This is a genomic window from Armatimonadota bacterium (assembly GCA_039679645.1).
In the GTDB taxonomy this organism is placed as follows: domain Bacteria; phylum Armatimonadota; class UBA5829; order UBA5829; family UBA5829; genus UBA5829.
Genome location: JBDKUO010000069.1, coordinates 1 through 57671 on the forward strand (window position 1 = coordinate 1; position 57671 = coordinate 57671).

44 protein-coding genes (1 of these 44 running past the window's edge) are annotated in these 57671 nt (G+C 51.0%); 5 read left to right on the plus strand and 39 right to left on the minus strand.

Going from position 1 to position 57671, the window contains the following annotated elements; all coding sequences use genetic code 11:
- Positions 1-532 precede the first annotated feature (532 nt).
- The 3 genes from ABFD83_14880 to ABFD83_14890 form a co-directional block, all read right to left on the minus strand.
- Positions 533-2560 carry a hypothetical protein gene (locus ABFD83_14880; protein ID MEN6358355.1) on the minus strand — a complete coding sequence of 676 codons (2028 nt, stop codon included), beginning with the start codon at positions 2558-2560 and terminating at the stop codon, positions 533-535.
- An 83-nt stretch (positions 2561-2643) separates the two neighbouring features.
- Entirely contained in the window at positions 2644-3996 is a 1353-nt protein-coding gene (locus ABFD83_14885) for a hypothetical protein (GenBank protein ID MEN6358356.1), read from the minus strand.
- Positions 3993-4820: a hypothetical protein gene (locus ABFD83_14890; GenBank protein MEN6358357.1), complete on the minus strand. Its 828-nt coding sequence runs from the start codon at positions 4818-4820 to the stop codon at positions 3993-3995. Before ABFD83_14890 ends, ABFD83_14885 begins: the two co-directional genes overlap by 4 nt.
- Before the next feature lie 197 nt (positions 4821-5017).
- Between ABFD83_14890 and ABFD83_14895 the strand changes: the two genes are divergently transcribed.
- Both ABFD83_14895 and ABFD83_14900 read left to right on the plus strand, forming a co-directional pair.
- A complete protein-coding gene (locus tag ABFD83_14895; GenBank protein MEN6358358.1) occupies positions 5018-5287 on the plus strand; it encodes an FmdB family zinc ribbon protein in 270 nt (89 codons plus the stop codon).
- Positions 5288-5548: 261 nt separating this feature from the next.
- The gene (locus tag ABFD83_14900; GenBank protein ID MEN6358359.1) at positions 5549-6022 is read left to right on the plus strand and encodes a CarD family transcriptional regulator; all 474 of its coding nucleotides are present in this window, start codon (positions 5549-5551) and stop codon (positions 6020-6022) included.
- Between the two features lie 183 nt (positions 6023-6205).
- On the opposite strand, the gene ABFD83_14905 is transcribed toward ABFD83_14900, so the two are convergent.
- Genes ABFD83_14905 through queD form a run of 3 tightly spaced genes read right to left on the minus strand, consistent with a single transcriptional unit; the run spans position 6206 to position 8393 of the window.
- Positions 6206-7183, minus strand: coding sequence for a 2-hydroxyacyl-CoA dehydratase (locus tag ABFD83_14905; GenBank protein MEN6358360.1), 978 nt, complete (start codon positions 7181-7183; stop codon positions 6206-6208).
- Positions 7180-8022 (minus strand): 7-carboxy-7-deazaguanine synthase QueE, encoded by an 843-nt coding sequence (locus ABFD83_14910; GenBank protein ID MEN6358361.1) that lies wholly within the window; start codon positions 8020-8022, stop codon positions 7180-7182. Before ABFD83_14910 ends, ABFD83_14905 begins: the two co-directional genes overlap by 4 nt.
- A 5-nt stretch (positions 8023-8027) precedes the next feature.
- The gene (queD, locus tag ABFD83_14915) at positions 8028-8393 is read right to left on the minus strand and encodes a 6-carboxytetrahydropterin synthase QueD (protein MEN6358362.1); all 366 of its coding nucleotides are present in this window, start codon (positions 8391-8393) and stop codon (positions 8028-8030) included.
- A 195-nt stretch (positions 8394-8588) separates the two neighbouring features.
- Between queD and ABFD83_14920 the strand changes: the two genes are divergently transcribed.
- The 3 genes from ABFD83_14920 to ABFD83_14930 all read left to right on the plus strand — a co-directional run bounded on the left by ABFD83_14920 (position 8589) and on the right by ABFD83_14930 (position 15074).
- Positions 8589-10910: a penicillin-binding protein 1A gene (locus ABFD83_14920; protein MEN6358363.1), complete on the plus strand. Its 2322-nt coding sequence runs from the start codon at positions 8589-8591 to the stop codon at positions 10908-10910.
- A 16-nt stretch (positions 10911-10926) separates the two neighbouring features.
- Positions 10927-12765 (plus strand): penicillin-binding protein 2, encoded by a 1839-nt coding sequence (gene mrdA / locus ABFD83_14925; protein ID MEN6358364.1) that lies wholly within the window; start codon positions 10927-10929, stop codon positions 12763-12765.
- Positions 12766-12833: 68 nt separating this feature from the next.
- On the plus strand, positions 12834-15074 hold the full coding sequence (locus tag ABFD83_14930) for a hypothetical protein (GenBank protein ID MEN6358365.1): 2241 nt from the start codon (positions 12834-12836) through the stop codon (positions 15072-15074).
- On the opposite strand, the gene ABFD83_14935 is transcribed toward ABFD83_14930, so the two are convergent.
- The 33 genes from ABFD83_14935 to ABFD83_15095 form a co-directional block, all read right to left on the minus strand.
- Entirely contained in the window at positions 15071-15901 is an 831-nt protein-coding gene (locus ABFD83_14935; protein ID MEN6358366.1) for a hypothetical protein, read from the minus strand. The two genes, ABFD83_14930 and ABFD83_14935, sit on opposite strands and share 4 nt — an antisense overlap.
- 304 nt (positions 15902-16205) lie before the next feature.
- The gene (locus ABFD83_14940; protein MEN6358367.1) at positions 16206-17324 is read right to left on the minus strand and encodes an LptF/LptG family permease; all 1119 of its coding nucleotides are present in this window, start codon (positions 17322-17324) and stop codon (positions 16206-16208) included.
- Positions 17325-17331: 7 nt separating this feature from the next.
- Positions 17332-18051 carry an LPS export ABC transporter ATP-binding protein gene (gene lptB / locus ABFD83_14945; protein MEN6358368.1) on the minus strand — a complete coding sequence of 240 codons (720 nt, stop codon included), beginning with the start codon at positions 18049-18051 and terminating at the stop codon, positions 17332-17334.
- A complete protein-coding gene (locus tag ABFD83_14950; protein ID MEN6358369.1) occupies positions 18048-18659 on the minus strand; it encodes a hypothetical protein in 612 nt (203 codons plus the stop codon). The genes lptB and ABFD83_14950 overlap by 4 nt, the downstream gene beginning before the upstream one ends.
- Positions 18660-18666: 7 nt before the next feature.
- Positions 18667-19299 (minus strand): LPS export ABC transporter periplasmic protein LptC, encoded by a 633-nt coding sequence (lptC, locus tag ABFD83_14955; protein ID MEN6358370.1) that lies wholly within the window; start codon positions 19297-19299, stop codon positions 18667-18669.
- A gap of 365 nt (positions 19300-19664) precedes the next feature.
- Complete coding sequence (uvrB, locus tag ABFD83_14960) at positions 19665-21662, minus strand: excinuclease ABC subunit UvrB (GenBank protein ID MEN6358371.1); 1998 nt, start codon at positions 21660-21662, stop codon at positions 19665-19667.
- A 330-nt stretch (positions 21663-21992) separates the two neighbouring features.
- Positions 21993-23936: an Ig-like domain-containing protein gene (locus tag ABFD83_14965; protein MEN6358372.1), complete on the minus strand. Its 1944-nt coding sequence runs from the start codon at positions 23934-23936 to the stop codon at positions 21993-21995.
- Between the two features lie 168 nt (positions 23937-24104).
- On the minus strand, positions 24105-24827 hold the full coding sequence (locus ABFD83_14970) for a hypothetical protein (protein ID MEN6358373.1): 723 nt from the start codon (positions 24825-24827) through the stop codon (positions 24105-24107).
- Between the two features lie 121 nt (positions 24828-24948).
- The gene (locus ABFD83_14975; GenBank protein ID MEN6358374.1) at positions 24949-33585 is read right to left on the minus strand and encodes a hypothetical protein; all 8637 of its coding nucleotides are present in this window, start codon (positions 33583-33585) and stop codon (positions 24949-24951) included.
- Positions 33586-33749: 164 nt separating this feature from the next.
- On the minus strand, positions 33750-35777 hold the full coding sequence (locus ABFD83_14980) for a hypothetical protein (GenBank protein MEN6358375.1): 2028 nt from the start codon (positions 35775-35777) through the stop codon (positions 33750-33752).
- A 49-nt stretch (positions 35778-35826) separates the two neighbouring features.
- On the minus strand, positions 35827-38139 hold the full coding sequence (locus ABFD83_14985) for a S8 family serine peptidase (GenBank protein MEN6358376.1): 2313 nt from the start codon (positions 38137-38139) through the stop codon (positions 35827-35829).
- Positions 38140-38209: 70 nt separating this feature from the next.
- Complete coding sequence (locus ABFD83_14990; GenBank protein MEN6358377.1) at positions 38210-40015, minus strand: hypothetical protein; 1806 nt, start codon at positions 40013-40015, stop codon at positions 38210-38212.
- 290 nt (positions 40016-40305) lie between these two features.
- Positions 40306-40920 carry a dephospho-CoA kinase gene (gene coaE, locus ABFD83_14995; protein MEN6358378.1) on the minus strand — a complete coding sequence of 205 codons (615 nt, stop codon included), beginning with the start codon at positions 40918-40920 and terminating at the stop codon, positions 40306-40308.
- 104 nt (positions 40921-41024) lie between these two features.
- Positions 41025-42629 carry a 30S ribosomal protein S1 gene (gene rpsA, locus ABFD83_15000; GenBank protein MEN6358379.1) on the minus strand — a complete coding sequence of 535 codons (1605 nt, stop codon included), beginning with the start codon at positions 42627-42629 and terminating at the stop codon, positions 41025-41027.
- A gap of 273 nt (positions 42630-42902) precedes the next feature.
- Positions 42903-43673, minus strand: coding sequence for a sulfite exporter TauE/SafE family protein (locus ABFD83_15005; protein ID MEN6358380.1), 771 nt, complete (start codon positions 43671-43673; stop codon positions 42903-42905).
- 588 nt (positions 43674-44261) lie between these two features.
- Positions 44262-44441, minus strand: coding sequence for a YHS domain-containing protein (locus ABFD83_15010; protein MEN6358381.1), 180 nt, complete (start codon positions 44439-44441; stop codon positions 44262-44264).
- Positions 44442-44513: 72 nt separating this feature from the next.
- Positions 44514-45557 (minus strand): tetratricopeptide repeat protein, encoded by a 1044-nt coding sequence (locus ABFD83_15015; GenBank protein MEN6358382.1) that lies wholly within the window; start codon positions 45555-45557, stop codon positions 44514-44516.
- A 7-nt stretch (positions 45558-45564) separates the two neighbouring features.
- A complete protein-coding gene (locus ABFD83_15020; protein ID MEN6358383.1) occupies positions 45565-45957 on the minus strand; it encodes a HEPN domain-containing protein in 393 nt (130 codons plus the stop codon).
- On the minus strand, positions 45947-46276 hold the full coding sequence (locus tag ABFD83_15025) for a nucleotidyltransferase domain-containing protein (protein ID MEN6358384.1): 330 nt from the start codon (positions 46274-46276) through the stop codon (positions 45947-45949). Before ABFD83_15025 ends, ABFD83_15020 begins: the two co-directional genes overlap by 11 nt.
- A gap of 5 nt (positions 46277-46281) precedes the next feature.
- Positions 46282-47139 (minus strand): bifunctional 5,10-methylenetetrahydrofolate dehydrogenase/5,10-methenyltetrahydrofolate cyclohydrolase, encoded by an 858-nt coding sequence (locus ABFD83_15030; GenBank protein ID MEN6358385.1) that lies wholly within the window; start codon positions 47137-47139, stop codon positions 46282-46284.
- On the minus strand, positions 47120-47620 hold the full coding sequence (gene nusB / locus ABFD83_15035; protein ID MEN6358386.1) for a transcription antitermination factor NusB: 501 nt from the start codon (positions 47618-47620) through the stop codon (positions 47120-47122). Before nusB ends, ABFD83_15030 begins: the two co-directional genes overlap by 20 nt.
- A complete protein-coding gene (locus tag ABFD83_15040) occupies positions 47610-47864 on the minus strand; it encodes a hypothetical protein (GenBank protein ID MEN6358387.1) in 255 nt (84 codons plus the stop codon). The genes nusB and ABFD83_15040 overlap by 11 nt, the downstream gene beginning before the upstream one ends.
- Complete coding sequence (locus tag ABFD83_15045; GenBank protein ID MEN6358388.1) at positions 47843-48292, minus strand: hypothetical protein; 450 nt, start codon at positions 48290-48292, stop codon at positions 47843-47845. Before ABFD83_15045 ends, ABFD83_15040 begins: the two co-directional genes overlap by 22 nt.
- 23 nt (positions 48293-48315) lie before the next feature.
- On the minus strand, positions 48316-49662 hold the full coding sequence (gene accC / locus ABFD83_15050) for an acetyl-CoA carboxylase biotin carboxylase subunit (GenBank protein ID MEN6358389.1): 1347 nt from the start codon (positions 49660-49662) through the stop codon (positions 48316-48318).
- 91 nt (positions 49663-49753) lie between these two features.
- Positions 49754-50149 carry a hypothetical protein gene (locus ABFD83_15055; GenBank protein ID MEN6358390.1) on the minus strand — a complete coding sequence of 132 codons (396 nt, stop codon included), beginning with the start codon at positions 50147-50149 and terminating at the stop codon, positions 49754-49756.
- 54 nt (positions 50150-50203) lie between these two features.
- On the minus strand, positions 50204-50614 hold the full coding sequence (locus tag ABFD83_15060) for a biotin/lipoyl-containing protein (GenBank protein MEN6358391.1): 411 nt from the start codon (positions 50612-50614) through the stop codon (positions 50204-50206).
- A 40-nt stretch (positions 50615-50654) separates the two neighbouring features.
- Positions 50655-51755 carry a hypothetical protein gene (locus ABFD83_15065; protein ID MEN6358392.1) on the minus strand — a complete coding sequence of 367 codons (1101 nt, stop codon included), beginning with the start codon at positions 51753-51755 and terminating at the stop codon, positions 50655-50657.
- A gap of 145 nt (positions 51756-51900) precedes the next feature.
- Positions 51901-52461 carry an elongation factor P gene (gene efp, locus ABFD83_15070; GenBank protein ID MEN6358393.1) on the minus strand — a complete coding sequence of 187 codons (561 nt, stop codon included), beginning with the start codon at positions 52459-52461 and terminating at the stop codon, positions 51901-51903.
- Positions 52462-52644: 183 nt separating this feature from the next.
- A complete protein-coding gene (locus tag ABFD83_15075; GenBank protein ID MEN6358394.1) occupies positions 52645-53625 on the minus strand; it encodes an ROK family protein in 981 nt (326 codons plus the stop codon).
- 38 nt (positions 53626-53663) lie between these two features.
- Positions 53664-54278, minus strand: a complete 615-nt coding sequence (locus ABFD83_15080) for a hypothetical protein (GenBank protein MEN6358395.1) — start codon at positions 54276-54278, stop codon at positions 53664-53666.
- 115 nt (positions 54279-54393) lie between these two features.
- Positions 54394-55542, minus strand: coding sequence for a hypothetical protein (locus ABFD83_15085; protein MEN6358396.1), 1149 nt, complete (start codon positions 55540-55542; stop codon positions 54394-54396).
- 23 nt (positions 55543-55565) lie between these two features.
- The gene (locus tag ABFD83_15090; protein MEN6358397.1) at positions 55566-57188 is read right to left on the minus strand and encodes a D-aminoacylase; all 1623 of its coding nucleotides are present in this window, start codon (positions 57186-57188) and stop codon (positions 55566-55568) included.
- Positions 57189-57288: 100 nt separating this feature from the next.
- Positions 57289-57671, minus strand: the 3' portion of a protein-coding gene (locus ABFD83_15095; protein ID MEN6358398.1) for a hypothetical protein. Its footprint extends 46 nt past the window's final position; the window shows 383 of its 429 coding nt (coding positions 47-429); its start codon lies off the right edge, out of view — the gene reads right to left on this strand; its stop codon occupies positions 57289-57291.

Here is a 57671-nt window from a genome sequence, read left to right on the forward strand (position 1 = left end):
ATCAGGTGGCATCGGCATTTCTTTGAACTGTGGCATGGCAACCTCCTCATATATAGGAGTTCGACATCCAACACATCAATCCATGCCTGATTCTCAATGTTTTAGAAAATAATTTTGAGACAGCCTCGTCAATCCAGAAACGAACTGGAAAAATATTAGAGAACCAAAGGCGTAATATCCATAACCACTCTCTCACCGCGCTCATAAAGCCTCCAACTGGAAAAACTCCCAATCTCCCGGCTCCTGAGCCAGCCCTCGCCGGACAGGATTGGAATGAATATAATTCACCATTGCATAGAGCTTGTTTCTACTGTAAATGGGAAGTGACCGAACCTGTTCTTTCCACGCAGCATAGCGGCTGTGGCCATTGTGTTAGCGGCCGCTCACCTCCTACCGCTCTGTTGGGGAGCGTTTCGGATCGCTGGACCGTGCGCAAATACGCCATAAATGTGTCTTCTTTTTATACGCTGTGCATACCTGACAGCCGATTCCATAGAGAAACAACAAAACTACTATTGAAACGCAATTATTCTCAAGGGTATTCGATGATCCTTACTTCATCCAGATTGAAATTCAATGTCAGCCGGTATTTGCCATCGGATTCTGACGAAAAAGATTCATCCGAGCGAAGATAAATGCCCTGAGGCGCTTTTTCAGAAGTGAGCGTCAGCATGCCGTCGCAGGTATCATTGCTCTTGATTGCAATGAATGTCTTGCTGCCATTGCGGTATCTTACGACTTCCCGTTGAATGCTGCCTTGTATTGAGACTTCGTTACGCTCAAGTTGACGCAGTATATATGAGATGAGGATACGCACATCTTCATTATAAAGCTGGAATGCTGGCACCAAGCTATAGATCACTATCCCGGTCTTTGCATTGCCCTTGGAATATATGACCGGATTGTCATTCCATTTGTAGATTACATTCCAGTCGTCGAATTTCAGGCATGAGACAGTGTTGGAGTAGTCAGCACTGCGGAATCCGCTGATTGCCTGGGCCTGCTGTGTTTGGTCAATGGTGAGCCCGGATGCAAGGCTTTCCATTAAGTCTGCTGCATTTTGATCAAGGTTTCCACTGAAAAACACTGCCTTGCCAGGCGTAAACCACTCCCCTACTCCCTTGGTAAACCGGTCCGATATCTGCTGCTGGCAGCCGTCGATTATTAAAACTGGGACGTCTTTGCCATCCCTGCTCAATACATCGGGATACTCGTCAAAAGCCATCATAAAAGGCACATCCGAAGATTGCAGCTTGAGGCATGTGGCGTAAAGCGATAATCCGCCTGAAAGCCTGGATATATCCGGGTCAACGTATTCGCAGGTATAATCGCTCACCTTACTGTAAAACACCAGCGCATCAGGTGAGACAACCGCGTTGCGGTAGTCCTCCGGTAAGCTCATATATGTATCGATAGTGTTATGCAGCAGTGACTTAATCTTCTGCCACTTCTTTTCCGGGTCTTCCAGCATTGGCTCTCCCCGATACATGCTGTCATAACGGAAGTTTGTGTAATCCCAGCAGAAAAAGTCCATCTGGTGCAGGATTACGAGCGAAGCCAGGTGCTGGCGCATCCTATTAAAAGGTAATGACTGCCCGCATCCAAAGTAAACGGCATGTCTTTCGCTCCAATCGCGCATGCTTTTGGATTCAATAAAGCCGAGCCCGTCGCAGCGAGATGCAGGGACCGGCATACCAAACACTGAACTCATTAGATCGGAGATAAAGGACCCATAGCTCGAATGGAATGTATTTGAAAGCTCCGTAATGCGAGTATGCGAATATTTACCGTAGTTCTGGCAAATTGTTGCGGAGCAATGCATAAGCGGGCTCGCGGTGAGATGATCCGCCAGACCTTTTGCATGAGCGTAGCTGCCGATCTCATTAAGGCCCCTGATGTTACGGTCCTCCATAAACCGGCGATACTCGATTGTTTGGGGGTCGAAGTCTCCGCTCCCTGTGAACTCTTTCCATGCTTCTACAAGAGATTGCCCATAGCCATTTTCGCGGCCCGGGAAATGATCCGGCTCCGCATAGTCGATTATGGTCACTCCCAGATCGGCCAGAGCGTCAATGGACTTGCGGCAAAACTCAATAAACTCATTAGAGCCGTAGTCGATGTTTGGGTGCCCGTTAACCTGGTCCCAACCGACAGATGGGTTGCTGCCGTCTTTATATTTCTGAACAATGTGGGGATATGTTTTGCTGAGTTGATTGCCGTATGTATCTGCGAATGGAAAGCCATGGATAAACAGCAGGCCTGCATTGTGGCATGCTTTGATGAGTTCGGCATATCGCTCGCTTCGGATTTCATCCGGCGAAATACAGGTGCCGTCAATCCCCACGCAAGCGAGTCCGTTGAGCCCTGCTTCTTTCACATCAGAGATAATTTCACTTGGCGCAGCGGCGTAGTGAAGCCGGAGCTGTCTTTTGGCAGTATCTTGATTGCTCGACAGGCACAGGTTCGACTTGTCCACGCTATCGAACGGTTCGCTTGGATCACGTAGAACAGAGTCCACTGGAAACAAGTAATACATGATAAACTTAGGTTTTGTTTGCAAGGTGGAACACCTCCCCTAATACATGGACTGGTTTGTCCATGCTGATCACTTTATCCTTTGTCTGTTTTTCCCTCTATGCTGCATTACTTTAAATAAACGCTAAATGCCCTCGCATCGAAACCGGGGCAGGATATATCAAAAGAGTCTCCATTGACCGCGATTTGCTTGTTATCCGCGAATAGCTCATTGACGGTCAGTTTGCGTAAGTCAGGAAACCGCACACGTGCATTCCAGGGCTTTGCCTGGACATTTGAGAGCAGCAGGGTGTAGCCGCCCGCCGGATTGGTCTTTAGCAGCGTGCGGATAGGGGATGACGACACTGAAGGCGGCAGGTCCTGTATATAGACCTCGTAAGGAACACTTGCTGTCGGAGAGAGAATAGATGGCCGCAGACCGGCAATCTCCCTGTTGAGCCCGACAACTGTCTCCCACAGCTCGCGGGATGCGGCAAGCTGCCTGGCATTTGCTTTTACACGATCCGGTGAAGTGCTGCGATTGTAGTCCGGCTGAGGATCGGGCGCTATGCCGATACACTTGCCGCCTCTGAGAATGTATGAGTCTATCCCAAAGTAGATTATTCCGGTGGCGCCATGGATCAGCGCAGTGTAAATCATACAGCGCTCCTGCATGGGCGTAGGGAATACGCATCTGAATTTGGGATCATCATAGCTGTGAGCCTGGGCGCAAAACCACATCGGCTTTTTCTGTTTTACAGATGACACTGCGAGGCTGATAGATTCAGGAATACCCATGTCATAACTCAAAGATGTGTGTTTGCCGTTGAGCGGGTAGTTGTCGTGGGATGTGACATCGCCGGAGCTGTTCCATTTGACCCACCAATCGGTTGCCGGAGGCGTTATCCAGCAGGCGTCCAGAGCAAATACCGGATGGTTCGGATCGATAGCTTTGATTGCATCACGACGAGCGAGGAATTTTTTGAACGCGGCCTCCATGTTCGGTCCCCAGTAAAATCCGGTCGCTTCTTCATCCAGATACCATCCGAGAATGGCAGGGCTATCTTTGTAGGCCTTGACGTCTTCATCCGTCGGATGATGCGGAAATAGCTGGATGCCTGATTTTTCGGCGTCGCCGATCAAATCGCTCAGTTTCTGGAGCTCACAGTAGTGGCAGCAGTTGAAGCCCGAAGCTGCCAGATAATCGAACCCGAGTATGCCGCTGGACTGGTCGTCCAGAACGAAATGATAGATGCCGATCGGCAGGAATGACCTCTGCGGGTCATATTTTGAGAGCATGTGCCCATTACGATCTGTATGGGGTACGCCCTTTTGATAACAGGTTTGAACCGCATTGTCGACTTTGATCCAGTCGGCCATGCTTTGAGATGTGATAAACATTGACATTGCAACCACCAGCGATAATGCAATCGATACTTTCAGCACGCTATTGAGTCCTTCCAATAAGCAGGTCTGCATCATTTACCCCTGCTGAAGACAAGCGCAACACGGACCGACTTATCCCAGTCGGACCTGTAGAGGGCTGTGCCCACAATATTGTTCGTGGCATAGGTAAGCCTCATGCTCAATGCCTGGGTGAGTTTGTAAGTAAGATTTATGCGTGAATCAACGAGACTCTTTTTTGTCCACGGGTCAATGAAGTGCATGTCGCTATCAAGAATAGTCGACCGGTTTATCGGAGTCTTTAACCTGAGAGCATAAACCATACCGATGTGGCGCTCTACTGTCTCTTTATGCACTGTAACATGTGCAAGCGCAGCTTCGCATTCTATTCCCGGCGATATCGTTTTGCCATGGCCGACCGAGACCATATAATAGCCTGACACATCATTAGGATGGTTTTTGTATGCGCTTGGATATTTAGTATTCATTAAGCCTGAAACGAACTGGTAGCCTTTCTTTCTATCGCGCCGATATTCAGTGTCGAGATTGTATGTGAAGACATCGGTCTTATAGATTTTCGTTTTACTGTATGTTCGCGATTGAGTAAACCCATAGCCTGCTTTCAACCACCATTTTCTGCGTTCTGCCATACTGGTTATGTTCATGCGGCCATAAAACTGATCAGAGATATCGGAAGAAAAACCACTAAACTCGGCTTCGGTCCGTAGAGATGATTTGGCGGGTTTGGCAGCGGGCTTGGTTTGGTTTGCACTCTTTGGAGGACTTGATTTGACTGTTTTGCTGCCTGTTTGAGAAGAACTAGCGCTTGGTTGTGTTGGTTGAGACGCAAAGCATGGGGCCAACGTACATATGATAACAAGAACCACAGCAATTACTTTCACAGAGCTACTCCAGCAAAAAACACCTAAATGACATAGACAATAACCTGTTATTTGCAAGCGCGGCGTTATCCTTCGAGGAATGCGTCGAATTAATGTGACCAGGGTCTGCATGGATCATGCATGGATCAAACAAGGATTGTCGAACAGGTATAAACAGAGTATAATTGAACTTGATACAATTTAGAGGTGAAGTACAAATGCCTACGTACGTCTATCGGTGCAAAAAGTGCGGGCACCAGTTTGAAATAGTTCAAAAAATGAAGGACAAGCCGCTTACGGAATGCCCCAAGTGTAAAGGAGAGATCGCAAGGCTCCTTTTCCCGGTTGGAATAGTTTTCAAAGGTCCCGGATTTCACGTAAATGATTATCCCAGTCCGGGCGCACGGGCGACCACTACTGCCGGCATGAGCAAGAGCAAACCCTCCCCCAAAACCGATAAGGAAACTACGACTGCGGCCAAGGGTTAACGATGCATGTCAAATCCACGAAATAATCGGTGGAAAATCCGGCTGCGCCGAACAATGGAATACTTGAATAGCAACAAATTTAACACGTCTGCCAATCAATGTGAACCTTGACTTAGTGTGCAAAACGTAGTAATATGTATTTGTCTTATTTATAACTCCACCATTAGTTTGCGCCGAAAAACTTCTCGGACGGGTTTTATGCTACGGGTTCCCAGCCCCAAAAATCCCGGCGTGACTTAACGAAAGGGGACTGTTTTCCTAATGGATATCGGTGATACAGTCTTACACCCTAGATATGGCGTAGGAACCATAGACGCCATCGAACGTCGCGAGCAGGACGGTGAATGCCGCGAGTACTACGTGATCCCCAAGCCATCTATATGCTCCACTATTTTCGTCCCTGTCGATTCTGCGGATGAACTCGGACTTCGTCCGGTTTCAACTCCGGACAAGCTCGAAGAGGCTCTTCACATTCTCTCGGGTGATGAAGATGTGCCCAAAAGTGACGGCCTGCGGAATCTTACCTGGGGTGATCCTCTTGCTCTTGCGGGCGCAATCCGCCGGGGGGTCACAGAGCCGAAATCTCGTTACCCAAAAGTCAGCGAACAGCACCAGCTCAAGAGAGCAAAGAAGCTGCTTGCCGAAGAGGTGTCGGTGGTCCTTGGTATGACGGAAGAGAGCGTGATTGCAATAATAGACGATCCTTCCGTGCACCCGGTGGGTGCTGCCCACTAAGCAATTTACGCTTAGTAAATTGCACGGTTGCTTGTGGTTTTAGTGATGAAAAAACTATAGCGTTGTGCAAGCGACATACCGTGAATTACTTAGTTTGGTTCAGTAGCAGGCAATAGTGTATCGTCAACACTTATCAGGTCCCTTAGGAGGGCTCTGGTAAGTGGGTGCACGTCGAGGTCTAGGTCAGCTCAGCATCTCGACGAAGCTTTCAATTCTAACCTTTGTCCGCGCATCCAGTTTTGTAGGGGAATCGCCTTCGATCGTCAGGATCGGAACGTCTATTCGGCTGCGAATGATCAAGTCCTGAATCTGCCTGAAACAAAAACTCTGGGTGTAATGGATCAGCCCTGTTAGATTGCGCCTCTTTATTTCACGATTTATATCTTCTATCCTGCCGAATACATCATATGGGTAGGTATACAGGGTATACTGCTCCACTAGGTCCGTCGTCTCAAACGGCATCGAAAACTGCCGTACAACCTCATTAAACACTATTCGCACCCCCAGGCTCTCGACGTATTGGTAAAAGTCTGTAAAGATAGGTGGGATGCCGATAAAACCAAGCTTGAGTTGTGAGTTATGGGTTATGGGTTGTGAGTCGACATCGGCGAGACGTTTGTCGACATCCGCTTCAAATGCATCAGGGTTACCCATAAAATCGCTGCAGTTGATCTGGTAGTAGTGGTTTTCGAACGAAGATATGGCTCCGGTGCGCCAGGTGGTCTCGTCGAGTTGGGCTACTTTTTGCCGGATCCTGTCGAGACGCGCTTTCCATGCTAGAGAGGCCTCCCAAGTCGTTGCCAACCGGTCGATGAGTTTGCCGATATTCATGCGCAGCAGGTCGCGGTCGCGCCCATATGGATAAGCGAACGGTATAATATCGATTCCGGCCATCTCCAGAGTCTCGACCATCGCCTGTGTCTGTGAGCAATCGCCTTCGACGACTGCAATCAGCGCGTCAATATCTGTTTTCTTTGCAGCCGAATAGATCCCTTTGATCCATCCGCACGCGTTCCGGGGATACCCGTCATACTCTGCCTCTGCTACCATCGCGGAAGCATTTTCGGAGGTTATAAAAATGTTGTTTAGGTCTACCGGCACGCAGCCCGCCGCATAGACAACTTCAACGGGTATGGTTGATGTAATTCCTATTTTTTTCATGGCATATCGAGCATTTTATGGCACTGCGGGATTACACGAACGTCACTCAGCGCATCCATTGCGATATCCTGCATATGAATAAGAGATATCGCACTGAAGCCTGCGCCGCTGACGGGCTGGATCACAAGAGGTATCTTGCGGTCGACTGAAGCTATTATCTCTGCGCACCTGCAAATCTCTTCATCAGGAGTGACGGGCGCAACTACAGCCTTTACAAACACTTCTTTTTGCGCAGCGACTTCAAGAAACTGCTTATGCGCTTCCCACAGGCCGGGAACACCGCTGGCACTCGGAAGTTTTATATCCATTGCTGCGATATCCGTGTGTTCTATAACACGAGCTAATGCATCCGGCAGAGTGCCGTTGGTCTCGAGATATGTGATCATCCCAGCGCTCTTGATATCAGGCATAAGTCGAGCCAGAAAATCAGCCTGAACGAGAGGCTCGCCGCCCGTAAGCGCAATTACTTTCGATTCGAGCCTGTGGCATGCCGCGATCACCGTTTCGGTATCGACAGGATTCGGCATTTCGTCAAATTTCTGATTGCCTGCTCCGAGTTCAATTCGGGCTGCTGCGGGTTTTTGATCGCGTGAGCCTTTGGTGTCGCAGTAATTACATGAGAGGTTGCATCCGGCAAGCCTGACAAATGTCTGCCTCTGACCGCAATAAATACCTTCGCCCTGGATAGACGCAAATATCTCGCACACCCAGCCGGAAAGATTTCTATCACGAAAGCACGAAAGCTGGGAAGCACGAAAATCGAATTTCATGTTTTCGTAATTTCGTGTTTTCGTGATTAAATTCTGCAGTGGTTTTGCTGGGTCATGTTGCTTAGCCATAGGGACTATTCATCCTCGCGATAATAAGTAGCGCAGGACGATGGAGTCTCCCAGACGCTTACGCTGTGAACAGACGCGGCTTCAGTGCGCACGCGATCATAGATAAACCGGGCTATATTTTCAGCGGTCGGATTTTGATCCGAAAACTCCGGCAATTCGTTTATATAATGGTGGTCCATGTAATCTAGCGCAGCGCCGAGTATTTGCTTGGCTCTGCGGAAGTCGATAGCCATACCCAGCGAGTCCAGCGACTTCACGCGAAAGCACACCTGCACTTTATATGTGTGGCCGTGGAGCCTGCTGCAATTTCCCGGATAATTGGGAATTCGATGAGCTGCGTCGAAACTATCTTCTATGGTAATCTCATACATGTAATTGGCTCTCCTTGAATAGGAAAATTATACCATAGTTATGGGCTGTGGATTACATCCGGCTTTCGCTCTTGTTCACATAGCGCTCGTAATCCGGGAACTCATAACTCACAACTCAAAACCCATAGCGCATTTAGTTGACACCCGCAGGCGCTCGAACCTATAATTTAGTGCGAATCGGGAGTAAAGGTGAATATGAAATCCGCGTCAACGCGAAGAACGGAATCTACCCGCGGCAAGCGAAGCAAGCTGCGGTCAATAGTGACTTTACTGCAGGTGATGATCCTGCTCGGAGTGAGCGCCTCGGTTGGAATAGCGCTTGGACTGTTTATAAATCTGTCTAACGCACTGCCGAAAGTCGGCGATTTCGAGGCTCCGGAAGCAACAATTATATATTCCAGCGACAATGTCATCCTCGGCAGGATCTACCGCGAGGACCGCACCAACGTCCCGCTTAACGACATTCCCAAAAATTTGCGCACTGCAACCGTTGCGATTGAGGACAAGAGGTTTTATCACCATTCCGGGATCGATATGAAGGGCGTCGCGCGCGCCATTTGGCAGAACGTTCGCGGCCAGCGGCTCGCCCAGGGCGGCAGCACCATCACCCAGCAGCTCGCCAGAAATGTATACCTCACCCAGCGTAAATCCCTGAACAGAAAAGTCCAGGAAGCAGTGCTCGCTATCCTGATGGAGCGCAACTTCACCAAGAGCAAGATACTGGAGTTGTATCTCAACCAGGTCTACTACGGCAGCGGAGCGTTTGGTGTGCAGGCTGCCTCACGAGTCTATTTCGGCAAGGATGTCGGCAGGCTCGATCTTTCGCAGTGCGCCATGCTTGCCGGTATGCCTCAAAAGCCTTCGGGATATTCTCCTCATGAGGATATAGAAGCGGCAGTCGGCAGGCGCAATGTGGTCCTGGATGCCATGGCCGAGCAGGGATATATCACTCCCGAGCAGAGGGACGAAGCTAAGGCGGAACGGCTGCATGTCGTAAGGCGGACCAAGGGTCGCAATACCTACAAGGCGCCGCATTTTGTCGATTACGTGACAAGGCAGTTGAGGGAAAAATATGGTGACGATGTCCTCTTCAAGGGCGGGCTAAGGGTCTACACAACCCTCAATTACAAGATGCAGGAGATAGCCGAGGATGCGCTGCGAAACGGAGTAAGGAGACATGAAAGGCTCCGCCATGTCAGTGAAGGCTGCTTTATTGCAATAGAGCCGGCCACAGGCTATGTACGCGCTATGGTCGGCAGTGTCGACCCGGCCAGCCAGTACAACCGCTGTGTCCAGGCCAAGCGGCAGCCGGGAAGCGCATTCAAGGCGTTTGTCTACACTGCGGCTTTGGCGGCAGGCATGAAGCCTTCAGACAGGATATTGGACGCTCCGGTCTCATACCCAAACGGCACGGGAGGCACGTGGAGACCTAAAAACTACGACAACAGATATCACGGCTGGGTGACTATGGAGTCGGCTGTGGCCAGGTCGATCAATATTCCTGCCATAAAAGTGGCCGAAAAAGTCGGTATAAACAACGTCATCAAATATGCCCAATTGATGGGTATAACGGCTCCGCTCGATCCGTATTTATCGACTGCGATTGGGGGTATTGGAGGGCTCAGGCCTATCGAGATCGCTTCGGCATATGGAACGTTTGCAAATAAAGGCATTCATGTCGAGCCATGCTCGGTAATCCGCGTGACCAACAGCCGCGGTGAGATTCTTCAGGACTACGCGCCGGAGGGCAACAGGGTCATATCCGAGCGAGTGAACTCCGATATGGACAAGATGCTCAGAGCGGTCGTCACCCGCAGTGGTGGGACAGGCTACGCGGTCAGAAGTATTCATGATGCCCGCGGCAAGACCGGCACCACCAACGACGACAGAGACGCCTGGTTTATAGGCTATGTCCCCGGCAAACTGGTTGCGGCATGCTGGGTCGGCAACGACAATAACGCCCCGATGAGGAGCGCCTTCGGCGGAATTGTCTGTGCGCCGATCTGGAAAGAGTTTATGAGCCAATCCTTGCCGATTTTCGACAAAATTCACCGGGACGAAAAGCAAGCCACTAACAGGGTAAAGATCAGCGACACTCCCAAGGATACTCCCAGGCGAGAGCAACCTGCCGATGATACGCGAAAAGACGAGACACCGAGTGAGAAGCAGACTCCTGATGTGACCGAAACCGATTCGGATGTTGTCACAGTCAGGCTCTGCGATGAGAGCCAGATGCTTGCGACCCGGTATTGCCCGGCCACACATACCGAAAAAATGCTTCGCGGCACAGAGCCGACTTCATATTGCACAATCCACTCACGCGCGCCACACGCCGAAAATACGCAGCGGCACACTGAACGCACAAACACTTCTTCGAGCACACAATACGTCACCGTGCTCATATGTAAGGATACGGGCCTGCTGGCGACACGCAACTGCCCGTCCGAGCGCAAACGGTTGCCTATCGACGAAGTGCCGACACAGGTGTGTACCGCGCACGGTCGCACGAGAGAATAGGGGCATGTGAGTCGGAATGGCAAGTAGATCTGAAGATCGCAAACTCCAGCTCTCGCGAATAAATACATTCGCCATAATTGCGGTTGTCCTTTTTCTGATTCTGATCGCGCGCCTGTGGTATTTGCAGATTGCTCTGGGTGACGAGTTGATGAGGGCATCCGAAGCAAACCGCATGAAACTCCTGCGCACCCGCGCGCCCAGAGGCACTGTCCTGGACCGCAAAGGCCGCGTGCTTGCCACAAGCCGCCCGCAGTTCGTGGTGCTGGCGACACCCGATGTCCTGAAGAAAGACAAGCGCGCAATACGCACGCTGTGCACAATCCTTGCGATTACTCCTGCAGATCTTGAGGACAGGCTCGAGATGAGCATGAAAAAGGGCGAGGCCAGGCCGGGCTCACCGGTCAGAGTCGAGGTAGATGTTCCGCTTACGACTGTTGCCCGTATAGGCGAAATGAGAATGTACCTGCCCGGTGTAAGCGTCGAGCTAGACAACCTTAGAGACTATCCTGACGGTGATGCAGTCGCCCATGTTATGGGTTACCTTGGTGAGATCAGCGAGGAGAGGCTGGCCGAAGCAAAAAAAGAAAATAAAGACTATCGGCCCGGTGATTATGTCGGAAAGTTCGGCATAGAGCGGGAGTACGAAGACCTGCTCCGTGGAAAAGACGGCGGCAAACAGATTGAAGTCAACGCGATGGGAAGGGTAGTCGGAATTCTCGGCGAGAAGCGGTCTATACCCGGCAAGACCCTAAAGCTCACAATCGACAGGGACCTGCAAGTGGCTGCTGAGCGGTCGCTTGGCAGGCAGACAGGCGCTGTGGTGGCGATCAGCCCCAAGACCGGCGCTGTGCTGGCAATGGTCAGCAAACCGTCGTTCGATCCCAATATCTTCGTTAAAAGAATCAAGCGCAGCGATTGGGACAGGATCACTCGCGAGCGGGCGCTCCAAAACAGAAGCGTCTACAATGTGTACCCTCCAGGTTCCACATTCAAGCCGGTCATGGCGATTGCCGGGCTGGTATATCATCAGTGCAACAAGAACACTACAGTAAGCTGCCCCGGTTCATTTCACTTCGGGCGCACATTCCGCTGCTGGAAGGTGCATGGTGGAGGGGTGACATTCACCAGGGCAATAGCAGAATCGTGCGATGTCTGGTTTTACAAACTGGCTCTGCGACTTGGTATAGACAGAATGTCAAAAGTAGCTAAGGAGTTCGGAATAAGCCAGGCGACAGGAATCGACCTGCCTTACGAAAGCCGGTATGACGACAATCACGTAGGCACAATGCCTTCGACCGAGTGGAAGAAAAAACACTTCAGAACCCCTGAGCTGCAGAAATGGTACGCGGGTGAGACTCCGAGCTGCGGTATAGGCCAGGGTTATGTCGAAGCCAGCCCCCTCCAGATGGCTGTTGCAATAGCGGCAGTTGCGAACAAGGGCAAGGTCTACAGGCCATATTTACTTGATAAAGTTATAGATCGAGACGGCAAGGTTATACGATGCACTAAACCTCACATAAAGCGTCAGGTCAACGCTTCGGCGGAAGATTTTGAGCTGGTCCGGCAGGCAATGCGTGCCACGGTAACCCGTGGGACGGGTCGAGTCTGTAATATTCCCGGCATCACAGTGGCCGCTAAGACCGGCTCAGCAGAGAACAGAGGGCCTGCGCATGCATGGTTTGTCTGCTTCGCCCCAGTGGAGAACCCTCAGATAGCAATCGCATGCATAGTAGAACACGGCCGCCATGGAGCCAGCGCCGCCGCGCCCGTCTGCCGTGCTATCATGGACGTTTACTTCGGCAAGAAGAAGATCGGCGAGATAGGTCAGAAGAAAGTCTCCGTAAGCGGAGACTGATACAATTTAATATTTAGTATATTATATTTTATATTTGCTGTTATTCCGAACGAATGTGAGGAATCTGCTTGAGCGTATCGATAATCATGAGATCACTGATAATAGTCATATTAACGCTTGCGCTGTGCACATGCGCTCTGGCCGCCAGCCCGAGCAACGGTCGCGTCGTGCTCGTTATAGCGGGTGGTATCAGTATGAGGGATATCGCTGACCCAGCACTTCCGCACCTCTGGAGACTGATGCACAGCGGTTCAACCGCCCTTATGAACATTCGCACAGGCAGAGCCAGCAAAGACATCGATCCGGTCGATAAACCGGGCATGGAGCCGGGCTGCGTGAGCCTGGGCGCCGGCACATTAGCTGTGGCGGGCGCAGAGGCTCGCCGTGCAGCCTGTATCAATGGTCTCATTAACGGCATTAGCGCGGGCGACACATATAGGTCACGAACAGCTTTCGATTATGGCAATGCGCAAATAGTCCACACTGAAATCGGCAAGATCCTGCGAGCAAACGAGGAGGCTTCCTACAGAGCGCATCCCGGCGTTCTGGGTTTGGCCCTGCACAAGGCAGGCATCAAGACGGCTGTAATCGGCAACTCGGACATTCCAGGTCAAATGCACCGCGAGGCAGTCACCACTGCCATGGACAGTGAGGGAATCGTAGATTTTGGTGACGTAGATTCACCCGGTCTCACTTTATCCGATCCGGATTCGCCATACGGCATTCGAGCCGACCAGACGGCTCTGATGCGTGAGTTTGGCCGTGTGGCAGGCAAGAGCCGTTTTGTTGTGATTGATTTCGGCGACACATTCCGCGCAGATACATACGCCGAGTCATGTACCGACGAGCAGGCAGTCGTGGTAAGACGACAGGCCGCGCATCGCCTGGACGAGTTCGTCTCAAAACTCGCAGCCGGGCTTGATTTCGGTAAAGATGTGCTTATCATACTCTCGCCAAACTCTCGCACATTTAGCGAGATTGAAGAAGAGAGACTGACGCCTGTAATCGTCAAAGGATGCGGGTTCGGCCCCGGCACACTTACATCTCCCTCTACACGCAAATCCGGGCTTATCGCGATCAGCGATGTTGCCCCGGCGATTATGTCGATCCTTAAAGTCGAGCCGAGCGAGCCTTTGGGTGGGCGTCCTTTCAAATTTGTTCCACAGCGCGGCACTATCGATAAGCTGCTTAAGATGAATCTGGATGCAGCAAATCAGGGTCAACGTCAGCCCGCTATGCGCGCTGGCAGTATTTTCCAGTCTGTGGTCGTGGTTCTGGTGACGTCAGCCGTCATCCTTGGCGTTTCGCGCCCTCTGAAAAGGTTCGCAGCTTGGCTTGCTTTAATTCCGCTTGCAATCCCCATAGCTATGCTCTATCTGCCGCTTATTTATAACGGCGGGCTTGTCGGCGCTGTCATATGGCTTGTTGCCCTTACTGCTGCTATTATGCTTGCAAGCTCTGCGCTCTTTCACAGTCCTTTGCGGGCGATGGTTTGGCTGTGCGGAGCCGTTGTTGCAAGTCTGATGGTCGACCTTATGCTTGGAGCGCCGCTGATTAAATCGTCCGTTGCCGGATACGGCATAATCGAGGGCGCGCGATACTACGGTATCGGCAACGAGCTTATGGGAACCATGCTTGGCGCATCCATTATCGGTATGGGAATCGCGCTTTCGTTGTGGAAAACTCAAGCCTGGAAAAAGTGGGCATTTGCAGGTGCGGCCTATGCTCTGGTACTGGTCTTTATCGGAGCGCCAAATCTCGGGGTGAATCTTGGCGGAGCCCTTGCAGCCGCACCGGCGCTGTGCGCTGCGCTGCTTGCGCGGCGAGGCAAATGGCCGGGTTGGCGAACCTTTGTAGTTGCTGCCCTGGTTATACTTGCCGCTTTCGGAGCACTGTTTGGGCCGGATCTGTTGCACGGAGGGACGTCGCAGACACATGTCGGTCGCGCACTGAGCTCTACCGGCAGCGGTGGTGATATTATAATGATCGCCCAGCGAAAGATAGCACTCAACTTTATGTTGCTTGAAACAAGCGTTTGGAGCAAGCTGCTTGCTCTGAGCCTGATAGGATATTTTTTCATGCTGTGGCAGGCTGGCCGGAAATCATTGAGAGTCTTCTCTGTCGAGGAGAAGGCTGCCATGCTGGGGGCATTTATCGGCGTATTGGGAGCATTTGCATTTAACGATTCGGGCGTTCTTGCTGCCGCAACGTGCGCAGTGGTATTGTGGATGCTTCCCGCTGTGCGATTGCTGAGCTTGACTCAAGAAAAAGAGCCGGGAGACATGCCCCGGCCCTATGAAAAAGGTTAGTAACTCGGTCTTAATGCCGGTAAGGTAATCATCGGCGATGGCCCTGCACCCGCGCATTCGCCCGATACCTGATAGCGAGCAAATTTGTTCATGTTTTTTTCCTGCATGCTCGCACTGTAAATACTCTGCCGCGGGAATGGATAGCATGTAAAGTTGAATGCTACAGTGTAAGGCACTCCCTGCATCACTGCAATTTCTTCATACAGCACGCCTCGCCTGATATCCATCAGTGTATGGCCGATAGGGTAGCCTGTCTCCATTTCAATATTTGTCGCAAGAGCAACGTCCATCCAATCATAGCCCATCGCATAATACCTGAATGCCTCAGCGCGTGTCAGAAGCACATTGCCGTTCTTGTTGTAAATGGCATAACATGCGCATGGACCTGCACCGACAGTTTTCTGCGGACACAGGCATTTGTCGGCCATCGCCATCATATCCGCAAGACAGACATTGTACTTCGCCGCCACGCTGTTCCAGTCTTTGCATTCGCAGTAGCTTGCAAGCACATCACTTACTGAGACGCACGCTTTCTTTGCTATCGCAGCGGCAATAGCTATGTCCCTGTCGGAATAGCCTTGATTGCGCAGGTCGCAAAGCTGCTGGGCCGTAAGGCCGAATGTGCACATCAGGCAGTTGTCCACCGATTGCGTTTTTGCTGTTGCAGACGGGCAAGTAGCACACGGGCTGCTTGGACATGTTGATGGACATGACGAAGTCGGGCATGTTGTCGTTGGACAAGGATTGCTCGGAGCGCAAGAATCGGCAGCCACGGCTGCGGCTGCACAAGCGAGAGTCAGGGCGCAAACCATCACGAAAAGTCGCATCTTGATGCCTCCTTATAAATGGCTGAATGTCGGGCATTGTTGGCGAAAGAGGTTCCCAAGCCTCTCGCACTGCGTACCCTCGCTTTTGTTACCCAGCGCCTCTTTTGTGCAAACCTGTTGACAATGTGGCGACAAAGCGTTTACATATGTCGGCAAAGGTTGCGGGGTTCGGAAACCCCAATTCGGCATTAAGTTGGCGATTCGGAGATCGCCACCTATCAAGATTCGGAGATCGCCGCCTATCAGGGATCGCCGCCTATCAGGCTATCAGGAATTCCCGGATTACTGAACTCCATCTGGGGGATTAATTGGCTGCTTTCTTTAGGAGCACGATGCCTGCGGCAAGGCCGAGCACATTGGCTGTAAACGCGCCGACAAACGGGGCCAGATCGCCCTGGATGGCCAGTGAAGACGTATAGCGCCATATTATCCAATATATGAGTATGAGCAAAAGGCTGAGACCGAAGCCCACAGACGAACCGCTTCTGCTGGGCCTGATCCCAAGCGGGGCAGCCAGAAGAGCAAATATCAGGCTGGAAATAGGCAGGGCGAGTTTGTTCCAGCGCTCGACATCGAGGTCGTTGATATCTTGTTGTGTTCTGTCCGGATGAGCCTTTATATACTTTACGAATTGAGAGAGTTCAGCAAAGCTCATCTGCTCCGGGTCTCTCTGATAAAGCGCGAACTGGTCCGGAGTCTTCTCTATCTTGATCTCTCTGGTCTGAGACTTTTGGAAATTCCAGAGGTCAGGATGGTCCGTGCCCAGGCCTATCTGCAGATAGCCGTCATAGAGCAGCCACTTATATTTATTATCGGGGTTGTTGTCCATTCCGGCCCATATGGCATGATCGGCATAAATGAGAATAGACGGACGCCCCTCGCTGTCATTTTGCACAACCGTTATCTTTCTGAGCATGTGGCTTTTTGTATCAATCCCGCCGCCGACTCTGATAAGCGACCTGGTGCCTTCGTCAACCAGGCTGAAGGGCTGGTCCGAAGGCATCTCCTGTTTGAATACCTCCGCCTGGAGCTCTTTGCTCCTCAAATTGGCATATGGAGCCACGACTTCGTTAAGCAATATGGAACCACCGCTGACCAAAACGCCAAGCGTGATGACTGGCACTACAACCCGATACAGACTCATACCACCGGCAAATATCGCGATTACTTCGCTGTCGCTGGATAACCGGCCTATACCTAAAAGCACTGCGAGCAGGGTCGCCATGGGTAAGGTGATCACCACAATCTGCGGCAGGATCAACACAACAATTTCCATGGCTGTGATAAGGGGCATACCGTTCATAACCCAAGTGGTGAGCTTGAGCAGGTAAGAGCCGCTGAAGAATACGCCGGTGAATGCGATCACGCCAAAGGCGAACGGGCCCAGCAGTTCACGCCAGATCAGTCTGTCCAGGAGTTTCATGCAGCCCTCACATCTCGAACCGGTCGCCGAGGTAGAACTTGCGGGCGATGGGGTCGTTAGGCAAATCTGCTGAGGCTCCGGCTGTCTTTATCTCGCCTTCGGAGATAATATACGCCCGGTCTGTTATGGCAAGGGTCTCGCGGACGTTGTGGTCTGTGATTACGATCCCGATGCCTTTATCTTTGAGATGGCGGACTATGTCTTGAATATCGCCTATAGCGATGGGATCGACGCCGGTAAAAGGCTCATCGAGAAGAATAAACTTGGGGTCGGTCGCAAGAGCACGGGCAATCTCGACTCGCCTTCGCTCGCCGCCGGAGAGTACCTGGCCTTTGCTGTTGCGCACATGCGTCAGGCCGAACTCGTTTAGGAGCTGATCGGTGCGAGCCATTCTCTCCTTTTTACTGATCTTGTGCATTTCGAGCACAAGGAGAATGTTCTCCGCCACCGTGAGTTTTCTGAAAACGGACGGCTCCTGCGCAAGGTATCCCAGACCCAGGCGCGCACGCATGTACATGGGCTTGTTCGTGATGTCGATATCGTCGAGTGTCACCCTGCCCTCGTCGGGTTTGACCAGACCGACCATCATATAAAACGAGGTCGTCTTCCCCGCGCCGTTAGGGCCCAGCAGGCCGACAGTCTCGCCTGTGGACATAGACAGGCAGACATCACTCACCACGCGGCGTCCCTTGTATATTTTAACCAGGTTATGTGCTTGGAGCTTCACTTAGGGGCTACAGCCTCTTTCTTTGGAGTTACTTCAATCCTGCTCAGACCCGGGCTGCTCTCCAGCTTGAAACCCGGTCCCGCAGCGGACTTGAGGTCTATGGCGGCTTTATCGCCAGTCATAACGGCAGGCTCGGAATAGAGCGCAGGGTTTGTATTTACTATCTTTACGTTGCCGACAAGATAAGCCTTTTGCTCGATACCGTCATAGGTCGCGTTATCGGCTGTGGCTGTAGTGGTTGTTCTGACGCCGGTCTTTGGGTCGCATGTGGTATAGATCAGCTTAACAGGACCGCTGAGATCGGCTGATTTGATTGCGCCCATAGTACCTGCGGCAGAACCTATAATCACAGTCATTTTACTGGATTCAGCCTCAAAGAACGTTCCAGCAGCCTGATCGATCATTTTGGCGTATGCATTTTTATCGGCGACTACTTTATATGAACCGTCTACAGACTGTCCGTCTATTGTCGAAGCAATGATGGTAACGCCGTTGCCGTCGTATCGTGTCAATGCGAAAGCTGGTGCGATTATTGGTATGCATAAAGCTATGTGTGCAGCTATAAGCAGCGCCTCTCGGCTAAGCTTGGTCCGCTTGAATATACTCATCTCGGCGCTACAATCCTTTCCCCGAGTCCAGGACTTTTATACTCTTCATTGCAGTATCGGCAACGAATGCCGCGCCCTGCATATTTCCCATGGTGGAGTTAATCTTCACCCCTCCATCTCCGACGACCTTCTGCTCCCTGGCATACCACTTCATCCACTGCGACCTGACCGTGGTATTTCTCTCCAGAGATTTCAGAGTCACTCCGCCGGTGGCGGTCACTATACGCTTTGTGGTATCGGCAATGACCTTTGGTGCGGTCATGGCAGCCACAAGCTTGCCGTTTTCATAGAGCTTGCCGGAGAAATTTGTGAGCTGGCCTATCCTGGTGACCTCGCCGCCGCTGACTTCCTTGGCCGAAGCGCTCATACGCACATGACCGTTTTCGACCCAACTGAAAGTGACACCCTGCTGGCTGAACTGCAGCTTTGGCCCCTCATCGACCTTGGGCGGCGTATATACCTGCGGCTTCTTTTCACTTTTTTTTGTATCCGGCTGACTCTGGGCAGTTTGTGTCTTGTTATCACCTGCTTGGGCGGTCGGGATCTGCGAAACACTCGGCTGACGATTTCCGCAGCCAGCAATCGACAACGCCACAACCGCGCTTAGAATCAGAACTAAACTCTTCAAGTTAAAACGCATAAATATCCCCTCGGCGGGATCCGCAGGACCCACACTAGGAATTGACGGGGAAGCGAACCGGGTCTTGCCAAACCAAGTTTATCACAAGTGGAGCCAGTTCGCAAAATCACATTGCCGCAATGGCATATCTATTTGGGAGAAACTGAGGATTTTACCCTCAGACTCCCACAAAGGGCGCTGCCCTTTGATCCCGCCAGGAGCCGAGTGGCCCCTGGACCCCCATATCGAACTTGGTTACCCCCGTCCGGGGGTAACCAAGTTCGTGACAGAAGGTCAAGGAAACCTGGTTTCCTTGCAGAGTCAAGAGACAGAGTCTCTTGTGGGGTTTGGGGCAAAGCCCCAATCTCCCCAATTTGATATATGCCTTACCGCCAATGAGAGTCGGGCAGGAGTTTCTTCATGGCGGCGATTTCGTCACGAAGTTGGGCGGCGCGCTCGAAGTCCAAGTCTTTGGCGGCTTTCTTCATCTCACGCTCGGTCTTGGCAATAGCGCTGAGCAGATCGTCGAGCGAAAGGGGCTTTTTATCGGCTTTTTCGCCGGACTTCTCATATGTGTAGGCGTCGATGTCCTTACCGGTCTCTATGAGGTCGCGAACGGCCTTAGCGATGGTTTTAGGAGTTATACCGTGCTCCCGGTTATACTCTGCCTGGATTGCACGCCTGCGGTTTGTCTCGTCTATAGCGCGGCGCATGGAATCGGTTACATTGTCGGCATACATTATCACCTTGCCGGATACATTTCGGGCAGCGCGGCCTATTGTCTGGATGAGCGATGTCTCCGAGCGAAGAAAACCCTCTTTATCGGCGTCTAGGATGGCCACGAGTGAGACTTCAGGCAGGTCGAGACCTTCACGCAGCAAATTGATACCGACAATTACATCGTGCACGCCGAGCCGGAGATCGCGCAGTATTTCAGTGCGCTCAAGAGTCTTGATCTCGGAGTGCAGATAGTTCACCTTAAGGCCAAGCTCATGCAAATATTCGCTGAGGTCCTCGGCCATTTTCTTGGTCAGAGTAGTGACCAGAACCCTCTCGCCCTTTTCCGTGCGGCGCTTGATCTCGTCTATCAGGTCGTCTATCTGGCCGATGGTAGGCCTGACCTCGACTTCGGGGTCCAGGAGGCCTGTCGGGCGGATCAACTGCTCCACTGTCTGAGAGCAGTTTTTGGTTTCAAACGGGCCGGGAGTCGCCGAAACAAAGACAGCCTGGTTAACCAGCTTCTCGAACTCGGCAAACTTCAATGGACGGTTGTCCAAGGCTGAAGGCAGTCTGAACCCGTATTCGACCAGGGTCTCCTTACGCGAACGGTCGCCCGCATACATTGCGCCAAGCTGAGGGATGGTCTGGTGAGACTCGTCAATGAAGATCATGAAGTCCTCTGGGAAATACTCTACCAGAGTGTGGGGAGTGCTGCCGGGCGGACGACCGTCCAAGATTCGCGAATAGTTTTCGATGCCGCTGCAGTATCCGAGTTCGCGCATCATCTCCATATCGAACCTGGTGCGCTGCTCAATACGCTGGGCTTCAAGAAGCATGTTTCTATCGGTAAAATATTTTACGCGCTCATCAAGCTCGCGTTCGATCTCAACTAATGCTTTTTCCATCTTATCAGCGGGTGTGACGAAGTGGCTCGCGGGATAGATTGTTACAGCGTGATGAGACGATATGACCTCGCCTGTCACTGAATGGATCACATTGATCTTCTCGACCTCATCACCGAAGAACTCCACACGAGTGATGGACTCTTCATCCTTGGGCTGGATCTCGAGTATGTCGCCGCGGACTCTGAATGTCCCGCGGCCCAGGGCGATATCGTTGCGAGTAAACTGCATATCTATCAGCAGGCGCAGGATTTGCTCGCGCTCATATGTTTCGCCGACCCGAAGGGCTAGGACTATCTTTGAATAGTCCTCCTTGGAGCCGATGCCGTAGATGCAGCTTACGCTGGCGACAATCAGCACGTCACGCCTTTCGATCACGGCTTGAGTGGCTGAGTGGCGGAGTCGGTCGATCTCATCATTGACGGATGAATCTTTTTCGATATACGTGTCCGACTGTGGGATATAGGCTTCGGGCAGATAATAGTCGTAATAGCTGACGAAATACTCGACTGCGTTATCCGGAAAGAACTCCCTGAACTCGGAGCAAAGCTGTGCGGCAAGGGTTTTGTTGTGCGCGATCACAAGCGTCGGGCGCTGGATGGCCTCGACGACGTTTGCCATGGTGAACGTCTTGCCTGAGCCTGTAACGCCCAAAAGCTGCTGAAACCTGTACCCGGCCTCGATACCCTCGACAAGCTGGGTTATCGCTTTTGGCTGGTCGCCTGTTGGTTTGAAGTCTGCTTGTATTCTGAATTTACCCATGTTTACCGCCGCACGTTTGTTCGACTCACATGATAGGGCAAAGGCGGGAGATGGTCAAGGGTGATGAGTCCAGCTGGGGCGCATCCCAAATCTATGAGTAATTTTTCTCATCACGAAAACACGAAAGGGAGAAAGCACGAAAGAAACTCTGGAGTGGGTATTGAGCAGAAATCAAGAATGATACCTTCTATTCCCTGTTTCCTTTCTGTGTTTTCATTATTTCGTGCTTTCGTGATTAAAAAATCCGCATGCCATAAATTTTGGATGCCCTCAGTCCGGCTGTGTAGGAAGTAGTTGTCCACATGAACTTACTCAGAGATAATCAACGAGCTAGAAGCTCAGAGCTGAAAACTCTACGCGGAATCTTTTTTGATACTGCGACCAGATTATGCGCGCTTCCTGCCTGCCAATAGCCTTTGCAAGCGCTATTTCAAAATCTGAGTAATTGGAGTCGGTGAAATCGGAACCGGCAAACTTCTGGTAAGTACTCTGGAGACTGATGCGCCAGGTGGGACGGATAGAGTAGCCAAAATCCCCAAACGCGCTCGCACTGCCGTCATCGAGTCCATAGGTCAGATTGAGATTTGAACTCCAGAGTTGAGATGGCCGCAGGCACAAGTTTGAGCTGAGCCTTTGCGCGTTGTAGCCGCTCTCGGAATCGGCAAATGAATACGAGTAGTTAAGGCCAAACGAGCCTATATTGCGCAGGCTTCGAGAGTATCCTGCGCTCGCATAAATAGATGTGCCCGGAGACGTACCACTCCAACTGCGAAGTGTGGTTAGTGAAGTGTTGACTGAGCCCTGCCCGAACTTGATCGGCTTACCGTAAAGCTGCAGCCCTAAACCTCTGCCGAGTTTGTCTCCTGAACCGGAATCGATTGTGCTGTTGTATGTAAGCTTTGTGGTAAACGAATAAGAGAGAGCACCTCCGATAATGGGCTTCGCGCGCGACTGAATATATGCCGACGAATAATACCTGTTGTCATAATTACGCAGCTTGTTACCGCGCAAATTCCACGAAAACATATAATTACCGAGCGAGCAGCTGTAGTCTACTGTTCCGTAAAGATTTTCATGAGACGGGAAATCTAAATAAGTGTATAAGCGCGAATCGTTGCTAAACTCCTTTCGATGATTCCAGGATAAACCCCAGTCACCGGAAGTGACACGATTCACTTCAAACTTACCTTCAGTCGACCCTTCTGATGTATATTCCTGATCGAGATCGAGCTGCCAGCCTGAATTGGAATAGTTGTACTCAGTCGATTCGGAATGGCGAAGCCTGACCGAACCCGTGCCGTTGGGAGTCAGAGAATAGTATATCGGCAGGTCCATCTGAAGGCCTTCGGTCCCATATGTGAGCATCTGGCCCATTCCGGCACTCTGATCGCTGAGAGAAACGACATGAAGCGGAACACTCAGGACCTTGTCGCCATCCATGTAAAAGTTTGCGCGCTTGATCTTTACTTCCTCACCCGGGCGAATGAGCAGGCTGCGCGCGCGAATAAACATGTTCGATTCAGTGACCGGTTCGAAGTCAAAGCTGATCGTCTCGTCAGGCTTTTCATCGGGCGCCGTAAACATGTCGCGCCCTCGGAAGATAAGTCTTCGCGCGCCATCTTCCGCCGGAGTAATCAGCACACCGCTCATTTTGTCAAAACTATAAAACAGAGCGCTGGCGGCTATCTGCTTATCTCCCCGTTTGACGAGTATGTTATCGCCGCCTAACCTGGCACATGCGCGGAGAATGTTGTTCTGGACATCTATCTGCGCCTCTTGGGCTGTGATGTTCAGACCTCTGTGATATATCACTACGCCACCGGCCGCATCGACCTTTTTAGTGCTGACATCATAGCCCAAATACTTGCTGCTTGAGACGGATATGAAAGACTCGTTAAACATCTCGGTCCCTGGAGCAAGAAAATCAACGCTGAGCTTGGCCACAGCCCTGCCGTTTGAGGCCAATGCGGATATGAACGCCGTGCCTATCGTGGTATCACTCTGAAGCCGCACGCGCGCAATCCCTGAAGCGGTCTGAGCGCTGTTTTCGATAATTCCCAGGCTGGTCGTGAATTCTACGACTGTGCCGTCCGGGACTGCTTTACCGCTCGAGTCCCGCACATCGGCGGTTATGGTTGTCGCGCTAAAGGAGTCAGCGACTATCGCCTGAGGTTGTGCGCGAAGTCGCATAGTGTAGTCATTGATGGCGGCATCGGAAGCCGCAGCGCCCAGAGTAAACACAGCTATTACAGCCAGAATTCGCTTAATTTGCATTAATATCTATGATAAGCCTCAGTCTGTAGATGTCAAACGACCGGCCTTGTTAGGTGTATGTCAAATTTAAGGTATCGGGACAGGGGTGTCCCGATACAACGGGGCTTATTCCGTAGCACCCGGCACGCTGATATCATAACTATATTGACCATATAGCAGGCTATCGAATTATCTTGCGGTCTGAACCGCAGGCATCGCAGCAGGCGTCGGCTCAGTAGATTTCTTTTCCGCTGTGGTGTTGATGGTTGCATTGGTAGATGACGTATCTTCAAACAACTGGGTCTTCAATTTTGCGATGACATCACCCGCTGCCAATGCTCTCGCGTCATCTTCCTCACTTGGAGATGTCCCTTCAGGAGTGTGTCCGGTCACAAGCAGAGTCTTGATCACTTTGCCGGTCTTCGTATTCATAATATTTACTGAGACGGTGACCTGCGCAGATTTGCGGGTGCTGTCGATCCGATAATCTTCAACCGAGCCGGCAAGCAGATAGTCAGCAGCGAGAAGCCTAGCCAACTTTAGACATTTTTCAGAATTATCCGTAAATGGAGGAGTTGTTTCAGTGGGCTTTAGTTCATTGTCATCTTTCGCTCTCCTGACCGGAGCAAGGCGATCAGTATAATAATAAACCCAGTATTGTTCGTTTTCGGCCAATATGCTGCGCAATGCTGAAGCCATATCGTCCCCGAAACTCACGGGCAATTTGTCCACTCCTACATTGTTGTCGAACGGAAAAATCACAAGTGATTGTACGACAATATCCTTTGACGCTTTCTTTTTTGACTTAAAGAGACCGAACAGACCGGCATCCGCTGATCCGACGGCCGCTACGCCTAAAATGAGGATCAATCCGATTATCAGCCAACCACAATATTTATCCAGCTTGATCATGACAAAAAAACAACCTCCAAGAGTGACCAAAATTCAAACGCGTCCACATAACAAGATGCCCTGCAAAGATAGGTGGGGACTTAAAAGCCCCACCTATTCTACTTTTCATTATAACATACCACTACTCCAACTTAGGCTTCGGCGGCATGTCAAGCATATCATCATTCATAAGCTCCGTAGACGGCGTTGCCGATCTAAGTGAGCTTACGGATGACGTAGAAGACTCACCATTATAACTTGTATTCGGATCAACGATCAATGTGCAGTTTACAAAAGCCTTTATCCAGTAACCATACCAGGCTTTGAGCACATGCTCAGCGCCGCTTGTGCCGGCTTGGACCAAGACATAATCGTATGCAGATGGATCCCAACGCCAGGCGTAATTTCTGATCCAACCTGCAGCGGCTGCTTGATCAAGAGTCTTCTCAGCATTAAGATACTTGACATGGAGCTCGCTGAAGGGAATTCCAACGTCCACTTTCGGCGTTATGTCATTGCCGGATGAGTCTTTCTTCCAATTGAAGAAGATATTGCCGAATTGGTTCCATCCAGCCTTCAATGAAATATTGCACGGAACCAGCTCAGTCTCACCAGTTGTTGAGTTGACCTGAGTATTATAAGCCTGGGCAAAAACCTTGATCAACCGGTATTTCCTGCTGAAATCCAAGCCATCGCTATTGTCGGCCATCAGTAAACCGCTTTCCGCGTCCTGACTGCTGATGGACTCCTTAGCATAACTTGACTTAGGCTTGATCCATATGGCTTCACCCGGCGCAAGGCCAGGGAACGTTGTCGAACCGCCAAACCGATAATATGACCCCAATGCCGGATACCATCTAACAAGCTGCATCAGTGATGCGTTGTCATAACCAAATATCTTGCCGGGATCGCTGCTGCCGATGATCATAGGCGGAGTTATCATATCCACCACAGGAGTGTCGGCTGCGGAATCGTCAGGGTTTGACGGATCCTTTATGGCGATGGTCCTCATCGGTCCACCAACACTGACGCTGAAATAATCGTTCACTCCATCGATGACGTCATCCGTTTCAACCTTATTCCAGCTCGACCCGCCGTCCCAGGAGGCGTTCAAATTCCATACCCCGCTGGCGCTGAGAGTAAGATTCTCACCTGTCACCAACGATGAATCAATACCACTGGGATAAGTGGGAACACTTAGTTCACCAATCCAATAGGTGGAATCTTTGTCGGTAATCGTGACGCTTCCGACTAGAGAGACCGCTGCACCAGTAGGCTTTGTAACTTGAATCGTTACATTATTGATTGTGTCAGGCTTGCCGGTCAGAGTATTAATCGGGAACAGCATATGCCCCACAATCAACACATTTTGTCCGACAGCCGCGCTTGTTATCCCGCCGGCAGCATCGGGATCAGCCGCAGAAGCATTGACAAATCTTAGGTTCTCAAAAGACGGAACCAGAAGCACCGGTCCAACCTTCGATGCCGGCGTGGAAGCACTGTCTGTGCCGTCGGATGCCTGCACCGTATATGTATGACTGCCGATCCCCAACTTCGTTCCGACAACCGATGCCTGATACTCAACTCCGCCGGTGGCAGTATAATCAGGCGCTGTCGTAGTTGTTGAAGGTGTCCGGGCCATTGCAAATGTCTGTGAAGTAGTTAGACCTTTGTCAACAACAAGTGTAAGGCCTTCGGACTTCGATGTGCCGGAGCCAAATACCGGAGGGTCATTGTCGGCGTCGCGATAATTCGCTTTATAGACGAATGTCTGGCTTGTCTTGCCCGCAGTCGGGCTCACGGAAAAGCTGACAATTGAAGGCGCATTGTTGTAATCACGTACAACTAAACCTCCATTGTAAGTAACCGGATCGGCATACTGATATCCATCGTTCGCTTCAAACGTCACATTATATGTTCCGGGAGAAAGATATGTTCCAACAGGAAGACTGGCCGTGGAGCCGGTGAACACAGCTCCATTTGCATAAACCGGACTGGTCTCTTTTGGAGACAGTGAAATAGTATATGTCGCAGCCGTTGATACATTTGTCAGCTTGACACTTACTCTCGGAGTAAGCGCACCCGCACCGGAGCCGTCAAGATCCTTGTATGTCACATTGAACTTGAATGTCGTCGCCTGCTGCCCGGAAGTCGGATCTATCAATGCACCCGAAAGTACCGGTTTGCAGTTCACTGTAATAGATTTGTCATCCGACGAGTTTGCCGGATATCTTACCTTGTGGTCCGGATCGTAACCATCAGAGGCAATGAAATGATATTTCGTGCTGCCTTCCGGCAAATCGTCCGTCGTGACCTTGAACTGCACCGGAGTTTTATAGCTCGTTGGAACCGTCACAGGCTCCATTGCCAAGCCGCTTGCATCGTCGTTAAACACAAGCTGAATATACCCGGTGACACCGTCATGGTAAGTCGGCGGATCGTTATCCGCATCGGAATATTTGACCATGAATGTCAGGTTGTCTCCAGGAAGAAACGCAGATGTACTATCATAACTCTTATAATACGTTATATACACAGGCGGCTGTACACCTGCCTTTGGAGTGTACTCGATATACACCGACCTGGTTCCAATCGGAAGCGCCTTATCAAGTGTCAAGGTAGTCGCACCATCCACAGGAACACCAGTGAAGTAGTTTGTGCCGGTCAAGTCGGCATTATCGTAGACGCCTGCAATGTTGTCAATCGAGCTTATTGAGTCGGGTGTGACAACCGTCAGCGATGAACCTACGGTTCCCAATTGAACCAATTCGGAAGGCACGCTGCCCAATGCAGGCGAGAGAGCTATTTCATTACTCGATGTCGGGTTGAACGTCTGAGTAGTGTCATAGTAGTTCGTATCCGAGTCAGTTGGATTTGCATTCCAGTAGACACCCAGCACTTTCTGGTTGTTCTGCACTTCCTGCAATGACCAATTGCCCATCGACGAATAGTCAAGCTTGATTTTGCTTGAAGACTCGACTGTTGCGGCCTTGATATTCACACCGTATAAGAGTTCCGCACTGGTAAGCTCGGGAGCAACATTGCCGGTTGGCGCCGCACTGGTCACTGTAGGACCTGTTGCGGGTGTCCCATCAGTTGGGAACTGCGCCTTGGCTGAATAAGGCACCCAGGCCTTGCCGGCAGCCGTTTCTTCATCTATCAGCCACTGCGGCTTATCGACCCTGCTGCGCGCCGTAAACCGATAGGCATGACCCCCGATACCCAGCTTTGGTACCGTTAGCTGATAAAGAGTGCCGGACGAATATGCATTAGTGTCCTGTCTTATCATCAGCAGGCCGTTTATCGTAAATGTTGAATCCTTCTGAAGACCATCGCCGCCCTTGTCCCTGTCGCCGAGATTGTCGGTTGCAACAGTGAGCGTATTGGCCGTATTGCCTGAAATCAGATATACTCTGTATTTCAATGTGTCGCTGGTGATCTGCATAAGTTTACCTGCGAACACATTGTCCTTCCAACTGACGGGAGTACCGTCTATGTTAGTGGCCACTATTGTGCGCATCTTATTGGAATCCAATGAGTCCGCTGCCAGGTCTGAAACCTTACCCAGCACTAAAGTATCTTTGCCGTCACCATCCACCCACAACCGCGGAGAACCTGATACGTCCTGGCCGATATAGGCGCCGCTGCCGTTGACGTCTGTAGTCGAATCGAAGAAATACGGCACATCATTATCGGCATCCTGATATTTAACAGCAAATGTCACTGTTGTGTTCGTCGAAATCGTTGTGTCCTTGCCCGGGGTGGCGCTGCCGTCCGAAAGTGTGGGCATGGTGTTGATATACGGCCCATCGAGATTAATATACGACGGAACACTAGGATCGGTAGGTCTATTACCAAGACCGTTTTCGGTATAATAGTCATATATTGCAACATCGGACCCATCACACGCTTCGAACCGATACTTATGGCCCTTCGGTCCAAGATCACTTGCAGTAGCAGTATATGTATAGACCGCACCATCTCTATAAGGCGGAGTGCCCGTGCCTTCATATGACATCTCATGTGCTGCGTTATCTATATACACGCGCACATAAGAAGGAGCCTGGCCATGCGCTCCATCGGTATCCTTATATGTAACCTTATACACGAATTGCTGGGTTGCCGACTCGGATGAAATCGGTGAGACACTCCCATCATCAAGTGTCGGACGGGTATTTTCCTTCACCGTATCCGGCATCTTTGTGCCGAAAAGATAGGTAGCGCTTACCGTGCCCGCAGGCTCACTGCCCGGAAGGAACTCTATGATCCGATTCCAGCGGTCTATCTGATAATCGCCTAACTGGTAATAACGCGCCCACATCGCATTGGTGCCGGAAGGTGCAAAATATGTAAGCTCCAGGTGCGACGGGTTGTTAACGCTTGTCGATCTGAACGGCTCAAAATAGCTGCTGCTGTCGGCGGCGTAAGTCCAAACACCTAATACTCCCGCAGTCGGATCACCGTCATTATCAATGCCGTCATTTCCTTTGATATGGACCTTATTACCGCCTGCATCCTGCTCTTGCCATCCATCGGGTGAGAAATGCGTCGTGCCCTGGGTCCAGTTGTACACGTCATTTATTTCACCCGGATTGTCAACAATCAACTCTCTCTTTTGAGCTGCCCCTTTGGTTGTATGCGTAAACCGAGTGTCGGAATACTTTATGAACACCGTCTGCCCGGCAGTCGGAAGGGTATCGGTAAGCCATATTAGTGAGTCGCCTGTATTGAACAGTGTACGGGTGTAGTAAATATATACTTTGGACCCAAGAGGCTGCGGCATGCTCTCGGGAAGTTTGATCTTGCCGTTCTTTTCAAGTGTGAGACCGGAATTGGCAATCAGATACATGTTGCCGAGACTGTCAGTTCCATAGACAGCAGTAACGCTCTTTATCAATCTGGGAGAGTCCGGTATTACCGTAATGCCGGTCCTGGCAACCTGATCGTATACCTCCGATGGGTCTATTGTTCCCACCATAGCTTTATCAACACTGTTCGGAACAGGTATAGACGCTGTCGGATCATAATATGAAGCGCTTGGATCGTTGACGTCTTTCAGTGTAGTATATACACCCTCGACACTGGCAATAACTGAAGGATCTTCAGGCTTCACGTGTATAGTCGACGCCTTTCCATCGGAGTTGACGGCGGTTCCCATCATAATGGAGTAGCGTTCATCTCCGTCAGCCTTTCTTTGCCAACCGTTCTTCATTTCATCAACAAGCTTAAGGCTGTCATTATCATATACCTGAGCATCTGAAATAAGTGTTGCCGAGCTGGATGTACCCTGCAGCAGAGGACCGACTACAGGAGCCTCAGGCACATATTTCAACCATACTGATGTCGGCTTTTCCGTGAAGTTCCTTGTCAGAATAACCGTGTCATCACCGGTTTTATAAACCGGACCCGCCTGGCTCGGTTCATAATAGTTTTGGCCGGTAAGATCCTCTGTGAGGTATACGCCCTGCAAATCGAGTATATTATCGGGATCACTGGGTCTGACTCGAGCTAAAGGATACACAGAATCAGCAGTCCCTTTTTGCGCGATCACAGGCTCGAACGCATAGCGCAGACTACCCTTAGGTGTCAGCTTTTCTCCTTCAATGCAGCTTGCGGCATTGGACCGGAGCGCGGCATTAGAAGAAGACCTGTATGTAGCCCATTCATAACCGTCCTGGAAAAGGAATGCATAGTAGTACTGCTTTTCCTGGTCATACTCATTTTGGATACCATTGAGCCTGGTCTGATAATAGAACAGCACTCCATCATTATAGGTTGTATCGCCGGTATCACTTTGAAGCATGTCGTGGCCTTCATCCCAAAGGACTGTTTTTCCATCAGGTTGAAGCAGACCAATAAAGACCTTTTTAACGGCTGGCGGGTCGTTGTCCAAGTCGGCATAGGTCGCGCTGAATGTCCACTTTGTCGCTCCGTTGCTTGTTCCATCTGCAGATTCGACACTGCCGCTATATAGAGTCGGAGCGTTATTATCCGTTACCGTGAGGTTGGACATCCAACTCGTCGTGACCGTTTGACCTTCCAAGGTGTCATCAGTTCCAACCTGGCGGCCCCAGTCGTCTACAAACTGGAACTTATAGCTGCGTGTACCCTTCTCAAGTTCGGAGCTGGACATATTATAATAGTAGTAAACGCCCTCTTTGTATTTTGCAGAGTTGTCCGCAGACGAACTAAAGACTACCTCGGGCAGCATATTACATACTCTTTGTGTGCCCTTGGAGTCAGTTTGAATAATCAGTCTGGCTGCATATGGCCTCTGCCCGTCAGGGTCCGAATATTTGACCCGGAACTTGAACATCTGACCCCGCTTGCCGCTTGTCGGTGAAACAGAATCGCTGCCTACAGTCAACACAGGAGCATTATTCACATATGGACCCGGCACAAAGTCATTGTTGTCGTAGTCCGGATTTAAGATTTTCTGACCCGCATTATTGGGATCATCGATAAAGTAATCATCCGATTTGTTTGCGGTTGGTACCCACCAGTCATCCCATGTCCTACCAAGATAATCATAATGATCAGGGCGCCGAGGCCAAACAATTTTTTGACTTCCATCACTTGCTTCAAAGAGATAGTGATAAGGGCCGGGTGTGGTAAAGTTCTTTGTCGCTATATACCATACACCATCGGTATAGTCGAAATCCGACGGGTCTTCTTTCTCCATCGTAATACTCATCGGATAACTGCTGCTTCCAAGGAGATAAGCATCAGTCGAAAGAGAGCCGCGGCTGCTTGTATTGCCGATCAAAACTCGCACATACATCGGCCCCTTGCCGTCTTTCGACTTATACATGATACGAAAAGTGCATTGGGAACTGGTAGTCGCGCCGGCTGTCTCCGCACGGCGCGCAGTGATATCTCTACTATATGATGTGTCCTTATATGTTCCAGGCATAAGTGGGTTCATTGCGCGCTTAAATGAACCGTCCATAAGCAGGGTGCCGTAGTAGCGCCCGCCGCCGTATTTTGTTAAATCACTGTAGCCGACAATATCGTCATCCCAGAGCGGGACAGTCAGCGCTCCTCCGACAACCGGATGCTGAGTAGAAGGATACTCATAAGTTGAGCCGAATTTGCCGGGGACAAATACAGGGCGATCAACAAAAATCGTCGAGTCGAACGCATACCTGTTGTCCGTGCTGTAACTGCGATGCGCAGGGCGGCTTATGTCCGAATTGCCCGTTACAGCACGCGCATTCATAGGATCCAAGGCATTGTTGTTTGCATGACCCGGAATAGAGGTAAAATCTGGAGGACAGGAATATGTCAACCCATGATCATTGCGCCCCCAGGGAATATAGCCCCAGAGAGAATCGGTCGCATCGGATGGGACTTTAGCCCAGTCTATTGCGCTGCAGACAGTGTTGAGTTGTGTCGTATGTCTATAATCCGTATAGCCGATCGGTATGTTCCATATATAACCCGGATTAGGTGTTACACCCCACTCCGCAGGGTCCGGCTGCATTTCCAGTACAAAGTTAGGCACATCGGGGGTGTGATTCAGCGTATCCAAATCAGGCTCATTCCAAGTATACCTAAGCCAGTCGTCACTGCACGCAAAGAAATAGTTAAAAGTGCCTACAGGCAGCGCATTGTATGCCCAGCAGGTATAGGCAGGGAAATATTTATAGTTATATTCATATAAAAACGGCTCCGCCATACCGTCATTGGGCTGCAAACGAGCCATAAATACAACGCCGTCGCTATAACTCTGCGCGGTCCAGGCTGCGTTATGCTCTATGCCAGTCTCCGGCATCATCGGTATGAGGCGGTAGTCGCCTATCCCAAAGACATCGAGATAGAGCGCGACTCCGTAATCGGCGACTTCCATATAATTGTCAGGTGAATAATTGTTGCTGTGCCACCACGGCATAGGCGGCAGGCCGTCTCTATTGCGGTATTTGACCCGAAAGACATAGTCATGGCTTGCGGAACCATCATCGCCGGTAACTCCACTGCCGTCATTGCTCGGCTCGACAGTAAGCGGATCAGGATCATCAGCGCCACCCGCGCTCAAAAAATCACGGTCTCCCTGGCATCCCGAGTAGTCGATCATCTCGGGAACTAGTTGTCCGGCAGAGTTGTATTGGTAATTCGGTCGGCTGTCGCTGATGGTGACATCCACAGAATCCTCTGTACGTGTATCTTTCCAGTTCCCATCTTTGTCGCAATACCACATAAACGCTGTTACTTTCCAGGTACGTGCGGGACCATTACCCCAGGAAATCAGTGTGGGAGCCTCCCACATTGGAGCGAGACTACTATATAGATATTGAGAATTTTCATTGTAAACAGGCCGATAATAAGCATCCCAAAGCAGATTGTTATGATCAGAATAAGTGGGATACCAGGAAGATGGTTTGGTTACATCAGGACTCGTTAAACAGATATCCGGATTCTGGTAGGGACTCGACATGTTCAATCCGGAACTCACGGTGACCACATAACGCGCGCCCGTGCCGTCGGCTGGAGCATGGTCATAGTAATACATTGGAATGCCGCCGAGAAGCGAATTCGCATATCCGATGCCGGTCAACACAACAAGACCGGGTATATCCGCTTTCTGATATTTTACCGCGTTAGGATAAGTGCCACCAGGATCTTTCCACGTGGCTATAAACGTATATACAGAATTGGACGTGGCATGCACCGGGGTCACCTTCAGCGAAAGGGACTGCGCGCCGACATTTGAAAGCGCCAACAACCCAAATGCGGCTATTATTATCATTAGTGCGAAAGCACGTTTCCAAATATTACTCATCTGCGGTTTTCCTTCCAAACTCCATCCATCATTTCATCAATATCAGCGTCGGCTGATGGTATCAAGCATTACTAAGTAATTCACGGTAAGTCGCTTGCATAAAGCTATAATTTTCACACCGCTAAGACCACAAGCAATCGTGCAATTTACTATGCGTAAATTGCTTAGTATCCGCCATTCAATGACGTAACACCCGAATCAGGAAATACAGCCGGTCTAAAGACCAGCGTGACCGGAGTCTTCGCACGGACCCAATACCCCTTCCAAGGCACCAGCATTTCATCATTGGCGCTTAGTGTCTCATAGGAGGATGTGTCGGGATTCCATCCATATATGGTTTTGCTGATCCATCCCTTTTTAGCTGCGTTCTCAAACGAATAGGTCGTATTTGTCGTCTTGTTGTATACCATTAACTGCCCGATATACACTGGATAGACGAATGGATTGCCGACCATGTTCCAGCCCGACGCAAGCTCTATGTCCTGCTCTTTGTACTGCTTGCCGTAATATTCACCAACAATGGCTGCGTCATCGGCAAGCGTGTATGTCTTCCGACCACCTTTACCCAAGCTGTAGACATTCACCCAGAATGCCTTGCCGGGCTCCAGTCGAGACAGGGTTACATACTCCTTCGCATCGATATCATAACTTACAGCCTTGTATCCAGACGTCATCGCGAAGGCATGCTCGAATGTTGGATAATTAAACTCAAACGGAACACTGACCATCTGATATCCATAGCGGAGCACAGTCCTCTTTGCAGCAGGAACCATAATCGTATGAGTGACTGTCTGACTCCAGCCGTTCTTATCACTAAAAATAACGTAATACTCAAGTTCACCGCAGCTTTCGCCGGTCGGCTTGACTTTCCAAGTCACCGGGCTTGACTCCGAATTTGTCGGCACGTCTCCAATTTCCTGCTTCGCGGTTGAATCTGAAGTGAGCGCGAGGCCCTTTGGCAGATATAAATACGCAGAGACCTCTTTCAAATTATACGGACCGGAGTCCATAGTAGTGTTATAAACATACGCGCTGATCGTGAACGGGTCCGGAGTAATATCGACAAGGTTTGTGTCGGGATTGGTACTGTTGAATTTGAGGGACTTCGGTGCTTGAACAGCCGCGGTCACACTGTCTCGAACAACTTTAGTCCCAGATTTACTTGTCCATTTTTCAGATGCGGCACCAATACCATAATAGGTAACATATGTCCGTGAGGCCCCCGCAGCGAGAGCCTTTTGCTTCCATTCCATCAGGCAGCAAGGAGCATCCACCGCTTCCAGAGGATCCGGTATATAATCATCCGGCAGCCAGGTGCTTGTCATTATAAGTCCACCGGGCTCCCATTCGCCCCAAGCAAAATAGTCGGGGATAGTGCAATCCTGCTCACCAAGAGTATATCTGTTCACTCTCGCAGGATCGTCCACACTTTCGTAAACTTCAACCTTATCGGGCACCTTTGTCCCTGAAAAGAGGGTTCCTGGAAACGAATCGGACACACCGTTGGCACGCGTCATTCCTATGCCTGAAATAAACGGATATCCGTGAGAAGAGCCTGTGTTGACTACAGGAATACTAAACATCCCCAAGCCTATGGACTGTGTAGTAGTAGCCTTGTTGGTAACAGTCAACGCATAACGCACCTGGTCGCGCACAAGACTTATATTGATTTTGAGCGCTACAGGCGTCTTACCTGCTGTCGTCCACTCTCCCTCGAGATATGGACCGCCGGGTCCGAGTGTGGTGCCGACAATCGGCGCATCATACTTTGTAGGCGTCGTTGACCAGGCGCCGCTGCCGTCCGATCCCGCACCGATCATGACAGGCTCATTGTCACCAACCTTGACCTTCCAGTTGCCCAAAGGACCAAACGTGTAAGGCGCCCAAGGAGTCATCTGCACGTTGTCGTCGGCAGTAGTCTCAGGATCGCCCTTAGCGGACATTACCGAATACCGGCCTGCTACATCATATGTGGTTGAATCTCCGTCTGCCTCGACCAGTGTAACCGTGCCGTCAATACCCAGGTAAGCTTCGATATAGTCATTTGAAAGCGGCATAACCCAGTAATCATCCGAGAACTTTATCTCGACAATTGTATTATCTGTGTTATCTGCCCAAGCAAAGGACCACAATCCCATAAAAACCATCAGCACAAACAAGATTACAGAAATCATTGTTCTGGTATTATTCATCTTACAATATCTCCTAACGTCCTCAGCAACAGTCTGTCACATTGCGAATCTACGGCAAAATTGTCATCTTGAGAGAATCGCCTGAAGTCACTCCGCCAACTCTGGCGTAGAGCCAGTATCCTGTATACGCCTCCAGCAGATCGCGGTTTGACAACCTGTGATAGCCACGGACCGGAGTTTGAGTATAGTAATACACACTCGTACTTATCCATCCGGCAGCCTGGGCATCAGATAATGATTTTGTTGTGCCTTTATAAGTAAACAAGGCATTGGTCCATGTGATCTGCTTGTCATATGGATTGCCGAACATATTCCAACCTTTATAAAGACTGACTTCATATGCATCACTCGTTTTGGTCGTATTGTACGTGCTGTTCAGCACCACTTCCTCAGAGCTCGGAACCAATAGCCAGAAGCCGGAACCTGCAGGAAATGCATATTTTCCGGAGTTTTGATTGTAACTGCCGCCCGTATACCAACTGTAACTTGAGTTCGAGTCGAGTGGGTTCTGCCACGCAAGCAGGTCATCCGGATAGTTTAAGTATCCTGCTCCGGACGCAGAAGTAGTCTTTGGAGCCCAACGAGCAAGACGGACTCTTGAGGTGCTTGTATCAGAAAAGTCGGATGATTCTCCATCGGCATTGAGAAATAGATTCTCCGGCAGCGCTTTCATCTTCAAGGTCCCGGTATCAAAACCGGCAATGTCGTAAGGAAGTGATATCAAGTAGAGGCCGGGCGAAAAAGTCTTGGCAGTAACCGTAAAGACCGCCCAGTCGGTGTATTCTTTCGCGCCGGCAGATGCTGCACCCTTAACGTAGATTGAGTGTTCGCCCGCACTGAGGGAACAATCCGATGAGTCGAGCGGCCAAGTTATTATATCCGAAACGAGATAGCTGCTGATATTTGAACTGTTTATAATAACATATGACATGTCATCCAGATTATCAGGCACGCCATTACCGTCAGCATCAGGATAGTCCATATAGACCTTGACGGATGCCGAATCAATATTATTGAGAGATATCTTGATTGTTGGCCTGCAGGAAACCGTTCCGCCCGCACTGGGCTGAAGAATTTTTATGCCGGCATTGGTCAGAGCCGCAGCCACGTCCAGCACGCCTGCGCCATACTTGTAAGGGTCCAGCGTGCCGGTCTTTGGAGCACGGGCAGACTCCAGCAGTCTGCCTGTAACTTCGCCTGCAGGAATATCGTAGCTTAGTAAAAGCGCCGCCGCGCCCGCTACATGAGGGCACGCGAACGAGGTGCCTTGTTCATATGCATAAGAGTAGACATACGCGCCAGTGCTATCATCTGTTGTAACGGATGTGCTGTAGATTCCGTCAGGATCATTCTCCACGCTCATATCCCCGCCCGGCGCGGCAATGTCGATTGACGAACCGTAGTTGGAATAGGAAGCCAGACTCTCATCAGGACCTAATGCAGAGACAGAGATCACTCCATTGCATGCGGCCGGATAACACGGAACACTTGTATCATCGTTTCCGGCGGCTGCTACAAGGATAACACCGGCAGCGTAGAGCTTTGCCATCATTGCATCGGTAGCGGAGTCATCTCCATAGCCGCCATAACTCATGTTCAACACGTCTACACCCTGGTCCAAAGCATATTGCTCTGCTTTAAGAAGGGTATCAGCATCCGAGTATATTCCGCTAAATGCCCGAATAGGCAGGATTTTCACGTTTTCCCAGCATACCCCGGTGACACCTACTTCATTATCACCTTGTGCCGCTATAATACCCGAAACAAACGTGCCGTGGCCTACCAGATCATTGCTGCAATCGGTGTCATTATCCACAAAGTCATAGCCGGGCAATACTCTTCCGTCCAGATCCGGATGATCAGCAACGCCTGTATCTATTACTCCGACTTTATATTCGTCGCTGCCTTTTTCGATATCCCAGGCATCAGGCATGTTGATCATTTTCATGCCCCATTGGTTCACATAGCCCGTGTCATTTGGGACATCGCAAAGCGTGTAGATATAGTTGGGCTGAATATGGTCGATTGCCCACTTGGAAGCTATTCTGGAGCTTAATGACGACGAATGAGAGCTTAATGATGGGCTACCGAATATCGACACCCTGGAAGAATGCCCCATCTTTATGTGATACATATCGGACAATGGAAGCTTGTTTACGACCGAAGCTCCCATACTGTTCACGAGGCTCTCGACTGCTGAGGGACTGGTTCCTGATTGCACGTGGATGATGTACTCATTGGGTACATAGTTCAGATTTCTCGCATCCGCTGCCGCAACGATGGTAAAAAACAGGCTGACCAGTGATGTCAGCACCAAGCCAAGCAACAACTTTCTATTCAACCGACATGCAAGCGGTCTCATTCTCCAATCCTCCTCCAACGATCTATACAGGGGCGGCGATACACAAATCGCCGCCCAAAATTACAGGTTGTTAATCCGAACTCGGCTCTACAGGCGGTATCGAGCTGATCTCGAACCTGTTTTGCTCGCCTTTATACCACCCGTCGCCCGTGTCCTCTTCATGTCTGCAATACACAGTCCAACCCATAATGACGCCGGGATAGTCTTCAAGCGTACTGGCCAAACCGGTCCGCTGAGCATCAGTAAGGGTAACAGTCGGACCGGTCTCGGTAATTAAACTCGATGTCCAAGTCGGACCTGTCCCGGCTACTACCGGCGCGACCAATACATAATAGGTATCAGCACCGTCCTTGCGGTTCCACTCCAGATTCACAGTGCCGTCCTGAAGGTCGCTGATCTGAAGCTCGGGCGGCGCATCGCTGGTCGAATACGCCGGAGAAACAACGTCGCTGTTGTGCACCGGATCGATCACGGTAGCTTTTACAGTATTGCTCACACCCGTGAGATGATACGTTGTTTCGGTCGTGTCGGTCGTGTCAGTCGTATCACTAGATGACGAATCACTAGATGTAGTTTTTGTCGTTTTATACAGCACTCGAACCTGATAGTCATGAGTGGTGCCATAAGGCTCAATCGGTACCTTCGTAGTTTGTGAGGTGTATTTCTGTGACGGATTGATATCAAGCGAGTAGTAGTTGACCGTGAGATCACTACCGCTGCCGTAAAGACCAGCTATACTGGTATAGCCCATATCAATCGCCCCAGAATCACGTATGACCTTCACCGGCGCTGTAGAATCGGTGAAACTGTCTCTTATAACCTCATATTCCAGCACATTTGTGCCATGACCGTATTTGCTTGCGTCCCAGGTAATTACGGTCGGATCGGAAACACTGATGCTGGGCGCATCCTCTGCACCACGCCCGCCCTTGAAGAGCGAGACAACTCCAAAAACAAGAGCCGCACCCAGAAGGAACTTGCCTATCTTGCTGATAGCGCTGCCCTTAGTCCTGCTCTGCGTGGGCGCCCCTGAAGGTAAAGACTGGGTCCTTGCGGCCCCTCCCACAGCAGGCATATCAAAAATCGCCTTTGCTTTATCCTGAGCCTGGATTCCACGCATGGATTTTGTGATCTTTGCTATACTGTCCACCGGAGTGACTGATTGAACGGAAAGGTAGCCAATAATTTCCCTGTCTCGCAGGACTATCATCTGCATGCCCGGCTTTATGCCGTCACGAGCGCCTTTATTAAGCATAACCTGGCTGGCACCCAAGCTGTTTTGAACTGTGGCCTCGGGAATGACATAGTCCACCATCGTTTTAACGCCAAGAAATGCGGCATTATTGATCGCTTCGACTATGAGAGCATCATCATCGGGAGTGTAGCCTACCCGTGCACTCGATTGACCTGTCTGCACGGCACCATTTACGATCTCACCGGAAGCCTGGTCGTACATTCGTAGAATAAGCGTCACAGATGCTCGTCTTGTAACGCCTGAACCTGCCAATTGAACAGAGGTGATGGAACCCTCAAGCATAGCATCAGCGCTCAAAGACTCGCCCAGCCTCACCAGGCCGACCTTATCAAGCGGAGAATGTAGATCAAGCGCCTCCATCGCTGCCTTGATAGTCGTACGACTGTTGCTGCCGACATCGAAGCGAGTAGTCTTGCTCATCTCGACCACGACCGCATCAGTCGCGAGTCTGGCAAGCAGATCACCCTGAACACCGGACTCGTTGACAAACTCAACAACAGCAACCGAATATTGGGGCATAAGCTGAGCCTCTGCCCGCTTTGATAGCGGCAGGGGCGCTATTGTTGCTATGAGCGCTATTATCACGGCATAGCACACGTCCTTGAAAACCCTGCATTGCATTAGCTGCCTCAACGGTAGATAACCTCCCTAAAATCCAATTCCAACAAGATATAATCGCCGACAAACCACATGGCCAAAGCATGTCTTTTCGGGAAAACAAACCTGGGCGCCATCGAGGTGCGGCAAGGGGACTTGCACTCGAACGAGCAACGCGGAAACCCGGCAGCCGGCCGCTTGGCGTCTGCCATATCTTATCTCCACAATACCCATAACCTCACGCAAACGTGACAGTAAGTTATCCGCGTAAAACCGCCCGACTTGATACTCATCCGTCAACAACTATAGCACAACTACTCATGTAAGAGCAAGAGGATTTCACGCCAAACACCTTCTACCGATGCCCGCAAAGACCCCAAATCCGAGTCGTTCCATATCACGCGGTCGGCACGGCGAACTTTGAACTCCATCGGCATTTGTGAACCGATCCTGCGAAGGGCATCATCGCGAGAGATACCACTTCTGCTTGTCAGACGACTTACCTGCGTCTCTTGTTCCGCAGCAACCAGGATTACTTCATCCACCATCGACTCCATATGGCATTCCATCAAAAGTGGAATCTCTACCGCCAACACCTTGTCATCGGCAGGATTGTCTCTAAATGTCTTTATCGCAAGGCCGATTTTATCGATGATACGTGGATGGGTTATTGCATCAAGATCCGCTCTGGCTTTGGAGTCGGCGAAAATCAATTGCGCGAGAGCCGGCCTGTTGATGCGGCCATCGGGAAGCATCACACCCTCTCCAAAGCGCTTGCGGACCTCAAGATATGCAGGCTCGCCTACATCCAAAACTTGCCTGGCAACGTCGTCGGCGCTTAGAACGCGGGCACCCAATTCAGCCAGCATACCGAGCACCGTGCTCTTGCCTGTGCCAATTCCACCAGTTATGCCTATTACGTAAGCCATACTCATCATTAAACACAAAGTAATGGCCCAGCGCAAGCCGCGCCGGGCCATATGAACCGATTTCTGCTCGGCATAGAAATCAATTGTTCAGCCGAGAACATTTCCTATGCTTCAGATTCTTTAGACTCTTCTTCGGCTGCGAGCGCCACAGGCTCTTGGACGGGCGTTTCGGCAACCTCGGCGGTCTCGGACGGAGTTTCGGCCTCAGCGGCGGCTTCAGGCGCCTCAGTAACCGGCTCCATCTCGGCCTTGATACTCTCTTCCATCTCCAGCTCTTCCTGAGCCTGAGCCAGAGCTTCAGCTTCGGTGATCTCTTCCTTCTTGGCTTTGGTTCTTGATTTCTTCGCGGGTTTCTCCTTCTTTTCGCCGAAATCAAGTTCACCAAGCTGCTCGCCGATCAGGTCACCTATTGTGGTCTTGGTCTCGGGCTTGGCTTGAGCGTAGCTGCGAAACTCGGTCTCTTCACGCTCTTTCTCCTTCTGAGTCATCAACTGCCTCATGGACAGAGTCAACCGCCGCTCGTCGGGGCGAAGGTCAATGACCTTGACCTCTACCTCCTGACCGACGCTGACTACCTCTTCAGGATTATTGACACGCTTCAAAGCAAGCTCGGAGTTGGGTATGATGCCCTCAATGCCGCCCTCGACCTGAACGAAAGCGCCGAACGGAACGAGCCTGGAGATTGCGCCGGTAAAGACATCACCCACTTTATAGAGCCGTTTGATATCTTCCCACGGATCGGGCAGTATCTGCCTGAGACCAAGGGAAACCCTGCCCTGCTCCAGGTTGAGCTTGAGAACCATGACCTGAATTTTCTGGCCGACCTTTACGACCTCGGACGGATGATTGATCCTGGTCCAGGACATCTCGGAAATGTGCAACAGGCCGTCAACGCCACCCAGGTCGATAAATGCGCCGTAATCGGTAAGCCTGCGAACGACGCCTTCTCGGATCTGACCAACCGCAAGTGTCGCAACAGTCTCTTTCTTGAGCTCTTCGCGCTCTTCTTCAACCGCAAGCCTGTTGGAGAGGACGACTTTCCTGCGCTCTCGATCGACTTCGATTATCTTAAACGGCATGCTCTGACCGACAAACTTATCCAGGTTCTTGAGCTTGCCGCTCTGGACATGTGATGCGGGGACGAAACCCCTGATCCCGAGATCGACAACCAGCCCGCCCTTGACACGGTCGGTAACCATCGCCTTGATGACTTCCTTGTCGGCAAATGCCTTGTCAACCCGGTCCCATGCGTTTTCGAAGTCAGCTCTCTTCTTGGAAAGAACAGGTCCGCCTTCATGACTTTCAGACTCGACAACATAGACCTTTATCTTCTCGCCAATGGAGACGACCTCTTCCGGCTCAAGGCTGGGATCGCGCGTAAGCTCGTTGGGCTTAATTACGCCTTCCGACTTCGTTCCTACATCCACAAGCACGCCTTCTCGGTCGATGTGTACAACTACACCCTCGACGACATCACCCGGAGACAGTGACCTGAACGTCCCTGAATAATCGACTCCGGCTCCACCCATCTGGGCCATCGCCGCCTCCATGGTCATCGGTTCCTCGGCCTCAGTCGTTACCGACTCCTCCGCAGGCTTCAGACTCTCATCAACCTGACCCGGCTCATTAGCGCCGGAACCGAAAGGGGTCTCAGACATCTCGTGCGTATGGACGGACGTTTGCTCCCGCTCCACATTCTCATCAGACATTGCTCAACACTCCTCTCGCGAGCTGCAAAAGCATACCCGCTTTTACTAGTCATCCCAAGCGGCAGACAACCGCGCGGGGCAAGCCATTACGGCCGGCATAAATCAACAACACCGATATGCGCTTTATACACTCTGTATAGCGCTTCGGCTGCATCTTCTAAAATTGTCCGGCGAAATTTTTGCCGGTGAAACTCTATTACCGATGGCTCTGACTCTCTATAATAACCCCTTAAACGCTCAGCGTCAAATTACATTTTTCAGATAGATATTGCATCAGTTTATTATTAGCTTAATCGCCCCAATGGCTGCAAGAAAAAGCACCGTGTCGTTGAACGCCCTCTGAGAAATACGCGGCAGCATCCACTTGCCGAGAAAAACACCGCCCAAAATACCAGGCAACAACACTGCGTCTATGATAAGAGAGTGTGCTGAGATAACCGGTTTAGCCGGGTTCAACATTGTAAGAAATATATAGATCGGGACTTTGCTTACATTGATAATAAAAAAATACCACGCCGACGTGCCCATGAACTCTTTTTTGGACATCCCCAGTGCGGACAAATATATAGTCATAATAGGCCCGGCGGCATTGGAAACAGTCGTTGTAAACCCAGCAAACACACCAGTGGAAGCAACTCCGGCTCGTGAATGCGGAGTGAGGCGGTCATTCATATGAGAACGCAGGAGATGCAGCACCAACATTACTATTATTAAAGCGCCGATTATAATGCCCAGGATATCTTTGGTGCTCTGAGACTTGCCGACCAGCCACATGGAAACAGCGCCCACTGCCATACCGACCACCACCCATGGAAAGAGCCTAAGCAGTTTATCCCACTGCGTGTGCCTGTGATACCATATGACCGCAAAGACATCTGCAAATATTAACATTGGCAGCATAATGCCGACAGACTGCCTTCCGCCAAAAGCCATTGCAAGCAGAGTGACCACCAGTATCCCGACACCGGGCACTCCAGTCTTGGACACCCCTACGATGACCGCTGCGCTAACTCCAAAGAACCATTGCCAAAGATCCAAATGCATTGCTTACTTCCAACATGTTGATCAAGGGTAGCTGTTGCACCCCGAAACATTATACAGGATCGTCTGTAAAATGGATAATAGATGCCAGTCCAGCTTCAGGGAGAACGAACGAACTTTTTGTAACGATGTTCAAACACATCACTCGTATGATGGGTAAGGATCTCCGAATCCTTACCCGAGAACCAGTGCCGGATATCCGAATCCGGCTATTCCAGCAAAGGTTACAGGGTTCGGAGACCCCAATTCGGCATTAAGGTGACGATTCGGAGATCGTCACCTATCAGGCGTTCACATTTTTGTAACTCGTGCGTTAGCCCTGAGTCCAGCTTTAGAGGAAGTCGGCTTTCAGTCTTGATATTATAAAAAGGCACATGTGTCGCTCAGATGGGTACAACTTAACACAGAACACGCGGTTAAGATTTGCCTGCCTGTCATTTTTGCCGACGTACATAAAATGAGCAGGTGGCATGGTCAGGATACCACCTGCTTGGGGCAATAGAGGACGGCTATCTTGCCAGGTCGGCACCGTCCCGTAGGCAAGGCGTTTATACCCGCCCGCTTTGCTTGCCAAACACGCATTTGATTGAATCAATCCTCCGCTTCGGCACGCTCGGCTCTAGGCTCTTCGATGAAAATATACTCGTCGGAGTTGCAGTCGAACTCCTCCTCGCAGGCGGCGCTGCAAAAATAATACATTTCTCCTTCATACTCGCTCTTGTATGGAGTATCTGACGATATATACTGTCCGCATACTGGGTCTTTAGGCATGATGGACGCCTCCTTTGACTCTGGTAACGAAGATATCATACCTGTGCAGGAGCGATAATAAACGCGAAACGGTTACTTGATTTGAGGGTTCCACCATGCACTGGTGAAGGATGTTTCAATCTGGCTTGAGGTCGGGTTGGCGCCAAGCGCTTCCACAGTCTTTCGGACTATGTCGCCTACGAAAGCGATCTGTGTAGATGATTCGCCACTTGGCGTTACCACACAGCGCACGGTAACTGTCTTGACCTCTGTATTTGCGGCAAATGCAGCCTTTGCAACTGCTGCCGATGTGGTCAGGATCGAGCCTTTGTTTACCGAAGAAGCAGGAACAGAATATGTTACGATCACAACGGCCTGGCGCGGGTCAGCTATGACATCATCTACTTTTGCTGAACCGATACCGCCGGCCTGGGATATGTCCTGATTGATCTTGACCTCGGCTGGAGTCCTGGTAGAGCTTGAACCGGAGCCGGAGAGAGAATCGGTTTTTTGTGATTGTGTCGATTCATCCACCGAATTGCCTGCCTGGGCTCGAATCGGCGGGGCTGCCTGGTCAATATTCGCGGAGGACGATTCAGACTGCGGCCTTGGACTTGACTGCGATGAATAATCCTCGTTTTTATGCTTGCCGGTGAGGATGAGAGCAAATACTACCACGACAATAAACACCACTGCCATAGAAACAGCCCAGATGCGGGTATGATTCTCAAATATTCTGAAGCGATCCTTTGACTTGACTGCCGTGCCGCCTTGGGCTATCAGATCTTTCACCTGTTTAAGCCGGGCACGATCAGAGGTGCTGTCGGGGTTCATCTCAAGGGCCATCTGGAACCATATAACAGAGTCATCAAGCATACCACGCTCCTGGTATATCACTCCCAACAACGACGCTATGTCCGAATTGCCCGGATCGACGCGCAGAGCTTCGGTAGCATCAGCAATGGCTTCATCCCATTCTTTTCGTATGCGGTGAAGGTTCGCCGAGGTCAAATGCGCGCCAACTTCAAGCGTGGATATCCGGCTCGTGCCAACGCCCGAAGTCAGGTCCTTTCCGCACTTCGGACAGAAGTGAACGCCCTCGTCAAGGATTAAATTACAGTCTTCACACTTTAACATTGTTCTATCAGCAGCCCATGCCCGACCTAAGCGTATCAATCATTGTGATTGCCTGGTCTAAAGACTCTCTTACTTCAGCAACTGTAATGCCGACCGACATCGGCATTGGATAACGATTTATAAAATAATAGCCGCTGGCCTTTTGGCACAAATGCCTGAAGTCTTCTAGAGAAGAATCGTAGGTAAGCGCTTCATTGAGTAGCGCCTCCAGATCATGGATCCGCATGAGTTGCCAACCATGATATAACAAATACGCCTTGAGGTGCTTCTCAACGGTCTGCTGCACAAAGAAGCCTGCAGCATCAGGGTCGTCATCGTCCAGCATTCGCTTTGCTCTATCCAAATCAGACTGAGCGATATTCAGCCAGTCACTCGGATATGAAGACTCTTTAGGCGTCATAGAGTACTCTGCCCTCTCGGATGATTTTGGCTACAAACTGATCACCCGCAGCAAGTCTGTCGGCAACCTCGCCAGGAGTCATTACAAGTGTATCGATTGGAAGCTTTCGCTCTCGATCGGCCAGTATCCGACGAACAGTCGTCCATCTATCTATAAAGCGTTCCTGTGTGTCTTTAACGATGAGTAAATCAACATCGCTATCGGAACCTGGGTGACCTTCCGCATATGAGCCGAAGAGTATGATTCGCTGCGGAGCATATTCAGCCGCCAGCTTATCTACAATCCTCTTTATTGCAGCATCTTGAAGCATTATTGTCATATTCGCTAACCTGAGAATTTCTCTGCAGCTTTAACGGTTTGAGAGAGCAGCATAGCGATAGTCATCGGGCCGACACCACCGGGAACCGGCGTGATATAACTTGCCCTGCCTGCAGCTTCATCAAATTCTACGTCTCCAACGTCGTGAGAAGTGCCCTCGACTTTATTATAACCCGCATCGACCACGACTGCGCCTTCTTTTATCCAACTGCCCTTTATAAACTCGGGCTTGCCTATCGCTGCTACCAAAATATCAGCTCTGCCAACTACATCCGCAAGGTTTTGTGTGCGTGAGTGGCATATAGTGACTGTAGCGTGCCTTTCGAGCAGAGCCAGCGCAACCGGCTTGCCCAGGATGATACTCCGCCCTACTACAACAGCTTCCTTTCCCTTAATCTCAATACCGTATCGCTCAAGGAGTGTAACAATTCCAAGCGGAGTGCAGGACACAAAATCGGCTGTGCCTAAAACCAGCCTGCCCAGGCTCATAGCGCTGATGCCGTCGACGTCCTTATCGACCGAGACAGTCGCGAGAATATCCAGCTCATCCAGATGAGACGGGACCGGATGCTGCACCATAATTCCATGAACGGTCGGGTCATTATTGAGCCTGGCTATAACGTCTTTGACCTGCTGCTGAGTGCTGTCTGCGGGCAGTTCAATCAGGTCGGAGATCATGCCCGTGGCCTCGCAGGCCTTTTTCTTCATGCGGGTATATGTCACGGAAGCCGGGTCAGTTCCTACCAGAATCACAGATAACCTGGGAGTAATACCCTTCTCGCTCTTCAGCTTCTCTACACGCCCGGCAAGCTCCGCGCGAATCTCTTTTGCCGTCGCGCTGCCGTCAAGAATCTTCGCCTGCAACCTCTTCCTCCTTGGACTCCATCTCTCTCAGGTAGGCCGCCAATACACCGTTTACGAACTTGCCCGACTCAGCCGTGGAGAACTTCTTTGCCATCTCAACAGCCTCATCTACCGCGACAATCGGCGGGACCGAGTCAACATGGTCTATCTCAAAGATAGCTATTCTAAGTATGTTGCGGTCTACCGCAGGCTGGCGGTCCACCGGCCAGCCCTGCGCCAGCCTGGATATATGCGAATCAAGCTCAGATAGATGCTCCCTGACACCCCTGGCAAGCAAATCAGCATATGCTCGCACCTCTTCTGCCTTCTCGGGATGCTTTGTTCCGAGACTGCTCAGGTCGGCGAACTCCATCGCTGTGCCAATCGCCTCTTCAAAAGGCATGCCGCAGGAGCCTGTCTGATATAAAATATTAAGGGCGAGTTCCCTCGCCGCTCGTCTGGTCTTTTTCATGTTATACTTGCCGGTCCGTTCAAGCCGCACTTAGTGTCTCATATTCACCAGAAGTGTATGTAAAGATTGTGGATACTTGAACGGCTTTGGCACCCAAGCTCTTGCGCAATACATCCCACAATCTTTTCTGCCTGTCTGTCTGGCTAAGACCGGCAAATCCATCCCATACTAGAAATCCACTAATTTTACCGGATACAGTGTCGGTATCCGCAATAAACATACTGCCCTCAAAATCGTGTTCGACCGCTGTCTTCACTTCATCTTTGTTATCCATTTCATCTCTCCAAAACCAACTATTTCATGCGCTAGTTCTCGCACAATCCGAGCATTTTCTTTAAGTGCATCCCCTCTTATTTTACGATCAAGTTCAGCATCCTTGAAGTACCTTCTAAGTGATTGTTCCGAAAAATACCTGTGATTACTTCTCCATCGCAGATTCATCTCGCCAATCTTTGCATCCCATTCTCTCCTTGATATATCCGATACTATATCAAGGAATCCCGAGACAGCCAGCCTGGCTAGATCATGGCGAGAATAGAATTTCTCTTGCTTATGATGCCTCACATATGCTCGCAATATGCACTCAACCGACACTCCAGAGTAGTAATGAGCGACCATAAAATCTTTTCTGTCGTAGGCACGTCTTGCGTGATCTAAATGTTCGAGAGCCGCAGCACGATAATCACTATTATTCAGTCTCATATAAACGATCCTGCATCAAAAGATCAGCCTGCATTCATTCGCCGCGGAATGAAGCTCGTCGAAAGCTCTCCTTTTCGGAAATATGCGTTGGAAAGAATCTCCATCTGATATGAGATATTGGTCTTGACACCTTCTATCTCATACTCGGAAAGACAGCGCTGCATCCGCGCGATGGCTTCGTCACGGTCCTTGCCCCAGACAATCAACTTGGCAAGCATGGCATCGTAATAAGGCGGAATCTCGTAGCCGCCGTATATATGCGTATCGACCCGCACGCCGATGCCTCCCGGCACCGCAAGATGGCGGATCGTGCCGACCGATGGAGCAAAGTTATTGGACGGGTCTTCGGCTATGATCCTGCACTCGATGGCGTGGCCGTTGATCTTGATGTCCTTCTGGCTAACATCAAGCTTTTCGCCTGCTGCGACCCTGATCTGCTCTTTGACGATGTCCATACCGGTCACAAACTCAGTTACCGGATGCTCGACCTGCACGCGGGTGTTCATCTCCATAAAGTAGAAATCGCCGTTCTTGTCCAGCAAATACTCCACCGTGCCCGCGTTAGCATAACCGACCGCTTTTGCAAGCTTGACAGCCGCCTCACCCATTCTGCTGCGGATCGCAGGAGTTACGGCCACAGAAGGCGCTTCTTCGAGGAGCTTCTGGTTCCGGCGCTGGATAGAGCATTCGCGCTCGCCAAGGTAGACGTAATGACCGTGCTCATCGCCTATAATCTGAATCTCGACATGGCGCGGATCTTCGATCTCTTTTTCGATATACATCTCGCCGTTGCCGAACGCGGACTCGGCTTCGGCTGTGGCGACTCTGAGCTGGCTTGCGAGTTCGTCCTCGCTGTGGACCACACGAATACCGCGTCCGCCGCCGCCCGCGGTAGCCTTGAGCCTGATCGGATAGCCCATCTTCTGAGCAGTCTTAAACGCGTCCTGCTCACTTTGGATGGTACCCTTGCTTCCGGGAATAACCGGAACTCCGGCTTTGGCGGCAGTCTCCTTGGCGCGGGCTTTGTCGCCCATAAGCTCGATAGCGCTTGCCTTTGGGCCGATAAACTTGAGGTTGCATGCTTCACACGCCTCGGCAAAGCTCGCCTGCTCTGAGAAATAAGCGTAGCCGGGATGAATCGCTTCGGCTCCGGTTATCATTGCAGCCGAGATGATATTGGGCATGTTCAGATAGCTCTCTTTGTTGGCAGGCGGACCGACGCAGATCGCTTCATCCGCCATGCGCACATGCAGAGAGTTTTTGTCAGCCTCGGAATAGATGGCAACCGTAGCGATTTTCATCTCCTTGCAAGCCCGGATTATTCTTATAGCTATCTCGCCGCGATTGGCGATAAGTATCTTCTTAAACAATAGAACCCCTTTCGGGAGTTATGTGTTTTGCGCGTTATGTGTTGTGAGTTTGGAAACCCTAAACTCATAACCCTAAACTCATAACTCATAACTAGAATTTTGCATGCGCCGGGTATGGGCAGTGAACTGTGCCTGTCGCCGGATCATAGACATATGCCTGGTTGCTGACAGGACACCTCAGATAACCCGGCGCTAGATCGATCTCACGAAGTGACTTTGGATTGCCCTCGGTCGTGGACGACGCCTTCTGATTCTCAATAGCTGTCCTGACCTGGTTAAGACGCTGGCGGCAGTCCTCGCCCTTGGCGGTATCCAGCGCCTTGCCGTAGACCGTCTGCTTCTTACTGCTTTTATCCAGCAGCGGGCTGTCCTTCTTGACGGTTGAAAAATTGCCGCCGGTAAACATCATTGCAGCCACAACGCAAATTATAGCCACTGAAACAAGCAGGCCTATGAGACTCCAGTTGCCACGATTGTTTATTTTCATCTTCTTGATCCTCGGCTTACGCCCTCACACCGACCCTCTCCCTCAGGGGGGAAGTTACGCTGCCTCTACTCTGCACAGAGGCTGGCCGTATTCGACGGGCGTGCCGTCCTCGACCATGACCTCAACTACTGTACCGGACACTTCCGAGACCACGTCATTGAGCAGTTTCATAGACTCAATTGCGCCTACCACCTGGCCGGACGCAATATGCGAGCCTGCTTTAGTGATACCGTCTTCACTGTGATATATCCCGACCATAGGCGCGAGTATGTAGAATGCGCCGTCCGGTTCGGGCGCTTCGGCTCGTGTCTGAGCAATTTTCGGCATCTTCTTACGAGCGACAGCGAGCTTGGTATTTCCGCCCTTTACGATATGCACACTGAAAGCGCCCTTGCGCACCGACAGCTCCTGCGTGCGGGAGCTTTCCAGCACTTTTATGAGTTCTTCGATTTTCCCTATATCCATTCTTCACCTAGGTGGTTATTTACCGTCATTTCGAGCAAGGCTAGACCTGCAAATCAAAAATCAGATATTCGAGAGTCCGCAGCGTATAGCTGATCAGAATAATAGCCAGCCAGACTATCGCTATGTTGGTCAACATACGCCCGTCGGATGCATACGCTGTGCTTGTAACCGACTTATAAGAAAGAAAGCCGACAAACTGATCGGTCTTCTGAAAAGCTGTCGTGATATACCAGGAAAGCTGACTATAAAAAAAATACAGCGCGAATATTACGGCTGGAAAAACCATTGGGCTAAGCAGCCGATATTTCTGCCGCTGATGCTCCGCATATATTCCACAGCGACGACACCTGATACGTTTGACCTTAGCGCTCACCTTAGGCTTCTTGCTCTGTCCGTCCAAACCCAGGCTGTGCAGTATGCCTTTGTAGCTCTCGTTTTCTTCACCCTGGCTAGCCATCGCCATCAAAATTGTATGCTCATCGCAATAACACCCGGTTTTGATCCGCCAGCAGGGCCGCTTTTTTTGAAAAGCCGGACACACCCGCTTTACAAACTCCCGGCAATAGGCCATGTCCCAGCAGTTGCCATAAAACTTAGGCTTCTTTTTCTTCTCGCGTTCCCTTTCGTCTCCCCAACGCGTTTCCATTACACGTTTTGACGAAATGCCGCGCCAGATACGCAGTATGCAGTCTCGTACTACAAGCACCAACCCCGGCAGCGCGCAAATCGCTCCGATAACGCAAAACTCATTTACAATTGCGAGCGCCAACCCTGCCGCACGCGCATTTTGAACATGAACAAACCGCGCAAGAGCCTCGGGCGTGCCAAAATATAGCAATATGCCTAGTACTGAAAGCGTCTGGCCGACTAACTCGTCATAAAGGAGACGGATTATGACCGATACTACTATCGCCAGGCTCGCAATAGTAAGCGCCTTACATGAAATGACCGCACTATTAATCAGATAATCGCTGTCCGCTACGGAAAGCTTGTCTATATGGGCAAGGCGCGGCCCGAAGATTACCCACAGCAAATAAGTGACAGTCACTGCTGCAACGGGTATTCCTATCTTCAGACCCAAAGAGCTGATATTATCCAAAAGAGCAAATATCCAGCTCTTGGTGTGCGACTTAAGTGCCAATCTCAGAGCCTCCTTCGGCCAGGAAACTGACGAAGTATCAAAAAACCATCTACCTGGTCAGTGTAATCAGTTCGCGGTTGTAACCCATACTCCTGCATGGACTAAAGCTAAAAACGGTATTACACAAGAGAGCGGGCAAGTGTAGCTAATCTTTGACTCGCTCCAGGTAGTCGTTTGTGCGCGTATCGACTTTTATCTTATCACCGATATTGATAAAGAAAGGAACCTGCACAACCGCGCCGGATTCGATTGTGGCGGGCTTGCTGCCGCCGGAAGCTGTGTTGCCCTTCTCGCCCGGCTCGGTCTCGACTATTTCCGCCTCAATAGTATACGGCAATTCTACATTTATCAGTTCGCCCTGATGCGAAAGCGCGGTCACTTCGAGGCCTTCCTTGAGATATTTCACTCCGTCGCCGATCTTCTCCTTGGGCACAGGGCTCATCTCGTAGGACTCGGTGTCCATGAAGAAGTATTCGCCGTCCTGCTCATAGCTGAACTGAAGCGGGTAGCGCTCTAAAATCGCCTGATCCATCTTCTCGCCGGCGCGCCATGTCTTTTCGATCACACCGCCTGTGCGCACATTTTTGAGCTTGCTGCGCACAAATGCGCCGCCTTTACCGGGCTTGACGTGCTGAAACTCCACAATCGTGAATATGTCATTGTCGACAATTATCGACAAGCCGTTCCTGAAATCGCTGGTGTCCATTTGTCCTCCAAACTTATGCGTCTTCGCTCGAATTATAGCATATGGCGGTATATGGCGGCAAATTAGAGGGATTATATATCGTTTGATCGTTGATCGTCTGATCGTTGATCGTCTGGTCGTTGATCGTCTGATCGTGTACCGTTGAATCACGATACACGATCAAACGAACACACTCATCTTCCATTAGGCCAGTCTTTGCAAGACCATTGCAGCGCCGCCAAGGACACCGGCGTTATCGCCAAGCTGGGCTGGAACAACTTCGCATGCCTGAAGCTGTTGATAGAGGGCGTTGACTTCCACACTTGTCCTGATAGGCTCAAAGAGTAAATCTCCTGCCTGTGCAATTCCGCCGCCGATCACAACCTTATCGGGATTAAGCATATTGATTGCATTCGCAACACCTATGCCGATGTAATAGCCCGTCTCATGCAGGGTCTCAATTGAGACAGCATCACCCTCGGATGCGGCTTCGGCGATCATAGCGGGAGTGACATAGCGAAGATCGTGATTTGATTTTTCCAGAAGGCTTGTGCGCCTGCCCATATGAGCCTTGCGCGCTGCGCGATCGATTATGGCATCACGCTGAGCAAGTGATTCCAGACAGCCGTAGCGTCCGCAACTGCATCTGGGACCATCGGCCAGTACGATCTGGTGGCCCATTTCGGGACCGCTCTCGTTGACGCCTGTCCAAATCTTGCCGTCTATGATAAGACCGCTGCCGATACCCGTGCCGAGTGTAAACATCACCATACACTTTGAGCCCTTGCCCGCCCCGAAGATACATTCGCCCAGAGCTGCGACATTCGCGTCATTACCCAGCAGCACACTTATGCCGATCTGGTCAACTATCGGAGATGCGAGCTGGATACCGTCCCAACCCAGGAAGTTTGGCGACCAGAGCACGAGCCCTTCTTCACTCTTAACAGTACCCGGCACACCCATCCCTACTCCGGCAATATCAGACATCTGAGCGGGTGAGTCCTCAACAGCCTGCCTGATCGCCGATACGATCTGGCCGACGGTCGCACCGAGACCCTCCATCGCTTTGGAATCCGTCCTGCCCTCACCGACAATGGCTCCGCTGCGGTCGACCACAGCCGCCCGGACATTTGTGCCTCCGAGATCGACACCTATCACATAGTGCGCGTTTGGATTAAAATCCATATATGTTACCTCTATAACAAATTAAGAGCGGAGAGCGCTTAGAACTGCAGGGGCAACAGCTCCGCTCCGAAATATGCGTCATTTTTGATAGTATAGGCTTTGAGCCGAAACATACTTATTGGCTGCCAGCCGAATGCGGCATTGAAATTCTGGCTGTCGTATTCACCCTGGATAAAAAACTTCAACGGCAGATGCGCCTCAACACCAAAAAACGTGCCTTTGATACCTCCGGCGGCAACACCCGCGGTAAGAGAAAGGTCTTTCACGAACGGGTTTATCATTCCTATTGGAAGGTGCTTTGTTGCGACCACATAACCGGTGACTCCATCGTCGGACTCATCTGCGATATCCTGCACGCCAAATGCAACTGCGGGATTAAAAGTGGTCTCAGGCAGGAAGTTCCACTGCGCGCCGTATTCGTTATCTTTATCACCGCCGGGATTCTCATGCCGCAGCACGCTTAGTTCGACCTGCATCAGACCCGCCGCAAGCCACATATAACTGCCGTCATCATTGCCGGGGCTTACGGCAGCCTCGGCACGGACCTGACCGGTAGTCAGTGTCTCGCCGCTCGGAACCAGCAGGATCCTGTTAGCCACAGCAGGGCCGCTCAACGCGCAGACTAAAAATGCAATGAACAAAGCTCTCTTCATATTTCCTGGTCTCCTTATAAATCGTTTGACACAGTTCGGCAGTCACAAAACCTTGCGCCGCACATGAATAATATTGACGGCATTGCGGCTGGAGTATCGCCCGGCTGCCAGCAGGCTACTTTGCCGATATGGGCGTCCATATCGCATTGAAACTCTTGCCGTCGCGGGTCAACCGAGTAACCTTGCCGCTTGACGGACTGATCAAGACAATATCGCGCTTATCGCCATTGTCATGGACGAGGGTTGCCAGAATTGTGTTTCCGTCCGTCGAGTAGACTAGACTCTCAAATACGCCCTCGCCGATAATACCTGCCTGACCCGACCTCAAATCGATTTTTAGCAGGCCGCTGGGGGCCTTCTTACCGGTCGATATTAGTGGAACCACGGCCTCGGACCCGTCGGGAGAGATTGTGGGAACTCCTAACTCCTGTTTTTCCGTGTCCCAGATTTTGCCGCCCTGCTTATGCTCTATGTCAAATATGAGCAACAGGCTCTTCTTCTTGATTTTTACCGAGGCGGCAAGCACCGGCTTTTTTGCTGCCCAGGAATACCCGGCTATTTGGCCTGCCGCCAGTATCTGGCGCTGCGGACAAACCCCACCATGCGAATCTTCACCGGAGTGGTCGTGATGCGGGATATACACCAGCATGTCATTATCCGCAGCATCTTTTGTAACACCGGCGATACTTTCACCGTCGGGAGCCCAGGCATATGAATAATAGGCCGGGATCTCGCGGCTCTCTGTGGTAGATGACATGGCGCCGTGAATTTCCGCATCAGTCGGCAGCACGCATTCGGGGCTGTCGCCATTCAGATCGGCTGTATATACCCTGCCGCTTGCTATAAACGAAAGCCTCTTGCCGTCGGGGGTATAACCGGGCTCTTTCTTAGGCCCCGTAGCGCTGGTAAGCTGATTCAGTTCGCCTCCCCTGGCTCCGACGGAGACGACCTGCTTCTCCTGACCGAGCATGGCGACAAACACGATTCTATTGCCGGTCGGCGATATGGCCGGAAATGAAAGGACTCCGGCGCCCTTGGTAAGTGCCTTGCGGTTGGAGCCGTCCTTGTCCATTACGTATATATCCGACCCGTCGCGACCGGAGACGAACACGATCTTATCCTGGAGGCACGGGCCTGAGAAGAGAGTGATTCCAAACCACTGCTCCAGCTTGCCGGATGTACCTGCCATTAGTGCCCCGAGGATGAGTATTATAAAAAAGAGCGTGATGATCCCCTTGAGTTCGGGGTTCTTAATGATTTTCATAGTACCTGTCTATCCGTTCTTATTTACTTTGTCGCTTTGGAAAAGCGAAGGACTTTTCCGACCATCTCGCCGGTCAAGACACCGCTTTCAACTGCCAGCTTGCCGTTGACGAATACAAATTTTATGCCCCTGGATATCTGGTGCGGGTTTTCGTAAGTTGCCGCGTCGGATATTTCATTGGGATCAAAAATCACAATGTCTGCCCAGTTGCCTGCCCTGAGCAAGCCACGGTCCGTAAGACCCATCTTCCTTGCCGGTAGCGAGGTCATCTTTTGTATGGCGGTCTCCAAACCTATTACGCCGCGCTCACGCACATACCTGCCCAGAATTCTAGAAAAAGTTCCATATGCGCGGGGATGTGGCTTGCCGCGTGATAGCCTGCCCGATACGCTCCTTGCGGACGCGTCACTGCCTACCATCGCAAAGCTCGAACGCATTACAGTCTCCACATCTTCCTCACACAGAGAAAAATGCACCATGGAAACCGCAAGCCTTTCCTCGGCCAATAGATCCAGCACAACTTCTTCAGGCCGGGAGCCTCTTTGGGAAGCAATGTCCTCAATGCTCATTCCTTCGCATTTGCGGTTGTCTTCGCTGCCTACGCTGCTTATCAATACGTTTTTCCACTCATCTTCGTTGCATTCGCCTCTGCCGTTATTGCTCAGAAATTCAAGCAGTTCACAACGTCTATCTCGAATACGCTCCAGCAGAGCTGCGTCACCGCCATCATATGCCCACTGCGGAAGCATCGCCGAGAGTGAAGTGGCCGAAGCTATATACGGATACTGATCAACACTGATATCCATTCCTGCGGCTCTGCACTCATCTACCATAGCAAGTGTCGTCTTTACGCGTCCCCAATTGGCTCGCCCACAGGCCTTATGATGGGATATTTGCACGCCGACACCGCTCTGCCTGCCGACTGAAATGGCCTCTTCGACCGCTTCCACAAGATGGTCGCCCTCATCACGCATATGAGTCGAGTAGAAGCCGCCGAATTGTGCAACGACACTCGCAAGCCCGGCAAGTTCGATCAGATTTGCATAACAACTCGGGGGATAGATCAATCCGCTGGAGAGGCCGAATGCGCCCTGCTCCATCGCATCACGAAGATCGGAGCGCATCCGGTCGATCTCACTCGGAGAAGCTTCACGCTCGGCCAGACCGACCGATCCCGACCGCAGATTGGCATGGCCGACAAGCGTGGCAAAATTGATTGCAATGGGCCGCCTCTCCATAGCCGAGAGCATTTCACCCAGGCCCTGCCAATCTTCTTCGATTCCATTCTTCCTGCGCCAACTCTCTAACTCTGCGCACGAAAGCTCATCCAGACATGGAGCAGCCGAAAAACCGCAGTTGCCGCACAGTTCGGTCGTAACACCCTGTGTGATCTTGCTCTCGGCACGCCCATCGATAAAGAGAATAGAGTCTGTGTGGGAATGGATGTCTATAAAACCCGGGGCTACTACCAAATCGGCAGCATGAATCGTGCGCGCGGCATCACCGGGGATATCGCCTATCGCCGCGACCCTGCCGTCCTTGATGGCGACATCGGCGACAAAAGGCTCCGCCCCCGAACCGTCGATTACGGTAGCATCCTTGATATGAAAGTCGAACATATGCTGGCTCACGGTTATGATTTCCACGAGCCAAGTCTCAATTCCTTTCGCCGGAGCCTAAAAACCATTAAGGATTGGCGGTAAAATTCGGCGGATTTTTTGTCGCCATGGCCGGCTGCATTCAGGGCTATTTTTCACCTGCGGATTGAAAATATCTTTTGGCGAGGATGATTGCGACGTAGTCGTCATAGGGACGGTCGGGAGTTTGAAGTGAGATAGGGATAAGCCTGCGCAGCCCACGGCGAGGATTATCCTGAAAATACATTGCGCGTGCGAGCAGTGTGGTGAACTTTTCGTCGATCATCTCGACCGGCGCTGCGCTCACCTTACCGACCGCCCGCACGGCCTGAACGGATGTAGTCCCATTGCCGATCACAATCACACCCGGATGAAAGCGCTGTTCAAGATCGGCTGCAGACTCGCCGAGGCGGACGGTCTCAATTACGCTGTGATAGACAACTTCAGGCGCAGAACCGTCCTTACAGGCGACAACTGCCACACCGCACTTCA

Bases quoted from the DNA above. Each gene is read 5' to 3' on its own strand.
- ABFD83_14885 (MEN6358356.1), bottom strand. From the start codon at position 3,996: ATGATGCAGACCTGCTTATTGGAAGGACTCAATAGCGTGCTGAAAGTA.
- ABFD83_14895 (MEN6358358.1), top strand. From the start codon at position 5,018: ATGCCTACGTACGTCTATCGGTGCAAAAAGTGCGGGCACCAGTTTGAA.
- ABFD83_14900 (MEN6358359.1), top strand. From the start codon at position 5,549: ATGGATATCGGTGATACAGTCTTACACCCTAGATATGGCGTAGGAACC.
- ABFD83_14905 (MEN6358360.1), bottom strand. From the start codon at position 7,183: ATGAAAAAAATAGGAATTACATCAACCATACCCGTTGAAGTTGTCTAT.
- ABFD83_14910 (MEN6358361.1), bottom strand. From the start codon at position 8,022: ATGGCTAAGCAACATGACCCAGCAAAACCACTGCAGAATTTAATCACG.
- queD (MEN6358362.1), bottom strand. From the start codon at position 8,393: ATGTATGAGATTACCATAGAAGATAGTTTCGACGCAGCTCATCGAATT.
- ABFD83_14920 (MEN6358363.1), top strand. From the start codon at position 8,589: ATGAAATCCGCGTCAACGCGAAGAACGGAATCTACCCGCGGCAAGCGA.
- mrdA (MEN6358364.1), top strand. From the start codon at position 10,927: ATGGCAAGTAGATCTGAAGATCGCAAACTCCAGCTCTCGCGAATAAAT.
- ABFD83_14935 (MEN6358366.1), bottom strand. From the start codon at position 15,901: ATGCGACTTTTCGTGATGGTTTGCGCCCTGACTCTCGCTTGTGCAGCC.
- ABFD83_14940 (MEN6358367.1), bottom strand. From the start codon at position 17,324: ATGAAACTCCTGGACAGACTGATCTGGCGTGAACTGCTGGGCCCGTTC.
- ABFD83_14950 (MEN6358369.1), bottom strand. From the start codon at position 18,659: ATGAGTATATTCAAGCGGACCAAGCTTAGCCGAGAGGCGCTGCTTATA.
- lptC (MEN6358370.1), bottom strand. From the start codon at position 19,299: ATGCGTTTTAACTTGAAGAGTTTAGTTCTGATTCTAAGCGCGGTTGTG.
- uvrB (MEN6358371.1), bottom strand. From the start codon at position 21,662: ATGGGTAAATTCAGAATACAAGCAGACTTCAAACCAACAGGCGACCAG.
- ABFD83_14965 (MEN6358372.1), bottom strand. From the start codon at position 23,936: ATGCAAATTAAGCGAATTCTGGCTGTAATAGCTGTGTTTACTCTGGGC.
- ABFD83_14970 (MEN6358373.1), bottom strand. From the start codon at position 24,827: ATGATCAAGCTGGATAAATATTGTGGTTGGCTGATAATCGGATTGATC.
- ABFD83_14975 (MEN6358374.1), bottom strand. From the start codon at position 33,585: ATGAGTAATATTTGGAAACGTGCTTTCGCACTAATGATAATAATAGCC.
- ABFD83_14980 (MEN6358375.1), bottom strand. From the start codon at position 35,777: ATGAATAATACCAGAACAATGATTTCTGTAATCTTGTTTGTGCTGATG.
- ABFD83_14985 (MEN6358376.1), bottom strand. From the start codon at position 38,139: ATGAGACCGCTTGCATGTCGGTTGAATAGAAAGTTGTTGCTTGGCTTG.
- ABFD83_14990 (MEN6358377.1), bottom strand. From the start codon at position 40,015: ATGCAATGCAGGGTTTTCAAGGACGTGTGCTATGCCGTGATAATAGCG.
- coaE (MEN6358378.1), bottom strand. From the start codon at position 40,920: ATGGCTTACGTAATAGGCATAACTGGTGGAATTGGCACAGGCAAGAGC.
- rpsA (MEN6358379.1), bottom strand. From the start codon at position 42,629: ATGTCTGATGAGAATGTGGAGCGGGAGCAAACGTCCGTCCATACGCAC.
- ABFD83_15005 (MEN6358380.1), bottom strand. From the start codon at position 43,673: ATGCATTTGGATCTTTGGCAATGGTTCTTTGGAGTTAGCGCAGCGGTC.
- ABFD83_15010 (MEN6358381.1), bottom strand. From the start codon at position 44,441: ATGCCTAAAGACCCAGTATGCGGACAGTATATATCGTCAGATACTCCA.
- ABFD83_15015 (MEN6358382.1), bottom strand. From the start codon at position 45,557: ATGTTAAAGTGTGAAGACTGTAATTTAATCCTTGACGAGGGCGTTCAC.
- ABFD83_15020 (MEN6358383.1), bottom strand. From the start codon at position 45,957: ATGACGCCTAAAGAGTCTTCATATCCGAGTGACTGGCTGAATATCGCT.
- ABFD83_15025 (MEN6358384.1), bottom strand. From the start codon at position 46,276: ATGACAATAATGCTTCAAGATGCTGCAATAAAGAGGATTGTAGATAAG.
- ABFD83_15040 (MEN6358387.1), bottom strand. From the start codon at position 47,864: ATGGATAACAAAGATGAAGTGAAGACAGCGGTCGAACACGATTTTGAG.
- ABFD83_15045 (MEN6358388.1), bottom strand. From the start codon at position 48,292: ATGAGACTGAATAATAGTGATTATCGTGCTGCGGCTCTCGAACATTTA.
- ABFD83_15055 (MEN6358390.1), bottom strand. From the start codon at position 50,149: ATGAAAATAAACAATCGTGGCAACTGGAGTCTCATAGGCCTGCTTGTT.
- ABFD83_15060 (MEN6358391.1), bottom strand. From the start codon at position 50,614: ATGGATATAGGGAAAATCGAAGAACTCATAAAAGTGCTGGAAAGCTCC.
- efp (MEN6358393.1), bottom strand. From the start codon at position 52,461: ATGGACACCAGCGATTTCAGGAACGGCTTGTCGATAATTGTCGACAAT.
- ABFD83_15075 (MEN6358394.1), bottom strand. From the start codon at position 53,625: ATGGATTTTAATCCAAACGCGCACTATGTGATAGGTGTCGATCTCGGA.
- ABFD83_15080 (MEN6358395.1), bottom strand. From the start codon at position 54,278: ATGAAGAGAGCTTTGTTCATTGCATTTTTAGTCTGCGCGTTGAGCGGC.
- ABFD83_15085 (MEN6358396.1), bottom strand. From the start codon at position 55,542: ATGAAAATCATTAAGAACCCCGAACTCAAGGGGATCATCACGCTCTTT.